The organism is Gardnerella sp. KA00718, from assembly GCF_049244285.1.
In the GTDB taxonomy this organism is placed as follows: Bacteria; Actinomycetota; Actinomycetes; order Actinomycetales; family Bifidobacteriaceae; genus Bifidobacterium; species Bifidobacterium vaginale.
This window is the reverse complement of the sequence record NZ_CP058370.1, coordinates 980,414-1,038,084: the sequence shown is the minus strand read 5'-3', so window position 1 is coordinate 1,038,084 and position 57,671 is coordinate 980,414. Positions and strand designations below refer to the sequence as shown.

Sequence of the window (57,671 nt, the reverse complement as noted above, 5' to 3'; positions counted from 1 at the left end):
GCTGGTCTTTCGGATGTTCAAATTGCGCATTTGCGTAATCTTGGCGACGAAGGCGAAAACATGGTTCGTGAGCTGCGTTGGGCGTATGGATTGCATCCTGTTTACAAAACGGTTGACACTTGCGCTGCCGAGTTCGACGCTGTAACACCTTACTACTATTCTTGCTACGCTGACGAAAGCGAGCTTAAGCCACGCGATCGTGACGCTGTAATCATTCTTGGCTCTGGTCCAAACAGAATAGGTCAGGGTATTGAGTTTGACTACACTTGCGTTCATGCTGTGCAAGAGCTGGGTAAGGATTACGACACAATCATGGTCAATTGCAATCCTGAAACAGTTTCTACAGACTACGATATGTCGGATCGCCTTTACTTTGAGCCGCTTACTTTTGAAGACGTGCTCGAAATTTACCAAGCAGAAAAGAAGCTTGGTCCAGTTAAAGGTGTTATTGTGCAACTTGGCGGCCAAACTCCACTTTCGCTTGCTGCACGTCTTAAAGCTGCAGGAGTTCCAATTTTGGGCACTACGCCTGAGGCTATTGATTTGGCGGAAAATCGTGAGCTTTTCGGTGAGGTTCTTCGTCAAGAAGGCATGAATGCTCCGCGCTACGGAACTGCATTAAGCCTTGAAGAGGCTAAGGATGCTGCTCACGCAATTGGTTACCCTGTTCTTGTGCGACCAAGTTATGTGCTTGGCGGTCGAGGAATGGAAATCGTGTACGATGATGCTCAGCTTGCAAAATATGTGGATCGTGCTTTACAGGAAGCTCAAGCAGACACTGTTGTTTCTGGTCGTTTGCCTTCGCCGCTTTTGATTGATAAATTCCTTCAGGACGCTATTGAGATTGATGTTGACGCACTTTACGACGGCAATGAGCTTTATATTGGCGGAATTATGGAGCATGTTGAGGAAGCTGGCGTACACTCTGGTGATGCTGCTTGTACTCTTCCTCCAAGCACGCTTTCCGACGATCAAATTCGTAGACTTCGCGAGGGCACGCTTTCGATTGCTCGCGGATGCTCAGTTCGTGGTCTTATTAATGTGCAATACGCTTTTATGGCAAACACTTTGTACGTAATTGAGGCAAATCCTCGAGCATCTCGTACTGTTCCGTTTGCGTCTAAAGCTACGGGAGTTGCTCTTGCTAAAGCTGCTGCTCGAATTATGGCTGGGGAAACAATCGCACAGCAGCGAAAGCGCGGTCTTCTTCTTCCTAAGGGAGATGGTGGAGATATTCACCCAGGCCAGCAAGTTGCTATTAAAGCTTCCGTCTTGCCTTTCAAACGTTTCCGCACGCCTGTTGGTCGCACAGTCGATATTTTGCTCGGACCAGAGATGCGCTCTACTGGAGAAGTTATGGGCTTTGACCGCGACTTCCCACATGCTTTTGCTAAGAGTCAGCTTGCAGCGTACAAGGGCGGTTTGCCTACAAGCGGCAACGTGTTTGTGTCTGTAAGTGATGCAGATAAAAGACAATTGCCGCTACTTGCAGTGCGCCTAGTAGAGCTTGGATTTACGATTTGGGCTACAGAAGGTACGGCATCTGTTCTTAGACGTTACGGCATTGATTCCGTTATTGTTGATAAGCTTTCTAGCCTTGGCGACACGGCGAAGGATGTGCGAAATGCTGAGCCTTCGCATGAAAGAATCGGCAAAAACGTGGTTGAGCTGATTGAGAATGGTAAGATTGATATGGTGTTGAACACGCCGAATTCAAGAGGGTCGCGTACAGATGGTTATGCTATTCGTGCAGCTGCTGTTGCAGCAGACCTTCCGCAATTCACTACAATTACGGAGTTTGCACCAGTTCTTATGGCTATAGAAGCTGTTAAGAACAACGATTACCAAGTGATGAGCATTCAGGAGCATGCAAAGCAACTGTTTGCAATCGAGAAGGCAGAAAACGAAGAAAGTCGGGCTTAATACATGACCGAAAGCATACGAGAGCAGGAATTGCAGGCGCAAAGATCCGATTTTGGATTGCGTCTAAAAAACGCTATGGCAAAATATGGGCCATTATGCGTTGGCATAGATCCGCACCGCAAGATGCTGCTTAATTGGGGATACAAGATGGATGCTCAAGGAGCAGAATTGTTCTCCATGCGTATGCTTCAGGCCATGAACGGCAGAGCTGCTGCCGTAAAATTCCAGTCGAGCATGTTCGAGCGTTACGGGTCTAAGGGGTTCGCGGCGCTCGAACGAGTGCTGTATGCTGCAAGACAAATGGATGTAATTACTATTGTTGATTGTGGTCATGGTGGTTTGTCTACAACAATCTCTGCGCTTGCCGACGCATACTTTAAGCCAGATGCGCCTCTTCTTACTGATGCTATTACACTTCTTCCGTATTACGGAGCTAGGTCAATGGGTGGGTTGATTAATGAGGCTCTTAATAATGGCAGGGGCGTGTTCATTGCTTCTCTAACGTCTAATCGCGAAGGCGCTAGCTTGCAAACTGCTATTCGTCAGACTGGTTCCTACCGCGGCACAACTGTTGCTCATGGTATTGCTCAAACTGCGCAAATTTTTAACAATAATACAAAGGGCATGGGTTCCGTTGGCTTAATTGTTGGAGCCACTATTGGAGATTGGATGAATGGCGGTGGAATCGATTTAACGAGTTTTACTGGTCCTATTCTTTCTCCAGGGTACGGTTGGCAGGGAGCGGAAGCTAACGATTTGAAAACGGTTTTTGCTGGTACGCATGGAAATGTTTTAGTAACAGTTTCTAGGTCTATTGCTTCTCATGGTCCAGATATTGGTGCATTATCTACTGCAACTGAACGAATAGCTTGGGATATTCGTCAAGCTTTAATGGATTCATGAAAATTATTTAAGAGAGTCAAATATGGTTAGTTTAAACGATACACAGAGTATGCCAGTCGCTACTAAAAGGCGTTTGATTGTTCTTACTGGTCCTACTGCAGCTGGTAAGGGCACTGTTGAGGGAGTATTGCGCGAAAAGCATCCTAATATTTGGCTTTCTGTTTCTGCGACTACCAGAAAACCTCGTTATGATGAGTTTAATGGAATTCATTATTGGTTCATTGATGAAGAAGAGTTTGAGCGCAGGAAGAGGAACGGAGAGTTTCTGGAGACTGCTCTTGTTCATGGAATGGCACATTATGGCACTTTAATTCAGCCTGTTTTAGATCATCTTGCTCAAAACGTTCCAACGCTTCTAGAGATTGATCTTCAGGGAGCTAGGAGAGTTAAGCAGGAAGCTTCTAGATTAGGTTTAGAAGTCGTATACGTATTTATTGCCCCTCCTAGCTTTGAGGAGCTTAAGCGTCGACTTATTGGTAGAGGCACTGAAACTCCTGAGCAGCAGGCTAAGCGTTTGCAAACCGCTAAAGTAGAAATGGCTGCGTCTAGCGAGTTTGATTTTGTGATTGTTAATGACGATGCTCAGCGCGCTGCAGATGAACTTTGGAAGATAATAGCTAAAGAATACGATTTAGATTAATTTAAATTAATTTAGATTAATCTAAATGAGTAATTCCTAAATATCCTTGCAATAGCTTACAATAGTCTACTTGGAAACTATTGTGGCACCATAGAATATGGAGAACATTATGGCATTGGGCACTAAGCCAACACCTACGGGACTTGCAAATCCGCCTATTGATGATTTGATGCAGCATGCGGATTCCAAGTATGCGCTTGCCTTGTTTGCCGCAAAACGAGCACGGCAGATTAATTCTTATTTCACTCAGCTTAACGAAGGATTGTTGCAGAACGTCGGTCCTCTTGTTGATTATAGAAACCAGGAGAAGCCTCTTTCTATAGCATTCCGAGAAATTAATAAAGGTTTGCTGGTGGAGAATCTTGGTGAAGATGATATGAATGAGGGAAATTAAGTTTTCTTTACATTTTTAATTGCAGCCGTATTATCCTATGCTTGTTGGTATTGGATATGCGGCTGTTATTGGTTTTAGCGCATAAGTTTTAATTTTTTAATTAAAGGGGAGTTATGTCGGAAGCTAAACTTATTTCTGCAGAATCTGTTACAGAAGGTCATCCTGATAAGCTTTGTGATCAGATTGCAGATGCGATTCTAGATGATATGCTTCGTCAAGATTCTCATGCGCATGTTGCTGTTGAAGTTTGTGCATGCGTAGGACAATTTGTAGTCTTCGGGGAAGTTAGGGGAGAAGTATACACCGACATACCAGGCATTGTTAGAAAAGTTGTACGCGAAGTAGGATACAACAGTTCAACTGTTGGATTGGATGCTGATTCATGTGGAGTAATGGTTTCGCTAACTGAGCAAAGCGCGGAGATAAATCAAGGTGTTTCTAGATTAGATTTAGAATCCGAAAGTATTGCGTCTAAAGAAGATCGTTATAAAAGCCAAGGCGCAGGCGATCAAGGCGTTATGTTTGGATATGCTAGCGATGAGACAGACGCTTATATGCCACTTCCAATATATCTAGCTCATCAGCTTGCCCAGCGCCTATCCTACGTGCGAAAATCTGGAATTGTATCTAAACTTAGACCAGACGGTAAAACACAGGTTACAATCGAATATGATGAATTTGGGAACCCTGTTCGTTTAGATACTGTTCTTATTTCAACACAGCATGACCCAGATGTGAGTCATGATTGGCTTAGAAATCAACTTGTCCAAAACGTTGTAGAGCCTGTTCTTAACAAAGTGTTAGGGAAAAACGTAAATCATAATGATTACAGAATGCTTGTAAATCCAACTGGATCTTTTGTTTTGGGTGGTCCTGCAGCAGATTCTGGTTTAACAGGCAGAAAAATTATTGTAGACACTTATGGAGGGGCTGCACATCATGGTGGTGGAGCTTTTTCTGGCAAAGACCCTAGTAAAGTGGATCGTTCTGCAGCCTATGCTGCGCGTTGGGTTGCTAAGAATCTTGTTGCCGCAGGTTTAGCCCATAAAATAGAGGTACAAGTTGCATATGCGATTGGAATTGCAGAGCCTGTTAGCGTGAATGTAGAAACTTTTGGCACCGAAGCTAATGGAATTACTCGTTCAGATATTTCTAAGATTGTTCGAAAAGTCTTTGATTTACGCCCAGCAGCAATTATCGACGAGCTTGATTTGCTTCGACCAATCTACTCGAAAACTTCTGCTTATGGACATTTTGGAAGAACAGATGTTGATTTTCCTTGGGAAAGACTTAATCGTGTTGATCAGATTAAGAATGAGGTAAAATCTTTAAAAAATTGATTTGAGGATTTAAAAGGATGTGCTAATGCTTGAGCAGCCTTCACTTGATGGTTTAGCGCGCAAACCACGTAGGCGTAAGAAGAGTGATTCAACCCAGAGTCAAGCTGATAATTGCCCTATTGCTCATATTGTGCTGGATGTTCAAGCATCTCATCTCGGTAAAACTTTTGATTACATTGTTAGCAAAGATCAGGATGATTACGCTAAGCCAGGGTGTATGGTCCGCGTAAAATTTGGTACTAGACGCGTAAATGGAATTATTTGGAGTAGGAGTGAATCAAGCACAACACCAATATCTTCATTAAAGTTTATTGAAAAAATTATTCCAATAGGGGAAGTAGTTTCTAAATCTTTTATGGAAGATATTTCTTCAATAGCTGATGCTTATGGTGGAACAAGAGCTAATATTATTAGACTTGCTTTACCTAGAAGAATTGCTGGTGTAGATAAAGAAAATTTGCTGGACGATATTCATTTATCTAAAAGAGTAAAATGGATTAATGAATTACAAAAAAATTTTAGGTCTAATGATACTTGCGCGATATCTCAATACGATGGAAGTGAGAATCTTAGAAAAACAACATATGCTCGTATGATTGCAACATACAATAATGCGAATCTTCTTAAACAATCCTTAGAAGATGTTCATAAACCGTATTATTTGCATCATGAAAATAGTTCGCTTTCGAATAATTATAAGAATAATTGCAAAGCTTTTCTTATAGATGCCTTACCAGGAGCAATGAGATGGGCTCAGGATTTAGCGTGGATTATTGTAACTGCAATAAGAGCTGGTCGTCAAGTTGCTGTTGTTCTTCCTACAATTCGCGAAGTAAACGATGTTATGCGTGCCCTTATGGTTTATGGTCTTAAACCTTATAAAAAATCGCAGAATCCAAGTGGAACTTTAAGTGGAGATGTTGCTCGTCTTTGCGCATATGATTCTCCAGCAGACAGGTATAGAGCGTGGAGAGCTATAGAAAAAGGAATTGTTCCATGTGTTTTAGGAACAAGATCTGCAATGTATGCACCAGTTGAGTCGCAAGCGCTTTTTGTGATTGTAGAAGATAGCGCATATCAGTACGCAGATGGTATGATGCCTTACGCTCAAGCTAGAGGAGTTATGCGATTGCGCACACAAAATCATAATGGCGTTTTCATAACAATGTCTTTTGCTAGAAGCGTAATAAGTCAAAACGAATTAAAAGGAAAAAATCTTGCTGCAAAAGTAAGTGGACCTTTAATTGAAATTAAACCATTTAATACTATTGTTAGTAATGCTTGCCCATGGGTTCGTCTACTTAATTTGGATAACCTTAATAAGATAAATGACCCGAGTGCAGGATCTAGAATACCGTATACTGCACTAGCGTCGATTAGACAAACTTTAGACGCAAATCTGCCTGTTTTACTTGTTACAGCACAAGACGATACTGTTCAGCGTGCTGCATGCAAAAAATGCCATAGTATGGCTCGTTGTAAACGCTGTACAGGTCCTCTTGACTTACCTATAGATGGTTCTGCTCCTAAATGCGCATGGTGTGGAAGTGCTGCGATTGGCTGGAAGTGCTCGAATTGTTCTAGTGGATCTAACTTTATCGAGGCTATTCGTGTTGGCGTCAATTTTACTGCCAAAGAAATATTTAAGATTTTCAATGATGTTCCAATTATTATATCTTCCGCGAAGCAGAAAAGTGGTGTTATAGAGTGGATTGACCAGAAGCCGATGATTGTCATTTGTACTTTAGGAGCAGAACCTCGAGTTTTAAGCTCATCTAAAAATTCTTGCGGAGAATATGGTCTTGTTGCGATTTTAGACGCGTGGACGAGTCTTTACAACACTGGTTTAGATTCTCGAATAGACACTTTGAATGCTTGGATGAAAGCAGCTTCAATGTGTGCGTCAAAAAACAGAGGTGGAAGCGTTCTTATTTTGGGTGAAACTTACGATATTCTCGCTAAATCTTTGGAAGAATGGGATTCATCAATTCTTTCTAAACAAGAGTTGCAAGAAAGAAGTGAAGCACTTCTTCCGCCAACTGTATGTGTCGCAAGAATATGGGGTTTTAGGCAGGCTGTAGTAGATACGCTTAATGCGATTGGCGCAATGAGTGTAGATGTAAGCGAAGATATTACAAAAGTTGTAAGCAAAAATGGTGATTTAGATAGTTCTAGTAATCTTCCAATGTTAAAAGTCGAAACTAAAGATAGTGAATCTGTGGTTTCAGGCGATTCGAGTGAATCCGAATATCTTCCACCTTTACTTGGAATTGTTCCAATGAAGCCTCCTTCAACATTGCACGAGCAAAATTCTCAACGCTTTGAAGAGTTAAACGACAGAGTTAAAGCAGTTGTAAGAGTGCCATTAGAGTATAGAGATGAATTAGTTAATCGTTTGAAAAAAGAATGTGCAAAGCATTTTGCAATGCGAAAAAATGGTGAATTAAAATTTAGTGTGGATCCTAAGGATTTGTAAAATCGCATAAACTTATTAATAAAGACTTATAAATAAAGAGGTTAAAATGGTTGAAAAATGCTACAATTGCGCGGTTTTGGGCAATCCTATATCGCACTCTCTATCTCCAGTTCTACACAATGCTGCATATAAGGCATTGGGCTTAAATAATTGGCATTATGGTAAAGAAAAAGTTAGCGAGGAAGACTTAAAAGATTTTATTGCAAATCTTGACGATTCTTGGAAAGGCTTAAGCCTTACAATGCCACTTAAAAAAACAATTATGAGCCTAGGTGTAGCTTGCGATTATTGGTCTAAAACGCTTGGTGTTGCAAATACTGCTGTGTTTAGTAAAAAGCCATGCTTAGAAAATCCTGAGACGATTGAGCTTTGTAACACAGATGTAAATGGTATTGTAATGGCGTTAATACACTCTTTAAAGTCTCAAATATTAAACGCTAAAAGTGCGGTTATTATTGGCAGCGGAAACACTGCGTCTTCTGCAATGGCAGCTTTAATAGAAATTGCTCAAGGTTCAAAATTGAGTAAAGTTAGTGTTGTTGCAAGATTGCAAAGCGATGGTAAAACTGTTAAAGGCGTTAGTAGATTTAACGATTTAGTAGATAAATATAAATTGGATTTTCCAAATAGCAGAAGAATAGAGCCGTCTAACTTGAATCTTAAAAACAAACGTGGCTACAAGCCTGTTTGCGGTATAGAATTCCCTACTATTGATCCTGAGTTTATAAAAATATCGCAAGATATAGAAAAATGTGATAAATCTCACATTCTAGAATCTATTTCTTCGTTGGATGCAATTGAAGCAATTGTAAACGCAGATATTGTTATAAGCACTGTTCCTGCTCATATAGCAGACGGATTAGCGCTCGCTTTGTGTGAATATTGCAAGGAAAAGTCAATAAAACATTTAGGAGCTTTGCTAGACGTTGTATATGATCCTCGACCAAGCCAGATGCTTAAAGTTTGGAGAAAATATGGCATGGGTATTGGTGGAGAAGAAATGCTTTTATATCAAGCACTAGATCAAGTAAAACTCATGACTTTTGATTATAGGCATTCAAGTGATGATTCGTGTGATGATTCTTGCATAATCAAACACCAATCTGACAAGGCTACAGATTACGATTACATAAGAAGTTGCATGGAAAAAGCATTGAAGGAGGCGTTATGATCACTGAAAATAGTGAATTCTCGCAGGTGGCAAGCGATTTTGAAGTAATGCTCATTACTGGCATGAGCGGCGCTGGCAGATCTCATGCAGCAAATGCTTTGGAAGACATGGGCTGGTATGTTATTGATAATCTTCCTCCAAAGTTACTCATCCCTCTTGTAGACATGATGACATCTTCTGGATCTAAAGTTCATAAGCTTGCAGCAGTTATTGACGTAAGATCACGCGGATATTTTGATGATTTATTTGTTGTTTTGGGTCATATAGATGATTTAGGCGTAAAAACTCGAATACTATTTTTAGATGCATCTGATTCTGTGCTCATTAAAAGATATGAGTCAGTGCGCAGACCACATCCTTTGCAGCGCGGAGGAAGACTTATAGATGGTATTTTGGAAGAGCGTGAGCTTTTAGGTCATCTTAAAGATTGCGCGGATATTATTATCGATACTTCAAATCTTAGTATTCATCAGCTTTCCACTAAACTTTATGAGGGGTTGCTTGGAAAAGGATCTTCTACTGTATCTGTTCACATTTTTAGTTTTGGGTTCAAGTACGGAATGCCTATGGACGCCGATTTTGTGGCAGATATGCGATTTTTGCCCAATCCATTTTGGATTCCAGAGCTTAGGGATTTAACTGGAAAAGATAAAGCAGTTAGCGATTATGTTCTTAAAAATCCAGCGGCAATAGAATTCTTAGACTCTTACGAAAAAGCTCTTCTTACGGCAATTGATGGTTTTGCAAAAGAAGATAAGCATTATGTAACAATTGCTGTTGGATGCACTGGGGGTCAGCATAGGTCTGTAGCTATTAGCATAGAGCTTGCAAGAAGACTAAAATTAAGAGGATTGCAGGTTACAGTATCTGCTAGAGAGATGAGATCTAGAACATGATTTAGTTTCTCCTATAGGATTATGTAATATAAAAAGTAGAACTATAAAAAGGTAAAATGTCCAAGTCATTGGGTATCACAGAAAGCCGAGCATGTAGGTGTTTTGCACATCGTGCAACGGCATCTTGTATGAATCCCAACGCATACTCTAAGAAGAACAAAATAGGAGGTTTCCCTTGGCTCTTCTTGACGACGTAAAGAACGAACTCGTCGCAAATAATAGTGAGCTACCAGCGGTTGTTATGGCTCAGGCAGCAGCAATGATGCGTTTTGGTGGCGGCTTAAGGCCGGTTAATAATCAGGCTGTGATTCGTGCACAGTTTGATTCTCTAAGCGCAGCGCAATGGCTTGTAGATACGCTTGTGACGTGTTTCCAAAGAGAAGCAACGATTTCTCAAACTACTCGTCAGACTCCTACAGGTGTTGTTACTCGTTACGATGTTCTTGTGGAGCGAGGTGCTGCAGCTTTGGCTCTACAATCAGGTTTGTTGGACCGTCGTATGCATATCGTTGCTGGTCTTGCCCCTGAAATTGTTGGTGGAAGTATTGCGCAGGTTAAAGCTGCGTGGAGAGGTGCTTTCTTAGCTCATGGGGCTATATCCGATCCTGGAAAGGCAAGCTATTTAGAGATTGTTTGCCCAACTCATGAGGCTGCTACAGCGTTGCAAGCAATGGCAGCACGACTCGGAGTTGGTGCAAAGGCGCGCAAAGTTAAAAGCTCTGAGCGTGTTACTTTGAGAGATTCTGACGCTATTGAGCGTATGCTGATTTTGATTGGAGCTCCTCGTTCTGCTCGAGAATGGACTGGTAAGCGTTCTGATGGTGAAGCAAGAGGCAAAGCTAATCGACTGGCAAACTTTGATGATGCTAATATGCGCAGAAGTGCTAAAGCTGCTGCAGAAGCTTGCGAAAAGGTTCGTCACGCTTTCGATGTTCTTGGGGACGATATTCCAGAAAATCTTTTGATGGCAGGAAAGTTGCGACTGCAGCATAGTGATGCAAGTCTAGAAGAACTTGGTCATTTAGCGGATCCTCCGATTACAAAGGATGCTGTTGCTGGTCGTATTCGTAGGCTTTTGCAGCTTTGCGCTAAGGTAGAAAAGTCGCGAATGTAATTGCTTTTTTGACTGAGTATTTATTCGTATTGGCCGCATACTTTGAGTATGCGGCATTTTTTGTAGTTTTTTATTATCTAATTTTGGGCGTGCTTGTTGCGCACATGCGATATAATTGCTCATGGAATTTATAGACGTTTTAGCTTTGCTTTCGTCTTTTTTCTTGTTAAATTCGCCATCATGATTGGTTGAATCATGTTTTGGAAAGGATACCAATGAAGACACTTAAAGATTTGGGAGATTTGAGCGGCAAGCGCGTACTTGTTCGTGCTGATTTTAATGTTCCTCTCAAGGGCACGACTATCACAGACGATGGTCGAATCAAGGCTGCTTTACCAACGATTAAAGCTTTGCGTGAGCAGGGTGCCAAGGTTATTTTAATGGCCCATCTTGGACGTCCAAAGGGTCAGGTTGTTCCAGAGCTCTCTTTGGCTCCAGTAGCGGCTCGCTTAGGTGAACTTCTTGGTGTTAATGTTGTTTTGGCTGCAGATACTTATGGTGAAGATGCTCAGGCTAAGGTAGCTGCCATGAATAATGGCGACGTTGTGTTGCTTGAAAACGTTCGTTTCAACGCTGAAGAAACCAGTAAGGATGCGTCCGAACGCGCTGAATACGCTAAGAAGATTGCTGCTCTTGGAGAAGTTTTTGTTTCCGACGGTTTCGGTGTTGTTCACCGCGCCCAGGGTTCAAATTACGATGTTGCTGCCGATCTTCCAGCTGCTGCTGGCTTGCTTGTTGAGAAGGAAGTTAAGGCACTTTCTCGCGCAACCGAAAATCCAGAGCGTCCTTTGACTGTTGTGCTTGGTGGATCTAAGGTTTCCGACAAGCTTGGCGTTATTGAAAACTTGCTTTCTAAGGCTGACCGTCTTGTTATTGGTGGCGGAATGGTGTTCACATTCCTTAAGGCTTTGGGTCATGAAGTTGGTACTTCTTTGCTTGAAGAGGATCAGCTAGAGAAAGTTAAGGGATATATCGAAACTGCTAAGAAGAATGGCGTTGAGGTTGTTCTTCCAACCGATATTGTTGTGAACGCTGGCTTCCCAGCAGGCGATACTCCTGTTGCTCCAGAAGTTGTTCCAGCGGATGCTATTCCAGCAGACAAGATGGGCTTGGATATTGGCCCTGATTCTCAAAAGCTTTTCCACGACAAGATTGTTGATTCCAAGACTGTTGTTTGGAATGGACCAATGGGCGTGTTCGAAGTTGCAGAGTTTGCTGCTGGTACTCGCGCTGTAGCTCAGGGTTTGGTTGATGCAACGAAGAACGGCACTTTCACTATTGTCGGTGGTGGAGATTCCGCTTCTGCAGTTCGTAATCTTGGATTCCCAGAAGATGGCTTCTCTCACATATCCACTGGTGGTGGCGCTTCACTCGAGTTCTTGGAAGGTAAGACGCTTCCAGGTTTGAGCGTGCTTGAGTAAGTGACTTTAAAATATTGTGCCGACTTCGATTTTATAAATTCTTTTTGTAGATCGGGGTCGGCATAATGTTAATTTTATCTTTATAACTAATTCTTAAGGGTGATTATGGTTGTCAATAGGAAACCGCTAGTTGCAGGCAATTGGAAGATGAATTTTAATCACCTCGAAGCCACTCATTTTATTCAAAAATTCTGGTGGCGTCTATGTGATTCTCGCTTCGATTGTAAAAAATGCGATATTGCTCTTATGCCATCGTTTACGTCCTTGAGAAGTGTGCAAGTATTAGTTGAGTCTGATAATCTTCCTATTCTTTATGGCGCGCAAGCAGTTTCCGTTACAGCTCAAGGCGCGTTTACTGGAGATGTTTCTGCAGATATGCTTGCAAGCTTGGGCTGCTCAATGGTGATTGTAGGTCATTCTGAGCGACGTAAGTATCATCCAGAAGATGATGCGAATATTGTTGACCAAGTGCGAGCTGTGCTTGCTGCTGGAATGCAACCTATTCTTTGCGTTGGTGAAAGTTTTGAAGAGCGCAAGCAGGGTATAGAGCTTGATTTTGCAGTTGGACAGGTTCATGACGTTACTCGCGATTTGGATTCTAAGCAGGCAGAGCGTTTGATTATTGCATACGAACCAGTTTGGGCTATTGGAACTGGAATGGTAGCTACAGCACAGTCTGCTCAAGATGCTGCTAAGGCTATTAGGGATGATCTGCAGGAAACTTTCGGGGATACTGTATCACAAAAAGTTAGAATACTTTATGGCGGCTCTGTAACGTCTTCTAATGCAGCAAGTCTTATTTGTGAGCCAGACGTTGATGGATTTCTTATTGGTGGAGCTTCTTTAGACGTTGAGGAATTAGCTACTATTGTTCAATTGTCGTCTTACAAAAATCGAATTTAATACATAGGTCAATGGCTTTTACTATGCTTTACAAAGTACTCTAAAACAGGAGGTTACTTGTGTCCGCTGTGAAAATTGTTTTGCAAGTGTTGCTTGTGCTGACCAGCATTTTGTTGACATTGTTGATTTTGATGCACAAGGGCAAGGGCGGCGGTCTTTCCGACATGTTCGGCGGCGGTTTAACGAAGAACGCTGGTAGCTCTGGTGTTGCAGAAAAGAACTTGAATCGTTGGACTGTTATTATAGCGTTGATTTGGGTGGCTGTTATTGTTGCCTTGAATCTTATGACTAAGTTCTCACTTATCTAAGTATTCTTTTAAGCGCGTAGTCGAAAGATTGCGCGCTTTTGTTTTATAAGCAGAGCAGGTGTACATTTTGCTATGCTTTTTAAGATGTTAGAAGATGTTAGACTAATTAAAATACATTAGGTTATTGTTATGCTTCATTTTTCTCCTTCTCTTGTGGTAGCAGATCTTGATGGCACTATGCTTCATGATGCTAATGCTTTTGAAAGCAGATATTTAAGCCAAGAAACTGTTAGCGCTTCTAAGCGTTTGAGTGAATGTGGAATTCCGCTTGCGATTATTACTGCTCGACCTGTTGGAAGTGCTTTTGATTTTATTCACGATTTGAATGCTCAAGTTTGCGCGTACCTTAATGGTGCTCTTATTGATTTTGACTGTGCTCACAGCACGATAGGTGAGCTTACTTCGCAAAGAAGCCTTGATACTCTTACGCGTTTTGGATTTGATTCTCAACATGCTTGTAGTGTGTGTTTGCGCTTGCTTAATGAGATTCCTACGCTTCGCATTGGCATTGTTATGAACGATGTTCGTTACACTAATTTTGATGTTCGTATGCTTTGGAACGAGCAGGATTTTGTTATTACCGATTTTTCTAATGTTCCAAGTGGCATTGCAGACAAGATTATTATTGTTCCTCGAGAGAGTGAGAAGGAAAAACTTCAGAGCATTCTTCCAACCGATTTTTCGCTACACATTAGCGAAGATGTTTTGTGGATGCTTACGAATCCTCTTGCAAACAAGGGGCATGCTTTGAACGTTATTTGCAATCGTTTGGGTGTGAAGCCGAGCCGCACAGTCGTTTTTGGAGACGATATTATAGATATAGACATGTTCCGCGCAGGGGGATACGGTGTAGCGGTATCGAATAGTAATCCTCGGTTGCTTGCGATTGCGGACGAGGTTTGTGATTCCAACAACAATAATGGCGTTGCTACCTGGCTTAATTCAAATCTTTTTACTAGATTGTGAATAACCCACCTTTCGTTACCGGCGAAGTTGTGTGACGAATTCTTTCGTAGAGAGTCAAACGGAAAGCTTGGTGACATTATCAGTGAAGAGAAGAAATCTACCATTAAAGTCGGAGCAGCTAAAGATCTCAATGGAGAATACCCATTTTTCATTAGTGGTGATGCTGTACTTTCTTGTGATAAACCACTAGTTAATAATCGACCCATTTATATTCCAAATGAGATTGAACTTAAGGTGTTTAATAGCATTGGATATGCCTGATTATACGACTATATCGTATAATCAACGCGAAAATAGAGCTTTGATAGCTCTCCGTGATTGGCTTTTACCTACTATGCTCATGAACGGGCAAGCGACAATCGAAGATTAGGCAGCTAAATTATCATTTCTCTATCCATTAATTTCTTCTCCTTAATCTACAAATTTCAATTAACAAAGCGACTGAACTTATATTTCAATCGCTAAAAGTCTTATATGTTAAATTGTTTTAAGTGGGGATTCTTATCCTTACCATTTTTACATCCTAATTTTGAGTATAAAAAAGACGATAGAGTTTTAACTGTCTATCGTCTAATACCTTTACTATGATATTTTTAAATCTTTTTTGACCAATATACTTTTAATAATTTAGAAAATATTATTTGCACAAATGCAACTATTATTAACGCTAAAAAGGCTTCATAACTTACATATGCTACAAATAAAGAAACAGTTACAATAGCCATTGAAAATATAGGTATTATATTTGATCCTGACTTCATCTTTATTAATATCATTCTTTCATCTGTTTCTTTAGTATGCATCTTCTCCAATATATCTCTATTTCTATATGCTCTACCAAGCATTGACATGTAGAATACAGATACAAGTTCAAGTCCAATAAAAAATACTGCTACATAATATGTCACATCTTCTTTTAATGGGAATTTATATTTTAAGTAAAAATTTCCAATAATAACTGCGAGTAAGGCAACCATACATAATAAGACTAAAATACTAATTCTAAAGGAGTGTTCAGTAAGGGATTAAAAGAAAACCAACTGAAAGCCTTTAAGCGGGAACATAAGAAATAAAACGACCATACAAGAGTAGAGATACTCTGTGTGGCCGTTTTCTTATACTCAGATACCGAAATAGTATTTGAGATTTTTAGAACAAACCTTGTATTTGAGCTTGTATTAACACTGCAGTAACGCTGGCACCTGTATTAATTAAAAAGTCTTTTAGTCCAACCAATGCTGATTTTAAAATATGCGGTTTCTTCTCTTCTTCAATTTTTAATTTGATGTCAGCTAATAATTCTGTTGCGGTTTCTATATCCTCTTTTGATAAATCAGATTCACTAATACTTTTTTCAACGGCATCAACTACATCCTTAACTTTATCATAGGAAAATGTAACTGTATTCTCACTTCCAGACACTATCTGTACATTATCGGATGGCGAATTGATCACACTTGTATTCCCGTAATAATTATTCACGGTTTGCGGCATGTTCACTGCGGATTCTTTTTCAGTCTCAGAGAAAACCATATTTTCCCCTACAATACCTTCCGATTCTAATTTCAATGTCCATTCTAAAATAGTATTTTTGACTTTTTCTTCAATGTCTTTAACTGCAGTTGTAGGTACATGTAATGCATAATCCATTGGAAGTAGCGAATCAGCCATTTTATCAAACAATGCAAGTTGTTCGCCTGAAAAATCTAAAGTTAATACATTTCCTGAGGACTGACATAAAGAAATGATTTCAGAAATTGAATTTACTAACTTTCTTTCACAAATCTTTTTTTCGTATTCATTATCCTGTATTGAGGTTGGAATCCAACCGCGATAAGGATTGAAAGTTTTTAAACTTCCACGAACCTTTCTATACTCAGGGCAAGATTCTGGGTCAGGATAACCATTTAATTCGTGTTGAATCCATTGATCAAAATCAGCAAGCTTTAATTTTGATGCAATCAAATGTGCTTTGCGTAATATATTAACAACATCGCAATTTGATGACACAATTTCATTCTGTAATTCTAAAACAATACTTCCCATGTTATTCACCATCCTTCTTTCTACCATATAGGGCACTATTCTCAGCAAACATCATAGTTCTTCACATAGAAGCAATAAGGAAAAGGAATAATCTAACTTTCTGAAGTTGTTTCAGAATGCTCCTCAAAATTTTCTACCTGCTCCATCACCTTTGTGAACACTTCAGGACTATACTGTGGCGGATAGCCGTTCTTAACCAAACAAATCTTTATCTTCAATTTTAACTGATTACGCACATTCTGATTGTTGAGCCAGTCCACAAATGAAGACTCGGTATCTATTATTTCCTTAACTTTTTTAGCAAGTGTCTTGCATTTATCGTTTATCACAACACCGTTAACTTCTTTGTCAATGCCATATTCAAACTTATACTGGTCACGAAGAGCAATCAAAATATCATAGAATGCCTTTTCTTCAAAGGTTAATCCTATTTTACGGAAACTCTCACGATTTTCGTTCATCTGACGAAGTATCACTAAAGCTTGTTCAGTTGCAGCCTTAATAATATCTTCTGAGGCAGCTTCCTGTGTTGCCCCGGCTTCTTCAGCAGTAAGGTGCTTACGTCTTTCATGGTACTCATCAATAGTCTTTTCAATCATTTCTTGGAAAGATTTCGCTGCTAATTGGTTAACCCTGCCATATTCCTTTATTTGCTTACGGAGCATTTTGATAAGTAATTCTAACTTTGTAGCAGGCATTTCTACATCTGATAATTTTTCAAAGTATTCAGGAGAGAAGATATCTTCTTCCTCGCCACTTTCAAGAACACTTTCTACCTTATTGTATTTTAATGCCTCTTCAACCATCTTTGATACCACAAGATTCATAGTTTCAGCATCAACATCGCTGGTTCCACTCATTTTACGAACGAAGCCTGCTATAGCCATAAAGCACTGTGCAAGCGCAGATTCTTCTTCGCCCAGATTTCCAGAAGGTTGGCAAATATCAAAAGCACTTCTCATTCTCTTAACAGACTTTAAGAAATATGTCTTAAATGAGACCTGATTAGTTTTTCCGTTTCCTTCTGTCTGCAAGACCTGTGCTGATGTAAAGACATACTCAGCCGCTTTGGAAAGTAATTTATATCTTTCAACAGGGTCACATTTCGTATTAAGGAATGGAGCTAAGTCATAATCTGTAAACAGTGCTTTAAGTATTTCAATCTCCTCCCTGAATGCAGAGGTAGCCTGCTCAACGTCATCCGATGTGGGAGCAACTGATGTATCACCACCGTAAACCTTCATGGCCTCACGCATATTATCGCGAATGCCAATATAGTCGATAACCATACCATATTCTTTGCCGGGATATTTTCTGTTTACACGACTGATAGTTTGAATCAGCAAGTGCTTCTTCAAAGGCTTATCGTTATATAAATATGTAAGTGACGGAACATCAAATCCCGTAATCCACATATCAACTACGATAACAATATGGAAATTAGACTTTTCCTGTTTAAAGGCTGCATCCAGTTCTTCGCAACGTTTATCATTTTTAACTCCACCAAGATAGTTATACATCTCAGCTTCATCATTACTTCCAACACTCGATACCATAGCCATAAATGGCATAGGCTTTAATTCTTTAAGTTCTTCATCTGTTGCAGTAACTCCGTCAGGAGTTTTCTTTTCTTCAAACCATTCCGGATATTTATCCTTGAATTTCAAAAGAAGTGAATATGCAATTTTTCTGCTAGAGCAGACAATCATTGCTTTCTGAATTCTATCTGGGTCACTATCACAAGATGAAATATAATGGTCATGAATATCTATAGCAAGCCTCTCCAAGCGAGAAGGCTCGCCAAGGATAACTTCCATAGAACTCATTGCACGTTTACTGGCTTCAATATCATCATACGTTGCACCATCATCGGCACACTTTTTATAGTAATTTTCAATTTCTTTAGCTTTGGTCTTATCAAGTAACACCTTGGCAATACGAGGATGATACTTAATAGAAACAGTTAGTCCATCTGCGACCGCCTGATCCATAGTGTATCTATCAATTTCCTGACCAAAGGTCTGATATGTTTCGGCAATAGGAGTTCCTGTGAAACCTACAAACGTAGCATGTTGAGGCGGTAAGTTTGCTAGTCAAGGAGTAAAACGACGAAGATTAGCATTTACTTCCGCCCATGCGATAGCTGTCCGTGATTGACAAGTGCTAGCACGCAGACAGAACGGAGATAGCGAACCGCTGAGTGTGTCGCTCTGCTCGTAAAAGCTTAGAAACCTTTGAACGAAAGGGATAATGAAAGCCTTGATTGCAAGGCTTTTTGCTTTATGGTGGGTAAGTATCAGAGTGAGAAAATTTTTGGAATGAGTAGAAGTGATAGCTAGAAATTATCAGTTTCTATTTCCATTTACCCTGTGGGTACGTGTTTGTTTCCATTGACAAGGAGTTTGTGGGAATAGAAATGTACCCACCTTGTTTGAATCAAGTGAAGTGTAGTTGAAGGAAATCTGTTGAAAGCAATACTTCATTTTACCGAATAAGTAATAATTTAGGCAACTTCAAATCGATTAAAAAAAAACTATTTTAAAGGTTAAGAGTAGACAAAAATTGTCCACTCTTTTTTGCAAACTCAATTTATCAATAAATGAAATGAGGGAATGTAAAATGAAATATTTTGAGGTTGAGTTAGAAAATCCTGATGAATTTTTAAAACTACAAACAGAAGATTTTGTGAAAGCTAATCGCTTGCTACTAAGGAAGATAATCCAGAGCGTTACAGTCTATGAAGAAAACTTCGTCATATCCTTTAAATCTGGCATCGAATTGGAAGTATGAGTCTCATTCCATAACTTTTATATTGAACATATCATCTTGTTGTGTTATACTATAAATTGATATAAACAAAGATGTAGGAGGAACCGAAACTATGACAGCCTCAATGCGTTTAAGATAAGCTGGCAATAAAAAAAGCAGAATCTATACCCGATGATAGGCTTTTTTGTTGTGCTTATTTATACGATATTGAGCATTCATTAGTTACGGTGAGGATATTGGTTATTTAACTATACCTTTATTTAACTATGTCTTTAATATGAATGTTTCCAAATTGTATGTATGCAGACCAAAAGCCACATTGTGGGGTTTGGCCTGCATTTTTTATTGCCTAGAATGCTATTCAAAATAGAAATTCAAGCAAAATAATATGCAGGAGATAATATAAATGGAAAAATACAACAATTGGAAACGAAAATTTTATGCAATATGGGCAGGGCAAGCAGTATCATTAATCACTAGTGCCATCCTGCAAATGGCGATTATTTTTTACCTTACAGAAAAAACAGGATCTGCGATGGTCTTGTCTATGGCTTCATTAGTAGGTTTTTTACCCTATGCGATTTTGGGACCTGCCATTGGTGTGCTAGTGGATCGTCATGATAGGAAGAAGATAATGATTGGTGCCGATTTAATTATCGCAGCAGCTGGTGCAGTGCTTCCTATTGTTGCATTCTGTATGGAGCTACCTGTCTGGATGATTATGATAGTATTGTTTATCCGTAGCATTGGAACAGCTTTTCATACCCCAGCACTCAATGCGGTTACACCACTTTTAGTACCAGAAGAACAGCTAACGAAATGCGCAGGCTATAGTCAGTCTTTGCAGTCTATAAGCTATATTGTTAGTCCGGCAGTTGCAGCACTCTTATACTCCGTTTGGGATTTAAATGCTATTATTGCCATCGACGTATTGGGTGCTGTGATTGCATCTATTACGGTAGCAATTGTACGTATACCTAAGCTGGGTAATCAAGTGCAAAGTTTAGAACCAAATTTCATAAGGGAGATGAAAGAAGGAGTTGTGGTTCTGAGACAAAACAAAGGATTGTTTGCCTTATTACTCTTAGGAACACTATATACTTTTGTTTATATGCCAATCAATGCACTATTTCCTTTAATAAGCATGGAACACTTTAATGGAACGCCTGTGCATATTTCTATTACGGAAATTTCCTTTGCATTTGGGATGCTAGCAGGAGGCTTATTATTAGGAAGATTAGGGGGCTTCGAAAAGCATGTATTACTAATAACAAGTTCATTTTTTATAATGGGGACCAGTTTAGCCGTTTCGGGAATACTTCCTCCAAATGGATTTGTAATATTCGTAGTTTGCTGTGCAATAATGGGGCTTTCGGTGCCATTTTATAGCGGTGTGCAAACAGCTCTTTTTCAGGAGAAAATTAAGCCTGAATATTTAGGACGTGTATTTTCTTTGATCGGAAGTATCATGTCACTTGCTATGCCAATTGGGTTAATTCTTTCTGGATTCTTTGCTGATAAAATCGGTGTAAATCATTGGTTTTTACTATCAGGTATTTTAATTATTGGCATTGCTATAGTTTGCCAAATGATAACTGAGGTTAGAAAATTAGATTTAAAATAAACAATATTGGAGGAATATTTATGTATCTTATTTTCATGTAACTCTTCCTGCTAAAATCGCAGGGTTTTCCCTGCATACAAGCAAATGAAAGCATGCGATTATAGACAGGAGGAAATGTTATGGAATTAATATTAAAAGCAAAAGACATTCGTGTGGAATTCAAAGGACGCGATGTTTTAGATATAAATGAATTAGAAGTATATGATTATGACCGTATTGGTTTAGTAGGAGCAAATGGTGCTGGAAAAAGCACTTTACTCAGGGTACTTTTAGGAGAATTAACTCCCCCAGGATGTAAAATGAATCGTCTGGGTGAACTTGCCTATATTCCCCAGTTGGACGAAGTAACTCTGCAGGAGGAAAAAGATTTTGCACTTGTAGGCAAGCTAGGTGTTGAGCAATTAAATATACAGACTATGAGCGGTGGTGAAGAAACAAGGCTTAAAATAGCACAGGCCTTATCGGCACAGGTTCATGGTATTTTAGCGGATGAACCTACGAGCCATTTAGACCGTGAAGGAATTGATTTTCTAATAGGACAGCTAAAATATTTTACAGGTGCACTGTTAGTTATTAGCCATGACCGCTATTTTCTTGATGAAATAGTAGATAAAATATGGGAACTGAAAGATGGCAAAATCACTGAGTATTGGGGAAACTATTCTGATTATCTTCGTCAGAAAGAGGAAGAACGTAAGAGCCAAGCTGCAGAATACGAACAATTTATTGCGGAACGTGCCCGATTGGAAAGGGCTGCGGAGGAAAAGCGAAAACAGGCTCGTAAAATAGAACAGAAGGCAAAAGGTTCTTCAAAGAAAAAAAGTACTGAAGACGGAGGGCGTTTAGCTCATCAAAAATCAATAGGAAGTAAGGAAAAAAAGATGTATAATGCTGCTAAAACCCTAGAGCACAGGATTGCGGCCTTAGGAAAAGTAGAAGCTCCGGAAGGCATTCGCAGAATTCGTTTCAGGCAAAGTAAAGCATTGGAGCTCCATAATCCATACCCTATAGTCGGTGCAGAAATTAATAAAGTATTTGGGGATAAGGCTCTGTTTGAAAATGCATCTTTTCAAATTCCGTTAGGAGCAAAAGTGGCGTTAACTGGTGGTAATGGAATCGGAAAAACAACTTTAATCCAAATGATCTTAAACCATGAAGAAGGAATTTCTATTTCGCCTAAGGCAAAAATAGGTTACTTTGCACAGAATGGTTACAAGTACAACAGTAATCAGAATGTTATGGAGTTTATGCAGAAGGATTGTGACTACAATATATCAGAAATTCGTTCAGTGCTAGCATCTATGGGGTTCAAACAGAACGATATTGGAAAAAGTTTATCTGTTTTAAGCGGTGGAGAAATTATAAAATTGTTGCTTGCTAAAATGCTCATGGGTAGATATAACATCCTAATAATGGATGAACCCAGTAACTTCCTTGACATACCAAGTTTAGAGGCTTTGGAAATACTAATGAAGGAGTACACCGGAACTATCGTGTTTATCACCCACGATAAACGATTACTCGAAAATGTAGCAGATGTAGTTTATGAAATTAGAGATAAGAAAATAAATCTGAAACATTAAATTTAAGGTAGTCGCTGGTCAGTATAGTCTGTTCTGGTTGGCGACTCCATTGTTAAAGAGTATAAAGACTTTAGATTTTATGAATATTAAAAATAGGAACAGTCAATTGAACTGCTCCTATTTTTCTGCTAAATATATTGTAGTTTTCTTATATGTATAATGATAGATTAGCGGATTCTCATCTACGGTACTTACTTCAAATATGAAGAAGTGATCGCGGTTACCTGCATATTTGTTTTCTAACGCTTTTAGTGCGAGTAGGTTATCTCCATGTATGAGCATGTTTTCTGTATTAGGATCATTTTTGCAGTTTGATTTTTCTTTATCCTCAACTAGAATCCTAGGCTCTATTTTGATTTCTTTATCCTTACCAAGCCACGTAAGTTCCAGTTTTTGATTATTAGCCATTACTTTTCATCCTCCGCTATAAATTCCAAAATATCGTTGGGCGTGCAGTGTAAAGCTGTGCAGATACCTTCCACTTTTTCCAGTGATATATATTGCCCAGTGCGTAGTTTCGTAATAATGTTGGCGGAAATATTGCTCATTCTCATTAAGTCCTGATTGGAAATATCTTCTTCAATCATGCGATGTAATAGTTTTTTATAACTAACAGCCATAATTCCCTCCTTATTTTAATAGTTAAATATTATCACGATTCTGTGAGTATATCAACGATATAAAGAGCTAGCCACTCCGGAATATAGCAGATTAAAAAAGTCTCCTTTGCTATTCATTCAAGGCAAATGCCTAATGAATGCTTAGGAGATTTTTATTGTCAAAAATTTTTTCTAAAACCGTCAGATTACACCCTCTTTCATGGCTACCAAGTAGAAGACCAAAAAAACTTTTTAAGACAGGTTAAAAAGTCGGCTTTTTCTTTTGCCTGTGATGTAGAAGGGATAAGCCTTCTAGAAAAGGAGGATCAAATATGGATCTAGAGAAACTGCCAAAAGCACTAAAGAACAAGAATATCTTTTGTTCATGGAAGTACGAGCAGCAAGAAAACGGTAGGCTCACTAAGCCGCCTTATAACCCCATAACGGGAAAGAAAGCAGCTACAGACAACTTAAGCGATTTCACCTCGCTTGATGATGCCATGAAAGTAAAAGACCAATACGACGGAATTGGTATAAAGCTTGTTGATAACCTCTTAGGCATCGATTTAGACCACTGCATCGATAATGGCATCATTAAAGACTGGGCAAAAGAGATTATTGCCCATTTCAAGCACGCTTATATCGAATACAGCCCAAGTAAGCATGGCTTTCATATCTTGCTTCTGTTTAACGGCGCATACGATAAAAAGTCTTATTACATCAAGCATGGGGATATTGAGGTTTACAGCGCTCTAGCTACGAATCGCTATCTAACAGTTACGGGCGACGTGTATCAGGAAGGCGAGCTTTTAGAAGACGATGAAGCCATCATGTGGCTTTTAGACACGTACATGAAGCGAAACATAAACACTCATGAAAAAGAAAATAACGCGTGTACAAGGTCATATTTAAGCGATACATCTGTTATTGAAAAAGCTGGCAACGCCATAAATGGAGCTAAATTTACAGCACTTTGGCATGGTGACATTTCGGCTTACCCTTCTCATAGCGAAGCAGATGCCGCGCTTGTGTCTATTCTTGCCTTTTACTGTGGCGGTAACAAGGAGCAAATAGACCGACTTTTTCGTAAGTCTGCTTTATTCCGTCCTAAGTGGGATGAACACCGTGGCGCGGATACTTATGGCAACACAACCATTCAGAAAGCTGTTTCTAAATGTCATACCTTCTATGAGCCTTTCCATAATGCAAGTGCTGAGGAAGACTTTGATGATCTCTTATCTAAATTACAGGAACTAAAGCCTGATGAAAATATACGATATCGCAACGGTGATTTAGGTAATGGCAGATTGTTTGCTGATATTTTCCAAAACATTCTGCACTATGTACCGGAGCGCAAAATGTGGTTCATCTTCGATGGTGTACGTTGGACTTGCGATATTGGAACGCTTAAAACGATGGAACTATGCAAGGATTTAGCTCTTTCTCTTATACGTTATGCTGGTGTCATTAAAGACGAGAGAACCCGTTCCATGCTTGTTGAGTATTGGAACAAATGGAGCAGCCGTCGTAACCGTGAGATTTATATCAAGGAAGCTCAAAGCGTTTACCCCATTTCGATGGAAGCGTTCGATAAGAACATTTATCTATTTAACTGCCAAAACGGAACTTTAGACCTTCAGCACGGTGTATTTCGCAAGCACTTAGCAACAGATCTTATTACCAAAGTATCACCTGTGTTTTATGACCCGAAGGCAAGAAGTGAACGTTTTCGCCAGTTTGTCGATGAAATTATGAGCGGAGATTGTGAGAAAGCCTTGTATCTTCAAAAGTCATTAGGCTATGCGTTAAGCGGTGATACACGCTATGAGTGCATGTTCTTTCTTTTTGGAGAAAGCACAAGAAACGGTAAAGGCACACTCATGGAAAGCGTTCTGTCTGTGATGGGCGATTACGGAAAAGCGGTACGCGCGGAAACCATTGCTCTAAAGAAGAACCCTAATAGCTCACAGCCGACCGAGGATGTAGCACGCCTTGCCGGTGTTCGCTTTGCCAATATATCTGAGCCGAGCCGAGGACTATTCCTTAATTCAGCCCAAGTTAAATACATGACGGGAAGTGATACCTTAAACGCTCGATTCCTGCATGAGAACAGTTTTGACTTTAAACCACAGTTCAAACTGTACGTGAACACCAATTATCTGCCCGTCATCAGCGATATGACAGTGTTTAGTAGCGACCGCATGCAGATTATTCCCTTTAACAGGCATTTTGAAGCGTGGGAACAGGATAAAACCTTAAAGGCGGAGTTTTCTAAAAAAGAGGTGCAAAGTGCCATTTTAAACTGGCTTCTTGAAGGCTTTACCCACCTCCGAGATGAAGGCTTTAAGCCGCCTAATAGCGTTCTTGATGCCATTTTTAGTTATGCCCACGACAGTGACAAGATGGCACAGTTTGCTGAAGATGTACTCGTTAAAGACCAGAGCTCTGAGATTCGAACGGCAGTTGTATACGACCACTACAAGAAGTGGTGCATTGATAACGGCTGTTTTTCTGAGAACAGCAGAAACTTCAATCAGGAATTAAGAAAATTTGCCGAGGTTGTAAGAAAGCGTCCCAAGACAGGCGGAGAAAAAACCACGCTTCTTAAAGGCTACAGGCTTAAAAGTGAGTTTAGCGATTTTTTAAGTGGCAACTAGTGGCAGTTAATAACCTATATCCCCATATAACCCTATAAGGCAATAACGAAATTTAACTGCCACATCATGCCACGTTTAAGGAGGTGGTGCCTATGATTGCGTAATTCGTATCGCAAACCTGTGTTGAACATGAAGAAGAAATACTATCATGCACAAATCAAAATACTGAAATGATTTCAGCTTTTTGACAACATTGAAGAAAGAAAACCTGCCTAGGTACTGTGCTGTTAGAAATTTATTCGCATACTACTTTCTGAACCTAACCCCCTAGGGGGGGTCAAATCTCTAAAGAGTACCCCTTCGGGAACGGGCGCAGGGTCTTGCGTGCAAAAACAGCGAATTCAAAAGGGTAAATGGGCAAAATCAAGCAAATTACTGCAGTAATTGCAGAAAACAGTAATGAAAGGAACTAACAATTATGATTAACAGAGATATTGAAAAAGAAATGAAACTAGCAAGTCAGGACTACCACAACACGTTTTGGAACGTACTGCGCGACGCAAATGGTAATGCGAACAATATTGCAGGAAAACTGCGCCACATTCATACAGGTGCCTATGATTTGCCGACTTCTTCTCTAGCAAAACTCGAAGCAAAACTTGCAAACAAAAGTAATCTTAGAAAACTGTGTACAGTGGTAAAAGCACACTCGCAATCAAGCAAATTGTTCATCTATGAAGGTACACCGTTCACTAAATGGATGAAAGATTATGATGCGAATATCATTACGCATATGCCTATTAAAGATGGCTTTAAGCGTATTGATGTAACGGATTATACCCTAGTTAACCTTATTCGTTTGGGTACGGATTTTACAGCTGATCTTGACTTTGATATCGAAGAGTTCATCACAAGCGAACTGACAAAGCAATTTACATTGAGTGAGTCGGAAGCTTTTATAAATGGCGATGGGATAACTAAGCCGACAGGAATTTTATCAGATACATCAGGTGCTGAGGTTGCTGTGCAAGCAAAAGAGATTTCCGCAGATACCATCAAACATTTATTCTTCTCGCTAGATAGTAAGTATCGAGAAAATGCCACGTGGCTTATGAATGATGAAACTGCTCTTTATCTTCAAACCTTAAAGGACACTACCGGAGCATACATCCTACCTGATTTTGATGGCAACTTAATGGGCAGACCTGTGGTCATTGACAATGCCATGCCTTCTTCGCAAAAGGGAGCAAAAGTTATCGCCTTTGGTGATTTTTCCAACTATTGGATTATCGAACGCCATAACCCAACCATCAAGGTTCTAAACGAAATATTTTCTCTTATAGACCAGATAGGTTACCTCTCTTTTGAGTATTTGGATGGGAAACTGGTACATCCTGAAGCAATTAAAGTATTGCAACTTTCTTAAACAAGGAGGTCAAAATGCATGGATGAACAAATTAAGGATACACCGGTAAAAACCGAAGTGTTAAGAATCGGAAATACTGAATTTACGGTTAACTCTCTTGAAAGCAAGAGTGCTCAGAAAGGTGTCAAAGACCTAATCAAACACCTTATTTTAAGCAATTTAAACCATGTAATAGAAGCTAAATAACTTGATAAATTCTGAGTTATACGGGAATATATACTGACCGCTTGAAGGCTGTCGGAAAGGAGGAAAAACAGATGAATAAACTAAATAGACAGCCTTCTTATACTCTAGATAATGTAGGCAAGATAACGGCACTTTACTGCCGTTTATCCAAAGACGATGAATTACAAGGTGACAGCAATTCCATTATCAATCAAAAGAGCATGCTGAAAAAGTATGCCGAGGATAATCATTTCAACAATCTTATGTTCTTTGTAGACGATGGCTACTCGGGTACTAATTTCCAGCGACCTGATTGGCTTAAATTAACTGCTCTCATTGACGAAGGAAAGATTGGAACCATTATCGTCAAGGACATGTCACGCTTGGGTAGAGATTATCTGCAAGTTGGTATGTATACAGAGATGGTATTCCCTAACGCTGATATTCGCTTTATTGCAATAAATAACGGCGTAGATAGCAATAATCAGTCAGACAACGACATGACACCTTTCATCAACATCTTCAATGAGTTTTATGCTAAAGACACAAGCAGAAAAATAAAAGCTGTGTTTAAAGCAAAAGGACAAAGTGGGAAGCCGCTCTGCATCAATCCTCCTTACGGATATCTTAAGGATCCTGAAGATAAAAATCATTGGATTGTAGATGAAGAAGCTGCCAGTGTAGTGCGTGAAATCTTTAGACTCTGCGTTAATGGGTATGGGCCTAGCCAGATTGCCAATGAGCTAATCAAAAGGAATATTCCAACACCTTCTGAGCATTTTTTCTCTCTTGGTATTAAAATTCCTTCCGCGAAATCGGAGATTAAGGGAGTCTGGAATCAAAAAACTATCTCTAATATGCTTGAAAAGCAAGAATATCTTGGGCATACGGTCAATTTCAAAACAAGAAAGAAATCGTACAAGTGCAAGAAAACATTATTGAATCCCAAAGAAGACTGGCTAATTTTCAAAAACACACACGAAGCAATTATTGACCAGGAAACTTTTGATATTGTTCAACGTATAAGAGATGGTAGACGAGTGCGTACCAATCTTGGAGAGATGCCGGTGTTATCGGGAATGCTATTTTGTGCGGATTGTGGTAACAAGCTTTATCAGGTTCGAGGAAAAGGTTGGAGCCATGATAAAGAATACTTTGTCTGTGCTACATATCGTAAGCAAAAAGGCAAATGCTCATCACATCAAATTAGAAATATTCAGATCGAAGCAATACTGCTTCACGAGCTACGAATGATTACTTCATTTGCCAAACAGCACGAAGAAGAGTTCGTGGGACTTGTGATGAAGAAAAGCGAGAAAGAACTAACCCAAAAGTTAAAGTCCTCTAATAGGGAACTCGAGCAAGCAAAAGCAAGAATTAGCAAACTTGACACAATTGTTCAGCATCTCTATGAAGACAACTTAGACGGTAAAATTTCTGATGAACGATTTAAGAGCATGTCTGAGTCCTACGACAAGGAACAAGCTGAACTGAAAAGCAAGATTGAATCCCTTGAAGCCTTTATTTCTAAAGCGCAAGAGGAATGTCTCAACGTGGATTCTTTCTTGAAATTAGTACGACAATACACAGATATACAAGAACTTAATGCAGAGATCATTCGAACCTTTGTAGATAAGATTTATGTTGAAAAATCTGAAAAGGTAGCAGGTACAAGAACCAAGAAACAAACCATATGGATACAGTGGAATTACATAGGTGCAGTTGATATTCCACTCCATAAGTAAAATCGGCGTAGCCGGTAGTAATACCGATTACGCCGATAATTTTTTAGGAATTAAATCCCTAAGTGAATGCCCCTAAATCCTATTTCTTTTTTATATTTTTCTAATTTGTTCATATTAATCATCCTCTTCTATACTAAATATTTCTTCAATACTCATATCAAAAAACTTAGCAATTTTAAAAGCCAAAGGCAGTGACGCTATATACTTCCCAGTTTCAATGGAAGTTATGGTCTGCCTTGTAACTCCAACTTCATTTGCCAATTCTTCTTGAGTTATTTTATGCTGTTTTCTTAATCGAAAAATTGTATTTTTCATTTTCCTCCTTCAACAGCAAGTTAACTTTACATATAATGTATAGCTCGCTTTGCTTTTTTTGTCAAGCGTACTTTGCTTTTTTATAATTTCTTAAACTAAAAAGACGATAGATTTTATTAACCATGTTCGTATAAAAAATGATGGAACAGAACCACAGTATTATGTAAAAGATAGCCACGCTTCGATTATTCCAAGAGATATTTTCTTTAAAGTTCAAGAAGAAATGGTAAGACGAGCCAACATGTTTAGTGGTGAGGAGAATAAAAAAAGAAGAGTTTATTCCAGTAAGTACGCTTTATCCAGCTTATGTGTTTGTTCTAAATGCGGGGATGTTTACAGAAGAATTGCTTGGAACAATCGAGGAGTGCGTTCTGTTGTTTGGCGTTGTTGTACCAGATGGGAAAATGGTCCTAGTGCTTGTGATGCTCCGACAGTACAAGAGAACGAACTGCAGTCTGCTACAGTGAAAGCCATAAACAAGGTGTTTAGTATACCGGATGAAGTATTGGATACGTTGAAGAATAATATTAGAGAAATTATTGCGGGCAACAACTTAAGTGAGATTGAGACGGTTGATAAAAAAATCGCAGACAAACAAGCGATACTACTAACCTTGCTTAAAGCTAAAAAAGACTACACGAAAATAGCTGATGAGATTGATGAGCTTAAAGTTAAGAAACAGCAGCTTCTTATAGAAAAAGCAGGTCAAGAAGATGCTAAAAGACGAATCAGAGAAATGGAAGATTTTCTGAAAAGTGAGCGTCACGAGCTTAGTGAGTATGATGAGAAGCTGGTAAGAAAGTACATCAAGAAAATAAAAGTTTACGAGGACAAGTTCAGCGTAACTTTTAAATCAGAGATTAGTGTGGATATTGAAAGGGCATCGTAAAAGCCAAAAGAATGTGAGCATTTGAAATGTTACAAAACTCAGCCTAGGGGAATCATCTCTAGGCTGTTTTTATGCTCAAAAACCAAGTTATCAAGCCAATCTTAAACCTTTTAACGATAGCTTTTCCTATCGTTAAAAAGTGCACCCAGTATACATAGTGTGCACTCAAAAAAGTGTAGCTATACTAGGAGTTCTCTCAATCCACGTCGAGACTGTCGTATTGATGTCAAAGGCTGATTAGGTGGGTGCAAATTTGCCTTTGTGTAGCAAGGCTTAGCGAGGTCTATCGTTAAAAGGTTTAATGCGTGGCGGCTTTAAGCTGGGTTCTTGTGGTTTTTGAGTGTGATTTTGCTGTTTGAGGGAAGATATCGACGCTATGGGGTCGAGTGCACAGGATGTTAACGTTAAAAAGTGCACACACTTTGCACCCACCCTGTGAAGTGGGGAATGTCAATCAACGTTGAAACTCTAACCCTGCTATCGCGCGATTAGCAAAGCTAATCGATGCGAAGCAGAGGTAGGTCTCATGTCAAGAATCTCCAAGAGAAGCGACCGAATAGGAAGCTTCGATTGGAAAGATTCGACGGCGGAGGCTCTAGTATTGATGACAAGAATAAATTAGAGTTTGTGGAGGACTGGATTGAATATAAAAGTAAAAGAAATTGAGAATAAACTAGAAAAGGAATCTGTATCTAGAGAAGTATTGTATGATCTTCAAGAATGGTTTGGAATGCCAGAAAGTACAGAAGAATATATTCAAGATTCACAGGAAAAGCCTTTTCTTGCTTGTTATATTAATGATAAACTTGTTGGGTTTATTGTGTTAAACGCAACCAGCAAGGATTGTGCAGAGATTTTTGTGATGGGTATAAAAAAGAAATTCCATAGAATGGGAGTTGGCTCGGTACTTAACAAAGCATACGAAGCTATGGCAAGGAAGATGGGTTACACATACTCACAGGTAAAAACTGTTCAGATGGGACACTACAAAGAATATGATATTACAAATCATTTTTATATCGCGATGGGATATAAAGAATTGGAATGTTTTCCAACTTTATGGGATGAGTGGAATCCGTGTCAAATATATATTAAATATCTAGGAGTGTGAGAACTCTAAGTTTATTTGCTTGAGACCTTTTAACGATAGGCAGAGATAATTGTTAAAAGGTTCATGGATATGTTTCTGCATACGAACATGTCGATAAGACATACCTAGTGTTTACTCGTTTAATCTTGTAATTACAGTATTTCTATTAAGCTTAACTTTGCCTTTTCTCTTTATATATTCTTCAATATCAAACACATTCTTCTTGTCATAATCTTCTAAGAGCGCAGTTTGGCTGTATGAGGGAAGATGTCAACGCTCTAGGGTCGGGTGCACAGGATGTTAACGTTAAAAAGTGCACCCACTTTGTACCCCCCTGTCTAAAAAATTTAACATTTTGAAAGGAGAAATAATGGAAACAATAGTATCCGCTTTATTAGTTTTTGTTTCTACATCCATTGACTACTTAGTTGTTTTGACTATTTTATTCGCTAGTCAAGGAAAGAAAGGTTTGAAATCAATTTATGTAGGGCAGTATTTAGGTACAGGACTGCTTGTACTGGCTAGTCTTATTGCCGCTTACTTTTTAAATTTTATTCCACAAGATTGGATTATCGGACTCCTTGGTCTAATTCCGCTAGGTCTTGGTATAAGAGCAATTTTTGTGGATGAAGATATTGATGAAGAAGATATCGAGGGGAAAATTACCGGAGATGGATCAAAAATCTTAGCATTTACAAGTTTAACAGTGGCAATGGGTGGAGATAATTTAGGAATTTATATCCCCTATTTTACAGGAAAGAGTTTGATTGAGATTAGTATAAGTTTAGTAATATTTGCCTTAGGGATTTTGATTCTATGCAAATTATCTCAAAATCTCGCCTCAATTTCTGCTATCGGAGAGACTGTGGAAAAGTACGAAAAAGTAATTGTACCTGTCGTGTTTATTGGACTCGGTCTTTATATATTGATTGAAAATGGAACTATTAATTATTTCATAGGTCAAGTCCTAAAAGTGGTGTAAATTCATTTCCTTCCCTTTATCTGCTATTTTTATGTTCAAACTCAAACGAGAAAAATAAGTGGTGCTTCCCACCGTCACGGCGCTTGATTGTGCTATCAGATGCAGGAGGCTGATTAGGTGGGTGCAAATTTGCCCTTGTGTAGCAGGGGTTTGCGAGGGCTATCGTTAAAAGGTTTAATGCGAAGCGGCTTTAAGCTTACTTCTCGCGGTTTTTGAGCGCAGTTTGGCTGTTTGAGGGAAGATATCAACGCTATAGGGTCGAGTGCACAGGATGTTAACGTACTTCGCGTGCGTTGAAAGCACACTGTGCTTTCAACTTTGAGCAAGCTCAGCGAATCGAAGTGCATTCGCGAATTATGTTTTAATCGATCATGCAAGTCGATTCGCCACTTTGCACCCACCCTGTGAAGTGAGGATATACAGTATAGTTTGCATAATTATTTATCACGCAAAAAACATGATAATAAAATTTATACAAGCAAAAAGAGATGTTACTCAAATGGCATAATTGTAAAAAGTCACTTTATAACGTTCTCCTATATCGTGGGGCTTAAATCTAAGCCCCACTTTTTATATTCAAAACTATTTTTTTAAATAAATAAAAGTCAAAGACTTTACATATTTAACGCTTATTCTTAGCTAAAATACCTGTTTTTAATATCATTCGTAAGCATGCACTGAACAAAAAAATACAAAACAATATATTGCATATAAAAGGTGAAATACTGCGCGCAGTTATTGCGCCTAAGTTTACAGTAAATGTCGCAAAAATACCGATAATAATTCCTTCAGTAAAATGAGTATAATGGTAACGAGCATTAGCAATACTACCACTTATAGCTGTAGGAAGCGTGACAAGCAAAGCAGTTCCTCTTGCCATAAGGTCTCCCATGCCGAGCAAAAGTTGCACGCATGGCACTATAATTCCTCCGCCACCAACGCCTAAAATACCTGAAAAAATACCAGAAAAAACGCCTATAAATATAAGACATATAGCTTTTAAAAAACTAACATTAAAATCTACATTTCTTAACGGAATCCAAACTTGACTAGAACATATAACTAGTAATACAAAAAGTGTAAAACACCAAGGAAATATTTTTTTAGGCAAAATATGTGAAAAATATACCCCAATTTGTGATCCGAAAACTGAACCTATTATTAGAAAAAATGCTGATAAAAATGACACTTTGCCGTTTAAACCGTAAACAATGCTTCCACAAAGCGACGTTATAATTATGGCAACAAGAGAAGTAGCAGTAGCATGACGCTGATCAAATTTCATAAAAACAGTTAATGCAGGAACTATCACCATTCCTCCACCTACACCGAACAATCCTGATAAGAAACCTGCTAATAGTCCAATGAAAACGATTAAAACAATATTATGGAAATTATATTTGGTTTTAAAAATATTTCTCAACATATATCTTTTCTTCACAAAATACCTCCTCGTACTTTATTCACTACTTTTACTATGTTATATGAAAAATAGAATGTTTCTATACTAGTTCAATTGTAATTTATGTATTTATTTATCTAATTAACGTAAGTAATGGATAATAAGAAGTTTATCGCAGAGACGAAAGATGTTCGTTTAACGGTGAAACGTGCTGATACCTTTGGTGTGAGCTTTGTTAACTGTGAACAAGATATATTGAGGGTTGAGGAAGCGCAAAATGTTATAAGGCTTATTCAAACTAAAAAAGTTTCAGCTTCGAATTGGCTGAGGTGGTTTACTCAGGGTATGCCTGAAATTGTTGTGAGTTTGCCACATGATGTGGAAGTTTGTGAGGTTGAATCTGATTCTAATCAAGTGCTCATCACGGATATTGAGATTGGTAAGCTTTATGTAGAAGTGAACAATGGCTTTGTATCCACTGGAGAAAGATAAAATTCATATTTAATGAAATTGACAATCAGGCCTTATGGAGGGTTTTATGGCTGAGATTTGGGATGCGTATGATAAAGAATTTAATAAATTAAAGAATATTACATTAGTGAGAGGAGAACCAATTCCTGACGGCATGTATCATTTGGTGGGCGAAGTAATTGTTAAACATATAGATGGGACTTACCTTATTATGCAAAGAGATTTTGAAAAGAAATTCGGTGGAATGTGGGAGTTGACAGCAGGTGGTTCTGCATTGCAATATGAAACACCATTAGAATGTGCAGTAAGAGAATTAAAAGAAGAAACAGGTATTGAAGCTTCAAAAATTATGGAGATCGGAAGATTTGTGCAGGATGTTTACCACTCTCTTTATGTTGAATATCTATGCGTAACCGATTGTAAGAAAAATGCAATTGCTCTTCAAAAAGGAGAAACGGTTAATTATAAGTGGGTAGATGAAAAGAGCCTTTTGGAAATGAGCCAAGACGAGTTAGTATCATCAAGGGCAATCAAACTTATTAAAACAGTAGATATATAAATTCAAGTTTGGCTGTTTGAGGGAAGATATCAACGCTCTGGGGTTGAGTGCACATGATGTTAACGTGCTTCGCTTGTGTTGAAAGCACAGTGTGCTTTCAACTTTGAGCAAGCTCAGCGAATCGAAGTGCATTCGCGAATTATGTTTTAATCGCTCATGCAAGTCGATTCGCCACTTTGCACCCAGGCTGTGAAGTCGGAAATGTTAATTAAGCACGATTCATGCACAGTATGATGAAATAATAGTTGAATCGTATGTGTCAACAAGGCGCGCAACTTTAGAACAATTTTGATTTGCTTCGGAAAAGAAACGAGTTCATTTGCGTTTATATTTATTCATACTCCCTTTTGGGGAGGTCATAGTATGTGGTTCAAGATAAATAAATTCTATGCATTTCGAGAGCTAACTTTACATATGAATCAATCTTGTGCAACATGCATGTATGAGTTCACTATCGTGAGTTACTACAACAATTGTTGTATTCATTGACTTAAGTTTTGATAGTAGCTGTGCTAGTTCTTGCATATGCGCATAGTCTAATCCGCTCGTCGGCTCGTCTAACGCTAGAATTTCTCTACCTGTTGCCAGCGCGCATGCAATTGCTAATCGCTGTTTTTGCCCACCCGATAGACTCTGCGGATGACGGTGTGCCAAAAAGTCCAAATCAAATTGTCGTAATATATTCATCGCAACATCGTTCTTATTTTTGCTGCGCTTAGGCAAACTAATTAAAACTTCATCTAAAACGCTTTCTGTAAACAGCTGGTTGCCTGTATTTTGCATCACCATAAAACATAATTTTTTACGTGCTCGATTACTTAAAACGCGATCCTCGTATTTAAAAATACCTTTGCAGTTTTTTTCTAAACCGCAAAAACAATTGAGAAAACTGGTTTTGCCAGCTCCATTTTTTCCTACAATTGCTGTAATTTGATTACGCGCAATAGCAAGCGATTTAATATTGACTATTTTCTTCTTTACGCCATGATACGCAAAGTTGAAATTTTTTAATGCGATTATCTGATCGTCTTGTGTGACAGATGGCATTTTATTAATTTGTATGGGTGATACCATAAGTCGTGTTCTCAGTCCCATTTTTTGCGCATCTATGTCGTTAAGAGCATCTTTTTGTTCGGATTTAATATCTTTAACGATCTCACCTTGTTGCATAACCACTAGGCGATCCATAATATCCCAAAGATAAGCTATTCGATGCTCAGCTACAACAATTGTTCTTCCTTGTTTTTTCCAATGCAAAATCAACTTTTTAAGCATCAACGTTGAGTCGTAATCTAAATTTGCTGAAGGTTCATCTAACAAAATTATGTTTAATCCTGCTACTTCAATTGACGCACAAGCTATTTTTTGCTTTTCGCCATCAGATAGATGAAAAATATTGCGATCCATCAAATTTTCCATGTGCAAATCAGCAACTGTTGTATCAATACGCTGATAAATATCAGATTTTGGTAGTCCTTGATTTTCACACGCAAACGCTAGTTCACTCGTTGTATCAACATTATAAAATTGTGACTTAGGATTTTGAAAAACCGTGCCTACAACATGTGCTAAATCATATAATTCATTATTTTTAAAAGATCGACCGTTTAATAGTATATCGCCTTTTACATTTCCTTGATAGAAGCGTGGAATTAAACCATTTATAAGACGTAACAGCGTTGTTTTGCCACAACCCGAAGGTCCGGTTATCAAAATTAATTCGCCATCTTCTATGCGCAAGTTAATATCATTTAATTCACTTGTATGATGGTCATCTTCAGTTCCATAATGGAAATAAACATGCCTAAATTCGATCATACGCTTACTCCTAAGCTACACAACAACCAAAAACATATGACCGACAAAGAAATGAGTAATAAAAACCAATCTTGTATTCGAAAACCAATTTGGCAAATATTAGTTCGCTTGATAGGGTAGCCTAATCCTCGAATTAACGCTGCTGCCGATAGTTCTTCGCCAATACGTACACCCGAACTAATCATAGGAATTAATTGGTACTCTAATATTTTTCCAATACCAACTGCTCCTATATGAATTTCACGCATATTCATAGCGCGACAAATTGATTTCCATTCTGTTGCAATCGTTGGAAACATTCTAAACATAACTGACATTGGCACAATAATGGCTCGTGGCATATGTATTTTTTCCATTGCTGCAATAAATTCACTCACCGAAGTTGTAGCTATAACATAATTGCCCATTGCAACTGTTGCTACAAAGCGCGTAAGAATATATCCGCACATTAAAGCGATAGGTTTTATCATACTAGGCAAATATGGTATCACCAAAAGACAGCCATAACCTATTATGAGCATGATACTTGCATGCCAAAATTTTTTCCATTGTTGTTCTATCAAAAGCAGCACAAAAGGAATGATAGATAATACAAAACTTATATCTTTCATGCGTGCGCCACACACGCCGCCCATTACGAATATTGCTAATAGCAAAACAAGGACGATTTTTACGCGTGGATCTAGAAAACTGCGTTTGTTCTTTTGCGCTGCTAGAGATGAATATGCCATTAAACAAGACCAGCTTTTTCAAAATGTTTTTTCAAAACTTTTTGACCAAACAGTCCGCCTAAAATACCGCAGATAAAGCATACAATTAGCAGAACGAACGCCATCCAATTTGGTAGGAGCTGAGCAACAGCCTCGGCATAAGCTTTACCAAAGCTTGCACGTTGTGCAAAATATTGTTCGCGATCAAGAAACAGTGACATATAGTTGCCATACATCCACAGGCTAAAAAATCCATATGTCAAAACAGCTTTTTTAGCACTGGCATAGTTGCCACTTTTGAACACAATTTCTGCAATCAAACCAGCAATCGCACTTGTTAACAACGACCACATTCCCATGCCTGTGAGCACCATCAATAGACCCATCATGATTGCCATGATAAAAATCATTCCTGGCTTTTTAACTTTGGTCAAAAAGAGCATAAAAGGAATACCGCCTATAATTGGCATTAATACCGCAAGGAGCGGCAAAAAGACGGGTACTATCCCAAGCATTGATATTACACATACAATAACAAAATAAATGGCTCCAAATATACCAATGTTTATCAGGTCATGACCACTTAATTTAGTTGCGCGTTCCATAACAAATTCCTCCTTTTTCTATCATGCGCGTTCTACACGCGCTCAAACTAATACGAAAACTCCTCTGCTGCACACGTTTTATCAATAAGATTTTGATAAGTAGGGCTTATCTGGATAAGCTCGGCATGTGTACCGCATGCTTCAACGTGACCATCTTTTAACACAACTATTCGATCAACATTTTCAATTGACTTCATGCGGTGAGAAATAATAATCACAGTCTTATTTTTTACCAATTCGGTAAGTGACTGTTGAATTTTAATCTCGTTGTCAACGTCTAAACTTGAAGCAATTTCATCAAGAATAAGAATTGGTGAGTTTTTCAAAAATGCGCGCGCTATTGATATACGCTGACGCTCGCCTCCAGAAAGCTGCTGACCGTTTTCGCCGATAATGGTGTTGATCCCATCTGGGAGTGCGTCAATAAAGTCGCAATGCGCAAGCTGAGCTGCATGTTTCACTTCTTCGTCTGTAGCATCTTCTCGACCTATACGAATATTTTCCAAAATGCTTGTGTTGAAGAGAGTAACATCTTGAAAAACGATAGATATATTTCGGTACAGGTTTTCAGTAGAAACTTTCCGTATATCTACGCCGTCAATACGAATGCTACCAGAATTAAAATCGTACAGACGCGCTATAAGTCGAAGCAGAGTTGTTTTTCCGCAGCCTGACTGCCCAACAAGTGCGCAAACTGTTCCATGCGGCACAGTAAAACTTACGTCGTTTAGCACAGGAGTAGCGTCATCGTAAGAAAAGCTGAGCTTGTTTATCTCTATATCAAAATTAGCAAATTGAGTAGCGCGTTTATCTGTAGTGTGTACGTCTGTAGCAGCTTCCGGCTGCACATCTAATACCTTTGCGTCGCGAATTTCACGAATACGCTTCACAGCCGAATTGATATAGAAAACTTCCATAAGGAATTCCATATTCGAGTCCACAAATTCTTTGAGCTTCATGGCAGCAAGAACGTAGCCTAGCAGATATAGCACAGAAATTTCGCCAGTTTGCATAAGAAAAATGCCACCGATAATCGTGAATGCCAACGAAAAATGCGAGAAAATATCGGCAAATATCAGCAAGAACCCAGCGTTGCGTTCGCTTTCCCACTGGACGCGGAGCGTGTCATCAAGCTTGGCATAAAGCTTTGTTTTTATACGTTCTGCAAGATTAAACGCCGCAATTTCCTTGGACAGCTCAATACGATCTTGAAACGCTTGAGAATTTTCGCGTAATCGCAGGTAATGTTTGTTGTGCTGCGCACGTACATAGCGCTTTGATACTACAATCAGCAAAAACGAAAGAAGCGTAGGGCCAACGGCACAAATCGCCATTTTCCAGTTCCCTATGAACATTAATACAGAAAGAAATGGTAAGAATAAACAAAACGCGAGCAGTTTCGGAACTGCGTGACTTTCTGCATGCTCAAGTGACGCTACGTCTGCCATAATACTTTGAGAGAGATCGGTAAGATCGTGTTTTGCGAAGTAAGACATTTCTAGTCGCGAAAGTTTCTCTGCAATATTAAGACGCAAATGAGCTGCTTCTTTATATGTTTCGTTATATTGTGCTTCGTATTCAAAACTCAATAGCACTGCCATTACCACCAAGGTCACAATAGAACACACAAGATAGATGGCTGTACTATGTACATGGCGTAGTAACAGATGATCTACCAACAATAGCAGCAGCATTGAAGGAACCATATTGATAACAAATACCAAAAAACTAAGTACACCCGATTTAAAAGCGCCTCGTACACCTTGATCGGTAAGAGCAAACGTATTTTTTAAAAACTTAATCATTAACAACCCTCCACTCATTAGCTTGGGTGTAAATTGTGTACAAATGTGTATATTGGCCATTTTGCGCCATAAGCTGAGCATGTGAACCGCGCTCAACAATGTGTCCGTGGTCAACAAGCAAAATCTCATCCACACCCGTAATGGACGTCAGACGATGTGCAATCATAATGACCGTTTTACCACGCATTAAACGTTTAAATGCTTTTTGTAACTCATGCTCGTTGTCTGCGTCAATAGAAGCAGACGCTTCGTCCATAATTACGATGGGAGAATTTTTTAAAATGGCACGAGCAATCGCAACGCGTTGAGTTTCTCCACCTGAAAGATACACGCCTTTTGTTCCAATTATGGTATTTTCTCGCTTATCTAATTTATCTAATACCGAATCAAGTCCTGCTGCAGAAATCGCAGACATTACTTCCTCGTGGCTTGCGTCATGTTTTACGCAGCTAACATTGTTATATAGTGTGTCACTAAACAACTTAGAATCTTGAAAAACAAAGGAAATTTCTTGCATGAGCGCTTCTTGAGAATATGTGTTAAGAGGTTTATTGCCAATTAAAATTTCTCCAGAACTTATGTTGTAATATGCGCACATCAGTTTAGCAATTGTAGATTTACCTGATCCAGATTTTCCTACTAGAGCATATATCTTATTTTCTGCTAAATTGAAGGACAGATTTTTCAAAACTTCTTTTTTGTCATACGAGAACGAAACGTTACGAAACTCAATGTTGTGATTTGCAAAATGATCTTCATTGCCAAAATGTATTTCTTCTTTCGACATTTGCGCATAAAGCTTCTCAAGCGAATCAACCGCATGATTACCCTGGAACGAGTACATGCCAATGTACATAACGCGCATAAATGCTGCAAACATTAATCCCGATACGAAAAACGTCATAATTAAATCGAGAGCCAAACGTTTGGGACTGCCCAAATCGTCAATAAAAAATACCAGCGGCAGTGTAAGTATTGCAATAATACCAAAGAAAAGGCATTCATACACAACGTATCCTGCTTTGCAATGCTTTGAATATTGGTAAGCATATGTTGAATAATTGTGAATAAGTTTGGATAGCTTTTTCATGGAACTTACTGAAACGCCAAAGATTTTGATAACAGAAATGCCACGAATATATTCGACTGTTTCGGCAGATAGATTATCGAGTGCGTCTTGGTACATTTTCATGAATTGCTTGCCGCCCATCATGCTAGCCATAATAGCGCTACCGACAATAGTAAGTATTAGAATGCATAAACCTACGCGCCAGCTTATGCAAAAGCTGAATGCAATTATGAAAAATGGCATAAGGATTGCGCGCGTAGCGTCAGGAATCATGTGTGCGACAATCGTGTGAGTGAGCGCTGCATTGTCGTCAATAGTTTTGCGAATAGTTCCAGATGAATGTGTGTCAAAGAATGTAAAACTTGCACGATTTAAGCCTTCAACACCGCGTTTGCGCAAAACATTTTCTAAATTGAATCCCACGTAATGAGCCATAAGACCCGACGCGCCAAGACATAAACTGCCGGTAAGTAAAAGCAGTGCAATGACGAATGCAAAATTTTGAGCGACAGGCAAGTTTTCGTCAATAATAAGCGCATGCAAAAAACAATGTATCGCATAATATCCGCAAGTAGTTAGTAGAGCTGACAAAGCTGAAACGAGTACTGCTCCAATAGCTAAACCCTTAAACTGTGGAATATAGGCAAACAGTTTGCGGTATGTGTTCATGAGAGCTCCTTTGCTGGTAAAGAAGTTGAAGATGCTTGAACAGACTCTTGTATGCTGCCTAACTGATTGTTTCCCTCGTCGCTGGAGCGAGTAGCGCCGCGGCTGTTGCCCTCGTGACTGGATTGAGCGGTGTCCTGTTTCAAAATATTCAAGAGCAGCTGCTTAATAAGCGCCTGATTATCTTGTACAAGTTTGTGTTCGTTGAGCACATGCGCAGAAAGAATGATCGCGTTTACAAAAAACGCCATAAGTTCAAAATTCGAAGGCTTAACAGAAAGCGTTTCTGCATCGATGTTATGTGCCCTAAACGTATCAAAAGCAGTGTGTTCAAGCTGTCTATATACCTGTTCAAGCTGGGGGTTTCTCTTCTTAGCCAACAAAAGTTCCACGTAGACGGGCATAAGCGCATTGCTATCAACTGCTTTTCTGGCCATTTCATCAGCAAGAAGATCAATGCTCCATTGCTTGCCATCCTCTATAGATTTCATCATGATGGTGTTGCGGTATGCGATGCCGTCGAGCATGATGTCGTGGAGTATGTCGGTTGTATTCTTGTAGTAGTGATAAAACCCACCCTTTGATAAGCCTGTTTCTTTTACCAGGTCTTCCATGGTTGTGTTCTCAAAGCCTTGTTTGACAAAAATACGTATAGCAGCATGCTTTATTGCTTGCTTGCGTTCATTAAAACTAAGCCGCTTATTACGAGCCATGCAATTCACCTCACACCACAAGCTGGTAAAGGGTTAACGCGCCAAATAGTTGTCATGAGTCAACGCGTAAAAAGTCTTCGCGCCTTGGCTACATCTAAGGGGTCGTCATCCTATCGACGGATGCGTCGATACATACAGTATAAGTTAGATAGTGTTTACTGTCAAGCTCTTGCTTGAAAGTAAACACTATTTGTCGATGCTGGTTAGAAGAGTGCCTGCTTGTGCTAATAAAATTCATAAGAAACTAGGCGATAGTTCAGCAAATCCATAAACGCATACCGTATTTATAGTTTGCATATATGTACCACAGTACAAAAAAGTTCAATCGTTCGTGTATTTTTGGGCTACATGGGGAGTGTCGTATTGATGTCAAGGGCTGATTAGGTGGGTGCATTTTTGCCCTTGTGTAGCAGGGGTTTGCGGGGTCTATCGTTAAAAGGTTTAATGCGAAGCGGCTTTAAGCTGGGTTCTCGCGGTTTTTGAGCGCAGTTTGGCTGTTTGAGGAAACATATCGACGGTGTAGGGTCGAGTGCACAGGATGTTAACGTACTTCGCTTGCGTTGAAAGCACACTGTGCTTTCAACTTTGAGCAAGCTCAGCGAATCGAAGTGCATTCGCGAATTATATTTAATCGCTCATGCAAGTCGATTCGCCACTTTGCACCCAGCTTTGTGAAATAAGTAAGACGATAGTTAAGTTGCTTGAAGTACTAAGTTATATATGAGTACATGGTATAATAGTGGCAATTATTTTCGGAGGTATCAAAAGATGGTAATTAATAAATCCTGTTCTAACTAATGTAGAGAGGTTAAATCCTCTCGGTATTTTCAAGGAGGATTTATGATACGTATTGATAATTTAACAAAAGTTATAGGTGCAAGAACTTTATTTGCGATTGATCATCTATCTATTGGTGCTTGTGACAAGGTTGGTTTAATTGGTGATAACGGCACAGGCAAAACCACCTTTTTACGCATACTTTCAAGTCTTGATACTGACTATGCGGGGCGAGTTCAAATGGACGACGAGATTAGTTATTTGCTCAACAATTTAGAAGATGAACTCGGTTTTATGTATCAGCGTCGTTTTCAGCAGAATTGTAGTAGTAGTCCAGGCGAGCAGCAAAGATTGAAACTGGAGCACCTTTTAGTTGATAATAAAGCATTTTTGCTTATTGACGAGCCTACATCACATTTAGACATTAAGCAAAGAAAGCTATTAGCTAAACGGCTCTATTCTCGCAATAAGGGTTTTATTCTTGTCTCCCATGATCGAGATTTTATTAATCAAACCTGTACGAAAATTTTCGAATTGGTCAATGGGAAAATTGAGGTTTATAGCGGTGATTATTCGTTTTACCTATGCGAAAGAGAAAAGAGGTATAAGTGTGCTGAGAGGGAATATGAGAGTTATGTAAAAGAAAAGAAGCGTCTTTTACAGGTTGCAAATGCAATAAAACAGCAGTCAGCAAAAGTAAAAACCACACCCAAAAGGATGGGTAACTCAGAAGCTAGGCTGCATAAAATGGGTGGGCAACAAAATAAGAAGAAGCTCGACAAACAGGTAAAAGCCACTTTAGAAAGAGTAAATCAACTAGAGGTGAAGAGTAAGCCATATCAAAATGCAGCCATCAAGCTCAATATGGACGAGCGAGAAAAAATTCATTCCAAGGTACTCATCAGGGCAGAAAATCTCAATAAGAGCTTTGATAGCAAGGTGATTTTTAAGAATGTCAATTTTGCGATAGACAATACAAATAAAGTTGCCTTATTAGGTGACAACGGTTCAGGGAAAACCACTTTGCTCAACATGATTCTTAACGGTGAAACGTGGACACATCCGAATTTACGAATTGGTTACTATAGTCAGCTAGGAGAAACACTCGACTATACAAAAACGATTCTAGGCAACGTATTACCTTATTCAATCTATGACCAGTCAATGACGAGAATCATCTTGGCTCGTCTAGGTTTCAAAACAAATGATGTGTTCAAGCAAGTGAATGTGCTTAGTGATAGTGAAAAAGCCAAGGTGAAATTGGCGAAGCTTCTAACAGGTAACTTTAATTATTTGCTGATGGATGAGCCAACTAACTTTTTAGATATTCGTGCCATAGAAGCCTTAGAAGAGCTGCTTCAAGGCTACGACAGACCCTTGCTTTTCGTGACGCATGATGTGTCCTTTATCAATAATGTAGCGGATTCTTTGTTACTTATCGAGAATGAAAAGATTACTGGTTTTGAAGGTAATTTGCAGCAATATAATGAGGAAAATGAGGTTTAAACTAATTATCATAATGAGAATATTTGCTGTTATTCGCTGGCATTGAACAAATGAGAAGTTTAGTGCCCAGAAATACATAGATGTCAATTGCAATTATCCTGGTGATTGGGATGGTGTAATAGAACGCATTGAAGAAATATAGCTCAAAAGGTAAAATGAAACCTGAATATTAGTATGTGTACGAGGAGGTGTTTAAGGATAATGGATAAGCTCGTTCGTTTTTGCCGTGAAGTAGCGACATTCGGCTTGACGGTTGCCTTAATCGCGATGCTGCTTGCCTTAATATGGGGTGGCACACTTGCTATTAGAGTTGGTTTTACCTCTTTTGCTATTGGTGTCACAGTGATCTCGCTTAAGACTGTCCTTCGAAAGACTGATTGAATTTTGTGAGGTTGAATCTGATTCTAATCAAGTGCTCATCACAGATATTGAGATTGGTAAGCTTTATGTAGAAGTGAACAATGGCAAGGTAGAAGTTGTTAATTTGAAAGCGGATGATGTCTTTCTTAAATGTTGTAATGGGTCGGCTTCAGCAACAAACGTAGAAGTAACTCATGTTTGTACACTTGATACGTTAAATGGCATGAGTATTTTAGAAGGAACAATCACCAAGGATGCAAGCCTTGAAGTAGATTGTGAGAATGGTATTAGCGAGGTTTCTGATAAGAAGAAGGTAAATTGTAAAAACGATGGGTTTGCGCATTACATGGTGCACTGCCTTAATGGAAAAGCTGTAGTTAAGTAATACTGTTGTGGTGTTTTATGTCCGCTACTTTGATCAATCGCACGAAATAGTGTTTGGCATATTCTAAAAAATGCTTTTAAATGTTGGAGTATTAGGCTTGGTGGTTTTTAATCCAGGTGTAAAGGTCATTTTCATTTGCTTTGCCTGATGCAACTTTGAGAATAATATCGATCAGTTCTTCATCTTTATAAGACAACATAATGTTGTTGAGTGCTAGAAAGATTAGCATTACATGTGTGCCGATACGCTTGTTTCCGTCTATAAAAGGGTGGTTTTTTATAAGACCAAAAGCTAGACGTGCTGCCTTATCTAAGACAGATGGGAAAAGTTCATTCTCGTCAAATGTTTGCAGTGGGGTCTTTAATGCAGAATCAAGCATTCCTTCATCTCGTATACCTGAAGAACCACCGCTTGTTTCAATCAGAGCTTGGTGAAGTTTAATAACTTGTTCTCGTGTTAAATACTTCATTTGGCAAGTTCCTCATAGACTTTTTTGTTCTTTTTTATGAACATGTTGGATAAAGCCATAACTTCATCGTTTGTTGGAACAGTAACTTTTTCAGTTTTGGCTTTTGGGAATTCTAAAATTACGTAGCGAGGAGCGTTGTTTTTCAAAATAACAGCTGATCCGTATGTGTCAACAAGTCGCGCAACTTTGGAAAAGTTTTGATTTGCTTCAGAAATAGAAACAAGCGTGTCTGTATTTACATTCATATCAAGAACCTCCATTTTTAGGAGAATTATAGCATATATTTTAGGATAAATAAATCCTAAGTATTTTGAGAGTTATTTTATAAATGACATATAGTCTATATGTGATTTAGTTGTTTATGTTTTGGGGAACAAATCGGTGTAATAATTGTAAAAAAGTTCCCTACATTATTTGATTTCTCACGGTAAAGGCTTGTTGGTTATTCCAGAAAATAAAGTTCCTGAGTTTAAGAAGTTGCTTGTTGAATATTATGAGGGTGAAGATTTGCAGGTGATTGCTTCGTTTATGATGGATATTGTTGGAAGCATTAAACGAGCACTGATTGGCTATTTTGTTTGCTGCGTGCATTTTCTGCATAAGACGATAAGTTAACCAATTTGAGCGTAATTTTAAAGTTGAACTTGAAATTTACGCCCATTATTAGAACACTGCGGCTTCAATCTCAAAGGTGAATTTTTAATTTGTTTCGTTTATAATAGAAACAACTATAAAAAACAATAAATTTATCGACTATAATCGAAATTGTAAGCAAAGCTGTAATCGAAAGGTGTGAGGATATGTCATATATATTACGTAAAAAATATCTTAATAAGATCAAACCTTTTATTGACAAGCCTATTATGAAGGTGATTACAGGTATGAGACGAGTGGGAAAGTCCACTTTGTTAAAAATGATTCAATCTGAATTGCTTGTAGACGTTCCTCAAAGTCGTATTATTTATATCAATTTAGAATCAGCTCAATACTTATCTGTGAAAAATGATTTTGATCTGCAGAAATTAATTACAGAACGTAGTCAACAAATAGAAGGTAAAATATATTTTTTCTTTGATGAAATTCAATTAGTTTCTCACTGGGAACGTGTTATAAATGCGCTTAGAGTTGATTATGATTGCGATATTTATTTGACTGGTTCTAACTCAAAATTATTGTCCGGAGAGCTTGCCACCTTGCTTGCGGGGCGTTACGTAAGTTTTGAGGTGCTTCCTTTTACTTTTAGTGAATTCGTGAATTTGTATCAAAGTTTGAATTTAAGCATACAGGAATTATTTCAGCTATATATCAAAATTGGTGGTATGCCTCCTCTTCATTATTTTAATGGGGAAGAGGAGCCGAGTTTTAGATATTTAAACGACATTTATAATACCGTTGTTGTTAAGGATATACTTGAATACAATTCGATCCGAGATGTTGACGTATTTAATCGCATTTTACTTTTTTGTTTAGATAATATTGGACAAAGTTTTTCGGCTAATAGTTTACGTAAATATTTTGTTAGCGAAAATCGTAAAGTTTCAGTTGATACCATTTTGAATTACTTGAATTTTTTCCAAGCGGCGTATCTTCTGAAAAAAGTTCCACGCTATGACAGTGTTGGAAAAAAGTTATTGACGGTTGAGGAAAAATACTATATAACAGATCATGGTTTTAGACAAGCAGTAGGCTTCTCAAACGTTGCGTCAATTGAACGTATTCTAGAAAATATTGTCTATATTGAGCTTTTGTCTCGTGGTTTTCAGGTTCAAGTTGGTCGTATTAATAATCAAGAAATCGATTTCATTGCTACTAGACAAGGTGAAACTGAGTATTATCAAGTCTCTTATTTGATGGCTAGCGAAGAGACTCGTAGCCGGGAATTTGGTGTTTATCGATTGGTTAAGGATAATTATCCTAAATATGTTTTGTCGATGGATACAATGAATTTTTCGCAAGAAGGGATTATACACAAATATTTACCAGATTTTCTACTGGAAGAGAATGCGTAATCTGCTTGATTTTGCTCTCATGTAGATTATGTTTCGCGATGGCTATTATTAAAAGGTTTAATTTGAAAGCGTAAGTGCGATGTTTCATAGTTTTCCTTGCGAATTGGCGGGATATTAGTACTACGATTGGCGAGTTTTCATTCCGACGATTGGCGAAATTCTGTTCCGATGTTTGGCGGCATCAGTGAAGATGATTGGAAAGCGCGGTGTGAAAATGAAAGAAAACGAATTGGCGGTCGGTTGCGCTCATTTGTCGGCAGAAATTGCGCTTTCAACGGCAATTGCCAACCGCACTTGCTACTACGCAACTGCTGTTTCAGCTATAATTTCACCATGATCATGATGAATTCTAGTTTGAAATGGAGATGTTTTTATGATTTTAGCAGATAAAATATTGGAACTGCGTAAACAAAACGGTTGGTCGCAGGAAGAATTGGCGGACAAATTGGGCGTCAGTCGCCAAGCTGTTTCCAAATGGGAAGGCGCACAAAGTATCCCGGATATGGAACGGATAATTGCATTGAGCCGTTTGTTTGGTGTTAGTACAGATCTTCTGGTAAAAGATGAAATTGATGTTATGGGGAAGAACGTCAACGCAGATGAAAATGCCTGCCAGGAAGAAGCCGGCGTTCGCATGCGGGTAATTGAGCTGGAAGAAGCCTCCGCTTATATTGCTCACAGAATATCATTTGCCGCCTATGTTGCTCTAGGCGTTCTTCTTTGTATTCTGGCGGCAATCCCGTTGGTCGGCAGTGATCTTTTGCTTTCTCACACAGTAAATGCGCAAGTCGGTAAAACTTTGGGCTTAGCATTTAGTGTTGCGATTATTACTGTAGCTGTAGCTATTTTTATTATTCAGAGTTTCCACGGAAAGCGTTATCAATATTTGGAAAAAGAGGACTTTGAAACGGCTTACGGAGTTGACAGTGTGCTCAAAGAACGCTTGGAACGGTTCATGCCGTCGTATGTGCTGCGGACGGTCAGCGGTGTCGTTTTATGTATGGTTGCCTTTATTTTTCTTATAATTTCGGATATAGCGCCGAAATTTTATCAACTTTCATCCGGCTTTTTTGTAGTTATCGCTATTGCCCTGGTGGCAGCAGCCGTTTATTTATTCGTACAGGCGAATATTGTCCGCTCGTCCTATTACCGTTTGCTGCAACCGAAGAAAAAGATTGTCTATCCTGCAAAGATTAGGTTATTCCTCCAAGCTTACTGGCTTATAATTGTCTGCATTTATTTAGTCTACAGTTTCATCACGTCCGATTGGGGAAGAAGTTGGATTGTTTGGCCGTTGGCCGCATTGACTTACGGAGTAATAGAAGTAGTGCTCAAAGCGTGGATGCTCGGAAAGAAATAAGTGACTTTCAGCGTCGATTTTGTGGCGAATAATGTTAAGGTTGTTGCTTCTTGCATGGTGGATACGTTAAATGGTACGAGTGTTTTAGAAGGAGAAATACCTAAGGATGCATGTCTTGAAGTAGTTTGTGAGAATGGTATTAGCGAGGTTTCTGATAAGAATAAGGTCAATCTTAGTTGTAATAATCTTGGGCGCAAAACAGACGGATGTGCTCACTACGTTGTGCATTGCTTAAATGGGAAAGCTATTGCGAAGTAGCAGACATATAGATCAAAAAAGAAGCAATAAAACTTGATATAAGTTGGAATTAGAGCGTATATAGACATACCAATAAAGGAGGAAGCCGTATATGCTCTATGTAAAATTTGATGATTTCGAAGATGTTAGTGTCATGGGAAATGAGAAAGACCGTGGCATGTTTATTCCAATTAAGGATGGAAATGTGTATGCTGAGTGCGAACGGTGCGGTGTAGTTGAAAGGATCACCTCACCATGCGAATTCATTGCTAGCACATTTAAGTCAAGAGTGAACTTTAATGAAGGTTATGAATTTTGCGAGAAGTGCTTGCAAGAGGTTGAGTTTGTTACTGTCGCTTTGAGAACTGGAAAATTGCCTAATCGAGAATTGAAATAACTGAAAAAGCAAAGCAGTGATAACCGTAGTAATACAGGAAAAACTAAAGGGTTAGACCAATTTCTGAAAATAGCCTAACAATCTCACGTTGAAGCTATAGCGTTGATACAAAAGATGTAAATTTAGAAATCCTGCATTTTAAGCAGTTTTATAAGCATTTTGTATTTGAAAAAGATGAAGAAGGATACGTCAAAACAGGCCGGCAATTCTATTGCGGTGGATGTTTTAATGTAGATTAGTGTAATGAATACTCTAAAGATTATATAATAACAACAAACAGATTTTTTTATATAGTATTAGACTCTGTATACTATTTTAAAGGAAACTAATAAAATGAAGAAAATGAAGAAAATATTTTTTGGAATCTTTTCAGTTATTATTATTTTAGTAGTTTTAGTTTTTAGTCTTAGGATATATAACGACCATAAGTATAAAGATATCAATGCTTTAAATTTTCCTGAATATTATAAGGATGTTACTAATATAAGTCTATACCCTACAGATATTAATGGAGTTGATGTAACTTATGTAGATGAGGGTAGAATGCAAGGATTTAGATTTGTACCTAAAGAAAAATCACATAAGGGTCTTGTAATTTGTTTTGGAGGTTCTGAAGGAAGTCCAAATTTTGAAAATGCTAAGATATTAGCAAAAGAAGGCTATGAAACCTTTGCTCTATTTATGTTTGGTATGAAAAATCAAGAATCGACTTTGACAAAAATTCCCTTAGAACAATTTGATGATGTTATCAATTATATAAATAAAAATATAAAAGACAATAAACCGATAAGTGTTTTGGGAGCGTCAAAAGGGGCAGAATATGCACTTAATTTGGCTTGCAAATATCCTGAAATAGATAATCTGATTTTAATATCGCCTTCGTCTTATAATTTTGCTGGTCTAGATTTTAAAGATTATGGTTCATCATGGACATATAAAGGAAAGCAACTTCCATATATAGATATAAAAAAATCATCATTTAACTCATTTCTAAAAAATATTATTGTTCCAACTATAATTAAAAGTCCTATTAGTTATAAAGAATCTTATAAAAGCGCAATAGAACAAGACTCCTCAAGCCAAGAAAAACTAATACCAGTCAAAAATGTTAAGGCAAATATATTAATGATGGCTGGCGAAGATGATTTGATGTGGGATAGCTTTGCCATGGCAAAAAAAATAAAAGAGCAAAACCCTAATGCAAAGATTTATTCTTATAAAGGAGCAGGACATATATTTGCAGGCAATGGTGTTTTAAATCTAGGAAGAATTAGAATTGCAACAGGTGGAACAATTGAAAGCAATGATAAAGCAAGAAGTGAATCAAGAAAAACTATTGATGCTTTCTTAAAAGAAAATCATAAATAGATAATTACTTGTGTGTTCAAAGTAAAGGTCAAGAGCTCTTATGGCAAGGATATTATAAACAAGGTCGGCAGGCAGGATTTAAGGACATGCAAACGAGTTAATTCTTTTTGAGACATAGATAATCTTTCCATCCTTGTATTTTAATCTAACTAACTAATTTGTTTCTAATCCTTCCCGGCAATTGTTTGTTACACGGGTGGGTGAAATTTTAATTGGTTAGTTACAGGGGTGAAATTATCATAGATTAATAGCATTACGGGCTGATTAGGTGGGTGCAAATTTGCCCTTGTGTAGCAGGGCTTAGCGAGGGATATCGTTAAAAGGTTTAATGTGTGGCGGATTTAAGCTGGGTTTTCGCGGTCTTTGAGAGTGATTTTGCTGTATAGGGGAAGATATCGACGCTCTGGGGTTGAGTGCACAGTATGTTAACGTACTTCGCTTGCGTTGAAAGCACGCTGTGCTTTCAACTTTGAGCAAGCTCAGCGAATCGAAGTGCATTCGCGAATTATATTTAATCGCTCATGCAAGTCGATTCGCCACTTTGCACCAAGGCTGTGAAGTGGGAAAATAAGGTTTAGGCTAATTATCGAAGTGGTTCAATTACGATAATTATGCAAAACTATATAGATCTGTTCTATCAGTCCACAGCTCACACTGAGTCATTACTGTTTGAACAGCATCTTCCATACCTTCAGGAGGATAGTGGTGCTCCTTAAGAAACATAAATACCCGCCGGAGGGCATGGATGACGCTGTTGCTACTGTAATGCTTCAGTGTGACCTCTGGGCGGACAACAATGATATGGAGCATCGGGTAGTTAACTATAGTGAGGTACTGAAAGAGAGTAATAATCAGGAATTGATTATGGTTGCCGAAGACAGAGGAGTTTATGATAATAATGAGTGCTGGTACAGCTGATATAACGAAAAGAAGATGTTGTGGTTTCTTGGCGGCTTTCGAATAGAGTTTCCTGATAATCAAAAGGCAAAAATGAAATGGAGAAATAATTATGAGTTCAAACGTAATAAGACATGATAACATTATCCCTTTAGTAACGCGTCAAAGCATAGCAAGCAGATATCATACGGTTACGAAAGCTATAAATCAAGAGTTTTGGAATTCAACGAGTGAAACTACACATAGTCTCTATGTTGGTTCTTATGGAAGAAACACAGCAATAAATACAAGCGACATAGATATACTTGTTGAAATTCCAGAAGATGAATATAATCGGTACTCATATTCTAAATGGAATGGGCAATCTAGACTTTTACAGGCTGTGAAGAATGCGATTGAAACTCACTATTCAAGAAGCGATATTAGGGCAGATGGTCAGGTTGTTAAAATTGCCTTTTCTGATGGGATGAAATTTGAAGTGTTACCAGCGTTTCCGCAGACAAGTTTGGGTGGTAGTGTTTCATACAAATATCCAGATACGAATATGGGAGGAAACTGGAGAACAACAGATCCTAAGTCTGAGCAAAAAGCAATGAAGGAAAAGAACAGCTCATCTAATGGGTTATTGTGTGCTACTTGTAAGCACATAAGAACGATCAGAGATGATTCTTATTCGAGCTATCATCTGTCAGGAATTTTAATTGATTCCTTTGTATATGTTGCGATGGAAGGATGGCATTTTACGGATGGAGATAGCAATTCCTCAAGCCAACCAAGATCGTATGAACAGGCATTACTTGATTATTATAATCATATTCCATGCAACGAAATACTTGCGCCAAGTCTATCTGCTCCCGGAAGTGGAATGTCGATTGATACTACAAAAGGATGGGATGTCCTCGGCAAGATCCTAAATAAAATGGTATCGGAGTAAAATGGAAAGTGATAAAAGCTATAGGGCACGATTAAAAAATCAAATAAAGGATGCTTGTGGAAAAGTTATATACACATATACTGCGCATCACAAATTAGCTGATCGACTTGAGAAAGAAAATAAGTATGTGAAGAATGCACAGATTATATTGACCGCACTTTCTTCTTGCGGATTTTTTTACAGCATTATAACAAACAAGGTCATATCGACATGGGTAGGTGGAATTGCTGCTGTATTGTCTTTGTGCCTAAATCTATATGCCAAGGAATATAAGATTCAAAATGAAGTAAGCCAGCATCGAAATGCAGCAAATGTGTTGTGGGGTATTCGAGAAGAGTATGTTTCCTTATTAGTTGATTTTGAAGTGCTTGACGATAGTGAGATACAAAAAAAGAGAGATGTTCTTTGTAATAAAGTTTCAGAAGTCAATAATAATTATCCTGCAACTGATGAGAGAAGCTACAGGGCTGCGCAGAAGGCTTTGCAAAAGGAAGAAGAACAGACTTTTAAGGAGAACGAGGTTGATTCCATTTTGCCTAATGGAATTGATAAGTGAATAATCGAAAGGGGTGAGTTATATGATACTCCCTGAAAATTTGATGAACTTGATTCATCAGGGCGAGGGGCTGACGGTCGAATTCAAAAAATCAACAACAGATATTACGAAGGATGTCTACGATACTGTTTGTTCTTTTTCTAATCGGGATGGCGGTCATATTTTCTTTGGTGTGAAGGATAACGGGACGATTCTCGGTGTTGATAAAGACTGCGTTGAGCAGATGAAGAAAAATTTTGTTACTACGATTAACAATGAGAGAAAAATGTATCCGCCACTCTATTTGACTACAGAGGAATATGAGATCGATGGGCGTATTGTTCTTTATGTCTATGTCCCGGTTGGAAAAACCGTTTACCGCAATGCGGGCAGAATATTTGATCGCAATAATGAGTCGGACATCGATATTACAGATAATGCGGACATGGTTTTCAACCTTTATGCCCGTAAGCAAAGCACCTATTTTGTGAATAAGGTCTACCCTGCCATCCCGGTTTCAAGCCTTCGTCATGATCTTATGGATCGAGCAAGGAGAATGACGAGAGTGAATACTGAGCACCATCCGTGGATTGACATGACGGATGAGGAGATGCTCAGAAGCTGCGGGCTTATACTTGAGGATCCGGAAACGAACAAAGAAGGTATAACACTTGCGGCAATCTTGCTCTTTGGTACGGATAACCGTATCATATCCGTGTTACCTCAGCATAAGACAGACGCTATTTTCAGAGTGTTCAATGTTGATCGTTATGATGACAGGGATGTGGTGATTACAAACCTGATTGAAAGTTATGATCGTCTGATGGAATTTGGAAAGAAGCATCTGAATGATGTTTTTACATTGGATGGTGTCCAGCGGATAAGCGCCAGAGATAAAATCCTGCGTGAGATTATTTCCAACCTGCTCATGCACCGTGATTTTTCCAGTGGATATGTACCGAAGCTTGTCATTGAACGGGATAAGATTACAACAGAGAATGCGAACCTTGCGCATGGGCACGGCAACCTGAATCTGAAAACATTCAAGCCATTTGCAAAGAATCCGCCGATAGCAAAAGTGTTCCGTGAGATCGGACTTGCTGATGAGCTTGGAAGCGGTATGCGCAACAGCTATAAATACACGAAGATGTATTCTGGTGGAGAGCCTGTCTTTACAGAGGCAGATGTTTTTACGACAGTGATTCCTCTTTCTGAGGCGGCAACTGCCACGGTCGGGCCGACCGAAGAACTTGATCCAAGGGAGCAAGTTAGGGAGCAAGTTAGGGAGCAAGTTACGATACAAGCTCTCCTTCAATTTTGTATCGTTCCTCGTAGTCGGAAAGAAATGCAAGAATTTATGGGTCTGACCGGTAGAAGAAACTTTTCTGAAAAATATATCAAGCCTTTGCTTAGTGCAGGAAAAATAGAAATGACGATACCAGATAAGCCAAACAGCAGGAACCAGAAATATAAAAAAGTGAACATTGAAGATTAAAAAGCGACCATTGGAGACAGAAACCATATATCGAATAGAGGAAAACGGACATTCAATGTATAGTTTTGGTTTCACAAATAGGTATGTCGAGACGATGGGATTTCGGACTTATTTCCTCAGAGCGAAGTCTTGAAACGAACGTCAAATCTACGGATTTGCATATCATAGGTAGTAACATGGTCCTTTGAACTTTTCCGAGAACGTATAAGGGCAAAAATCGGTGTATTTCCGAGCAAAAACATGCTTTGACCAATTCCAGCGAACGAGCACGAATCTGGCTACACACTCGACATTAAGATGAAGCAGTCGAGCCATACAGAAAATCAGTGGCGCTCCTTTACAAATCGCGCTGAATTGGAATAGCGTTTTTTCTGATACCTACTATGCGTGCATTCTAGTTGTTGCGTTTTCGTTCTGACATTTGTTTGTGTTCATAAAGGTGAGTGTAAGACTAAATAATCTTGTTAGAAAGAAAAAATTTGTGCTAGTTTGAAAGATTTAATAAAATACTCTCATTGGTGTAGCATGACAGGTGACAGTACCCGACGCGCCTCTTAACAATTCGGACCAAGTCGGGTCTTTTGATTTTTGGTCTATAACCCGATATTTAACAAGGGAGTTGTTCAAGTGGCGAATAGTAGGAAGTTTGTAGCAAAAACGAAAGATGTTAGCTTAACGGTTAGAAGGGCTGATTCTTTTAGTATTAGTTATGTTAATTGTGAAAAAGATATATTTCATATTGAAGAAAATCAAGACGGTATAAAACTTGTTCAAACAGAGAAAGTGTCGGCTTTTTACTGGTTGCGTTGTCTTGCTAAAGGCAGTCCTGAGGTCATTGTTTCATTGCCGGAGAGTGTTGATTTTTGTGAGATTGAAGCTGAGTCGAATCAAGTATTAGTAGCAGATATTAAAGCTGACAAGATTTATGCGGAAGTTCATAATGGCAGGGTGGAAGCAAGGAATGTTCAGGCGAATGATGTTTTTCTAAAGTGTCTTAATGGTTCTGCTGTGGCGAATAATGTTAAGGTTGTTGCTTCTTGCATGGTGGATACGTTAAATGGTACGAGTGTTTTAGAAGGAGAAATTACCAAGGGTGCATGTCTTGAAGTAGTTTGTGAGAATGGTATTAGCGAGGTTTCTGATAAGAATAAGGTCAATCTTAGTTGTAATAATCTTGGGCGCAAAACAGATGGATGTGCTCACTACGTTGTGCATTGCTTGAATGGGAAAGCTGTAGTGAAGTAATACTGTTGTGGTGTTTTATGTCCGCTACTTTGACTAGTCGCACGAAATAGAGTTTGTCATATTCTAAAAATGCTTCGGAATGTTGGAGTATTAGGCTTGGTGGTTTTTAATCCAAGTGTAAAGGTCATTTTCATTTGCCTTGCCTGATGCAACTTTGAGAATAAAAAAGTTCCGTATTGGAGATAAAGAATTTATGAAAGTTGGTAAGCTTCGTAATAATTAGTAAATGAGCTGGTCAGGTCTGATTTTAATATTTTTTCTCATAATATTTGTTGATAAAAAACATGATTAATGGAGAAAAGGCAATCGAAATAGCTAAAAGAGCAGCTGGCAAATATGCTTTTGTGATAAATGCAATTATGGCAATTATTCCCATTAGGTGCATTAGTATGAATGCTATTGTTGCATTTACTTTATCTTTGATTTTCTCGTTTCTTTCATCGTTCACGTTTATTTTGTAGTTGTGGTCTTTTTTCATCATCTTATAGTGCATGATTTTTACGTGTGAAAGTGAGATAGTTGCAACAAAAACAACTGACAGTGCAATTTCTACGGATTCGTTCAGTTTAAGAGTCAGTGCAAGAATTAGTCCGCAAACTCCTATTACATATCCTATGTACCAAAAATTCTGTGTTTTTTGTTTTTTCATTTTTTATCTTCCTCGTAGATAAATATTTCTTCGATTGTTAAATCAAAGTACTTGGCAATTTTGTATGCCAATATGATTGACGGGTTGTATCTTCCATTTTCCAAAGAACCGATTGTCTGTCTTGATACTTCAAGTGCGTCTGCAAGTTCTTCTTGTGTTATGCCTTTTTCTTTTCTAATTTGTTCAAGTCTATTTTTCACATTACATTCTCCTTCCTAATGGAAAGCTAGCTTTACATATAAGATAATTGTTTCGAGAGTAAATGTCAAGTTTGCTTTCCGTTGGATTTAATATTGTATTTAATAAAGATGTGGCGAATTATGAGCCGTTTTGCAGAGATATTTATTCCAGGTTCTCAGATTAACACCAGTGGAGATCTTTTAGATTGTGCTTTCTAAAATAAGATCATAGATGAACAATTGAATCAATTTTTTTTTTAGATACAAGTATATCCAAGATATACATACTCCTAATGCAGCAAATGCACATGGTAATATTTCTTTATGTAAACAAAAACCGCACATGTGTGAATTAATCCACGAACATGTGCGGTCTCTGTTATTTATTACTGATTAATCAAATCAGGCGTTTACGCGATCGATACCAGACTGTACGTCAGCAATCACGGAATCCCAAGACTTGATGAAGGCGGCAACACCGTCGGCCTCAAGCTTGTCGGTAACATCCTTGATGTTGATGCCAAGCTCAGCAAGCTTGTTCATAACAGCGTGGCTCTCTTCGTAAGTACCCTTAACGGAAGGAGCACCGTTGCCGTGATCAGCAAGAGCGTTCAAAGTCTTCTCTGGCATGGTGTTAACAACATGCTCAGCAACCAACTCGTCAACGTACTTGCAATCAGAGTAAGCTGCGTTCTTTGTACCAGTAGAAGCCCAAAGTGGACGCTGCTTCTTAGCGCCCTTGGCTTCAAGTTCAGCCCAACGTGGA

55 protein-coding genes and 5 pseudogenes (2 of these 60 running past the window's edge) are annotated in these 57,671 nt (G+C 38.6%); 40 read left to right on the top strand and 20 right to left on the bottom strand.

Translation table 11 applies throughout. The features are described from left to right. The 13 genes from carB to HXT55_RS04145 all read left to right on the top strand — a co-directional run. Nucleotides 1-1,923, top strand: the 3' portion of a protein-coding gene (carB, locus tag HXT55_RS04205; RefSeq protein ID WP_004111766.1) for a carbamoyl-phosphate synthase large subunit. 1,473 nt of this gene lie to the left of the window's left edge; the window shows 1,923 of its 3,396 coding nt (coding positions 1,474-3,396); its start codon lies off the left edge, out of view; the stop codon is at nucleotides 1,921-1,923. A 3-nt stretch (nucleotides 1,924-1,926) separates the two neighbouring features. Continuing rightward, nucleotides 1,927-2,826 (top strand): orotidine-5'-phosphate decarboxylase, encoded by a 900-nt coding sequence (gene pyrF, locus HXT55_RS04200; RefSeq protein WP_004111765.1) that lies wholly within the window; start codon nucleotides 1,927-1,929, stop codon nucleotides 2,824-2,826. Nucleotides 2,827-2,848: 22 nt separating this feature from the next. Continuing rightward, a complete protein-coding gene (gene gmk, locus HXT55_RS04195) occupies nucleotides 2,849-3,466 on the top strand; it encodes a guanylate kinase (RefSeq protein WP_004111764.1) in 618 nt (205 codons plus the stop codon). A 109-nt stretch (nucleotides 3,467-3,575) separates the two neighbouring features. Next, nucleotides 3,576-3,860: a DNA-directed RNA polymerase subunit omega gene (gene rpoZ / locus HXT55_RS04190; RefSeq protein ID WP_004111763.1), complete on the top strand. Its 285-nt coding sequence runs from the start codon at nucleotides 3,576-3,578 to the stop codon at nucleotides 3,858-3,860. A 113-nt stretch (nucleotides 3,861-3,973) separates the two neighbouring features. Next, nucleotides 3,974-5,200 carry a methionine adenosyltransferase gene (gene metK, locus HXT55_RS04185; protein WP_004138151.1) on the top strand — a complete coding sequence of 409 codons (1,227 nt, stop codon included), beginning with the start codon at nucleotides 3,974-3,976 and terminating at the stop codon, nucleotides 5,198-5,200. A gap of 25 nt (nucleotides 5,201-5,225) precedes the next feature. After that, nucleotides 5,226-7,676 (top strand): primosome assembly protein PriA, encoded by a 2,451-nt coding sequence (locus HXT55_RS04180; protein ID WP_103013154.1) that lies wholly within the window; start codon nucleotides 5,226-5,228, stop codon nucleotides 7,674-7,676. A 46-nt stretch (nucleotides 7,677-7,722) separates the two neighbouring features. Beyond that, on the top strand, nucleotides 7,723-8,847 hold the full coding sequence (locus HXT55_RS04175; RefSeq protein ID WP_004117195.1) for a shikimate dehydrogenase: 1,125 nt from the start codon (nucleotides 7,723-7,725) through the stop codon (nucleotides 8,845-8,847). Then, a complete protein-coding gene (rapZ, locus tag HXT55_RS04170; RefSeq protein WP_014554604.1) occupies nucleotides 8,844-9,743 on the top strand; it encodes an RNase adapter RapZ in 900 nt (299 codons plus the stop codon). Before HXT55_RS04175 ends, rapZ begins: the two co-directional genes overlap by 4 nt. 175 nt (nucleotides 9,744-9,918) lie before the next feature. Further along, entirely contained in the window at nucleotides 9,919-10,857 is a 939-nt protein-coding gene (gene whiA, locus HXT55_RS04165) for a DNA-binding protein WhiA (protein WP_004111755.1), read from the top strand. Nucleotides 10,858-11,072: 215 nt separating this feature from the next. Continuing rightward, nucleotides 11,073-12,278, top strand: coding sequence for a phosphoglycerate kinase (locus tag HXT55_RS04160; RefSeq protein WP_014554603.1), 1,206 nt, complete (start codon nucleotides 11,073-11,075; stop codon nucleotides 12,276-12,278). A gap of 105 nt (nucleotides 12,279-12,383) precedes the next feature. Continuing rightward, on the top strand, nucleotides 12,384-13,181 hold the full coding sequence (gene tpiA, locus HXT55_RS04155) for a triose-phosphate isomerase (protein WP_421792539.1): 798 nt from the start codon (nucleotides 12,384-12,386) through the stop codon (nucleotides 13,179-13,181). A 59-nt stretch (nucleotides 13,182-13,240) separates the two neighbouring features. Beyond that, nucleotides 13,241-13,489: a preprotein translocase subunit SecG gene (secG, locus tag HXT55_RS04150; protein ID WP_004115170.1), complete on the top strand. Its 249-nt coding sequence runs from the start codon at nucleotides 13,241-13,243 to the stop codon at nucleotides 13,487-13,489. Nucleotides 13,490-13,618: 129 nt separating this feature from the next. After that, nucleotides 13,619-14,455, top strand: a complete 837-nt coding sequence (locus tag HXT55_RS04145; RefSeq protein WP_101886451.1) for an HAD hydrolase family protein — start codon at nucleotides 13,619-13,621, stop codon at nucleotides 14,453-14,455. 593 nt (nucleotides 14,456-15,048) lie between these two features. Here HXT55_RS04145 and HXT55_RS04140 read toward each other — a convergent pair. From HXT55_RS04140 to HXT55_RS04125, 4 genes and pseudogenes are all read right to left on the bottom strand, one after another. Next, a complete protein-coding gene (locus HXT55_RS04140; protein ID WP_421792799.1) occupies nucleotides 15,049-15,456 on the bottom strand; it encodes a hypothetical protein in 408 nt (135 codons plus the stop codon). Between the two features lie 148 nt (nucleotides 15,457-15,604). Beyond that, on the bottom strand, nucleotides 15,605-16,501 hold the full coding sequence (locus tag HXT55_RS04135; protein WP_004122116.1) for a hypothetical protein: 897 nt from the start codon (nucleotides 16,499-16,501) through the stop codon (nucleotides 15,605-15,607). A 92-nt stretch (nucleotides 16,502-16,593) separates the two neighbouring features. Then, nucleotides 16,594-18,021, bottom strand: a complete 1,428-nt coding sequence (locus HXT55_RS04130) for a type I restriction enzyme endonuclease domain-containing protein (protein ID WP_338030053.1) — start codon at nucleotides 18,019-18,021, stop codon at nucleotides 16,594-16,596. A 372-nt stretch (nucleotides 18,022-18,393) separates the two neighbouring features. Further along, nucleotides 18,394-18,564, bottom strand: a pseudogene (locus HXT55_RS04125) (hypothetical protein); the annotation flags it as partial. 556 nt (nucleotides 18,565-19,120) lie between these two features. Between HXT55_RS04125 and HXT55_RS04120 the strand changes: the two are divergent. The 3 genes from HXT55_RS04120 to msr(D) all read left to right on the top strand — a co-directional run bounded on the left by HXT55_RS04120 (nucleotide 19,121) and on the right by msr(D) (nucleotide 22,477). Next, entirely contained in the window at nucleotides 19,121-19,291 is a 171-nt protein-coding gene (locus HXT55_RS04120; protein WP_000873143.1) for a hypothetical protein, read from the top strand. 385 nt (nucleotides 19,292-19,676) lie between these two features. Further along, on the top strand, nucleotides 19,677-20,894 hold the full coding sequence (gene mef(A), locus HXT55_RS04115) for a macrolide efflux MFS transporter Mef(A) (protein ID WP_421792537.1): 1,218 nt from the start codon (nucleotides 19,677-19,679) through the stop codon (nucleotides 20,892-20,894). A gap of 119 nt (nucleotides 20,895-21,013) precedes the next feature. After that, complete coding sequence (gene msr(D) / locus HXT55_RS04110; RefSeq protein ID WP_000420313.1) at nucleotides 21,014-22,477, top strand: ABC-F type ribosomal protection protein Msr(D); 1,464 nt, start codon at nucleotides 21,014-21,016, stop codon at nucleotides 22,475-22,477. A gap of 117 nt (nucleotides 22,478-22,594) precedes the next feature. On the opposite strand, the gene HXT55_RS04105 is transcribed toward msr(D), so the two are convergent. Both HXT55_RS04105 and HXT55_RS04100 read right to left on the bottom strand, forming a co-directional pair. Beyond that, the gene (locus tag HXT55_RS04105) at nucleotides 22,595-22,885 is read right to left on the bottom strand and encodes a DUF5960 family protein (protein WP_004121959.1); all 291 of its coding nucleotides are present in this window, start codon (nucleotides 22,883-22,885) and stop codon (nucleotides 22,595-22,597) included. Beyond that, on the bottom strand, nucleotides 22,885-23,097 hold the full coding sequence (locus HXT55_RS04100; protein WP_004121956.1) for a helix-turn-helix domain-containing protein: 213 nt from the start codon (nucleotides 23,095-23,097) through the stop codon (nucleotides 22,885-22,887). The genes HXT55_RS04105 and HXT55_RS04100 overlap by 1 nt, the downstream gene beginning before the upstream one ends. Before the next feature lie 311 nt (nucleotides 23,098-23,408). Here HXT55_RS04100 and HXT55_RS04095 point away from each other — a divergent pair, with 311 nt between their 5' ends. The 4 genes from HXT55_RS04095 to HXT55_RS04080 all read left to right on the top strand — a co-directional run bounded on the left by HXT55_RS04095 (nucleotide 23,409) and on the right by HXT55_RS04080 (nucleotide 29,009). After that, the gene (locus HXT55_RS04095; protein ID WP_004121944.1) at nucleotides 23,409-25,733 is read left to right on the top strand and encodes a phage/plasmid primase, P4 family; all 2,325 of its coding nucleotides are present in this window, start codon (nucleotides 23,409-23,411) and stop codon (nucleotides 25,731-25,733) included. Nucleotides 25,734-26,151: 418 nt separating this feature from the next. Continuing rightward, the gene (locus tag HXT55_RS04090) at nucleotides 26,152-27,099 is read left to right on the top strand and encodes a phage major capsid protein (RefSeq protein WP_004121942.1); all 948 of its coding nucleotides are present in this window, start codon (nucleotides 26,152-26,154) and stop codon (nucleotides 27,097-27,099) included. A gap of 18 nt (nucleotides 27,100-27,117) precedes the next feature. Beyond that, nucleotides 27,118-27,285 (top strand): hypothetical protein, encoded by a 168-nt coding sequence (locus HXT55_RS04085; protein ID WP_004121940.1) that lies wholly within the window; start codon nucleotides 27,118-27,120, stop codon nucleotides 27,283-27,285. A gap of 71 nt (nucleotides 27,286-27,356) precedes the next feature. Continuing rightward, nucleotides 27,357-29,009, top strand: coding sequence for a recombinase family protein (locus HXT55_RS04080; RefSeq protein WP_050567752.1), 1,653 nt, complete (start codon nucleotides 27,357-27,359; stop codon nucleotides 29,007-29,009). Nucleotides 29,010-29,123: 114 nt separating this feature from the next. Here the strand turns inward: HXT55_RS04080 and HXT55_RS04075 are convergent, their stop codons facing one another. After that, the gene (locus HXT55_RS04075) at nucleotides 29,124-29,324 is read right to left on the bottom strand and encodes a helix-turn-helix transcriptional regulator (RefSeq protein WP_004111744.1); all 201 of its coding nucleotides are present in this window, start codon (nucleotides 29,322-29,324) and stop codon (nucleotides 29,124-29,126) included. A gap of 241 nt (nucleotides 29,325-29,565) precedes the next feature. Here HXT55_RS04075 and HXT55_RS04070 point away from each other — a divergent pair, with 241 nt between their 5' ends. Together HXT55_RS04070 and HXT55_RS04065 are read left to right on the top strand one after the other, a co-directional pair. Then, complete coding sequence (locus HXT55_RS04070) at nucleotides 29,566-30,213, top strand: zinc ribbon domain-containing protein (RefSeq protein WP_004111742.1); 648 nt, start codon at nucleotides 29,566-29,568, stop codon at nucleotides 30,211-30,213. A 640-nt stretch (nucleotides 30,214-30,853) separates the two neighbouring features. Further along, nucleotides 30,854-31,324, top strand: coding sequence for a GNAT family N-acetyltransferase (locus tag HXT55_RS04065; RefSeq protein WP_004111719.1), 471 nt, complete (start codon nucleotides 30,854-30,856; stop codon nucleotides 31,322-31,324). A gap of 111 nt (nucleotides 31,325-31,435) precedes the next feature. On the opposite strand, the pseudogene HXT55_RS04060 reads toward HXT55_RS04065, so the two are convergent. Next, nucleotides 31,436-31,546 (bottom strand): annotated as a pseudogene (locus HXT55_RS04060) (conjugal transfer protein TraG); the annotation flags it as partial. 127 nt (nucleotides 31,547-31,673) lie between these two features. Between HXT55_RS04060 and HXT55_RS04055 the strand changes: the two are divergent. After that, nucleotides 31,674-32,285, top strand: coding sequence for a CadD family cadmium resistance transporter (locus tag HXT55_RS04055; RefSeq protein ID WP_004120505.1), 612 nt, complete (start codon nucleotides 31,674-31,676; stop codon nucleotides 32,283-32,285). A gap of 622 nt (nucleotides 32,286-32,907) precedes the next feature. On the opposite strand, the gene HXT55_RS04050 is transcribed toward HXT55_RS04055, so the two are convergent. Next, nucleotides 32,908-33,711 (bottom strand): sulfite exporter TauE/SafE family protein, encoded by an 804-nt coding sequence (locus tag HXT55_RS04050; RefSeq protein WP_421792796.1) that lies wholly within the window; start codon nucleotides 33,709-33,711, stop codon nucleotides 32,908-32,910. Between the two features lie 129 nt (nucleotides 33,712-33,840). Here HXT55_RS04050 and HXT55_RS04045 point away from each other — a divergent pair, with 129 nt between their 5' ends. Together HXT55_RS04045 and HXT55_RS04040 are read left to right on the top strand one after the other, a co-directional pair. Then, nucleotides 33,841-34,179 carry a hypothetical protein gene (locus HXT55_RS04045; RefSeq protein WP_004573940.1) on the top strand — a complete coding sequence of 113 codons (339 nt, stop codon included), beginning with the start codon at nucleotides 33,841-33,843 and terminating at the stop codon, nucleotides 34,177-34,179. A 46-nt stretch (nucleotides 34,180-34,225) separates the two neighbouring features. Beyond that, a complete protein-coding gene (locus HXT55_RS04040; RefSeq protein ID WP_004120512.1) occupies nucleotides 34,226-34,717 on the top strand; it encodes an NUDIX hydrolase in 492 nt (163 codons plus the stop codon). Between the two features lie 408 nt (nucleotides 34,718-35,125). Here the strand turns inward: HXT55_RS04040 and HXT55_RS04035 are convergent, their stop codons facing one another. From HXT55_RS04035 to HXT55_RS04010, 6 genes are read right to left on the bottom strand one after another with little or no spacing between them, the layout of a single operon-like run. Beyond that, nucleotides 35,126-36,535, bottom strand: a complete 1,410-nt coding sequence (locus HXT55_RS04035; protein ID WP_101887808.1) for an ABC transporter ATP-binding protein — start codon at nucleotides 36,533-36,535, stop codon at nucleotides 35,126-35,128. Beyond that, nucleotides 36,532-37,266, bottom strand: a complete 735-nt coding sequence (locus tag HXT55_RS04030; RefSeq protein ID WP_101887807.1) for an energy-coupling factor transporter transmembrane component T — start codon at nucleotides 37,264-37,266, stop codon at nucleotides 36,532-36,534. The genes HXT55_RS04035 and HXT55_RS04030 overlap by 4 nt, the downstream gene beginning before the upstream one ends. Then, complete coding sequence (locus HXT55_RS04025; protein WP_004120520.1) at nucleotides 37,266-37,850, bottom strand: MptD family putative ECF transporter S component; 585 nt, start codon at nucleotides 37,848-37,850, stop codon at nucleotides 37,266-37,268. The genes HXT55_RS04030 and HXT55_RS04025 overlap by 1 nt, the downstream gene beginning before the upstream one ends. A 47-nt stretch (nucleotides 37,851-37,897) precedes the next feature. Then, nucleotides 37,898-39,655 carry an ABC transporter ATP-binding protein gene (locus HXT55_RS04020; RefSeq protein ID WP_101887806.1) on the bottom strand — a complete coding sequence of 586 codons (1,758 nt, stop codon included), beginning with the start codon at nucleotides 39,653-39,655 and terminating at the stop codon, nucleotides 37,898-37,900. After that, nucleotides 39,648-41,393 (bottom strand): ABC transporter ATP-binding protein, encoded by a 1,746-nt coding sequence (locus HXT55_RS04015; protein WP_101887805.1) that lies wholly within the window; start codon nucleotides 41,391-41,393, stop codon nucleotides 39,648-39,650. The genes HXT55_RS04020 and HXT55_RS04015 overlap by 8 nt, the downstream gene beginning before the upstream one ends. Continuing rightward, on the bottom strand, nucleotides 41,390-42,103 hold the full coding sequence (locus HXT55_RS04010) for a TetR/AcrR family transcriptional regulator (RefSeq protein ID WP_016827934.1): 714 nt from the start codon (nucleotides 42,101-42,103) through the stop codon (nucleotides 41,390-41,392). The genes HXT55_RS04015 and HXT55_RS04010 overlap by 4 nt, the downstream gene beginning before the upstream one ends. Nucleotides 42,104-42,943: 840 nt before the next feature. Here HXT55_RS04010 and abc-f point away from each other — a divergent pair. From abc-f to HXT55_RS03995, 3 genes and pseudogenes are all read left to right on the top strand, one after another. Beyond that, nucleotides 42,944-44,386, top strand: a complete 1,443-nt coding sequence (gene abc-f / locus HXT55_RS04005; RefSeq protein WP_421792534.1) for a ribosomal protection-like ABC-F family protein — start codon at nucleotides 42,944-42,946, stop codon at nucleotides 44,384-44,386. 201 nt (nucleotides 44,387-44,587) lie between these two features. Further along, entirely contained in the window at nucleotides 44,588-44,767 is a 180-nt protein-coding gene (locus HXT55_RS04000; RefSeq protein ID WP_064623140.1) for a hypothetical protein, read from the top strand. After that, nucleotides 44,763-45,131, top strand: a pseudogene (locus tag HXT55_RS03995) (hypothetical protein); the annotation flags it as partial. The gene HXT55_RS04000 and the pseudogene HXT55_RS03995, both read left to right, overlap by 5 nt. Before the next feature lie 91 nt (nucleotides 45,132-45,222). Here HXT55_RS03995 and HXT55_RS03990 read toward each other — a convergent pair. Both HXT55_RS03990 and HXT55_RS03985 read right to left on the bottom strand, forming a co-directional pair. Then, on the bottom strand, nucleotides 45,223-45,600 hold the full coding sequence (locus tag HXT55_RS03990; RefSeq protein WP_004123519.1) for a type II toxin-antitoxin system death-on-curing family toxin: 378 nt from the start codon (nucleotides 45,598-45,600) through the stop codon (nucleotides 45,223-45,225). Further along, a complete protein-coding gene (locus tag HXT55_RS03985; protein WP_004120533.1) occupies nucleotides 45,597-45,845 on the bottom strand; it encodes a prevent-host-death protein in 249 nt (82 codons plus the stop codon). The genes HXT55_RS03990 and HXT55_RS03985 overlap by 4 nt, the downstream gene beginning before the upstream one ends. A 169-nt stretch (nucleotides 45,846-46,014) precedes the next feature. Between HXT55_RS03985 and HXT55_RS03980 the strand changes: the two genes are divergently transcribed. The 12 genes and pseudogenes from HXT55_RS03980 (at nucleotide 46,015) to HXT55_RS03925 (ending at nucleotide 56,077) form a co-directional block, all read left to right on the top strand. Continuing rightward, entirely contained in the window at nucleotides 46,015-46,215 is a 201-nt protein-coding gene (locus tag HXT55_RS03980) for a hypothetical protein (protein WP_064623667.1), read from the top strand. 185 nt (nucleotides 46,216-46,400) lie between these two features. Next, nucleotides 46,401-47,609 (top strand): ATP-binding protein, encoded by a 1,209-nt coding sequence (locus tag HXT55_RS03975; RefSeq protein WP_421792531.1) that lies wholly within the window; start codon nucleotides 46,401-46,403, stop codon nucleotides 47,607-47,609. A gap of 184 nt (nucleotides 47,610-47,793) precedes the next feature. Then, on the top strand, nucleotides 47,794-47,946 hold the full coding sequence (locus tag HXT55_RS03970) for a hypothetical protein (protein ID WP_174143060.1): 153 nt from the start codon (nucleotides 47,794-47,796) through the stop codon (nucleotides 47,944-47,946). Nucleotides 47,947-47,982: 36 nt separating this feature from the next. After that, nucleotides 47,983-48,969, top strand: a complete 987-nt coding sequence (locus HXT55_RS03965) for a helix-turn-helix domain-containing protein (protein WP_421792529.1) — start codon at nucleotides 47,983-47,985, stop codon at nucleotides 48,967-48,969. A gap of 24 nt (nucleotides 48,970-48,993) precedes the next feature. Further along, a pseudogene (locus HXT55_RS03960) lies at nucleotides 48,994-49,227 on the top strand (hypothetical protein); the annotation flags it as partial. A gap of 91 nt (nucleotides 49,228-49,318) precedes the next feature. Then, nucleotides 49,319-49,603 carry a hypothetical protein gene (locus HXT55_RS03955; RefSeq protein ID WP_004123534.1) on the top strand — a complete coding sequence of 95 codons (285 nt, stop codon included), beginning with the start codon at nucleotides 49,319-49,321 and terminating at the stop codon, nucleotides 49,601-49,603. A gap of 333 nt (nucleotides 49,604-49,936) precedes the next feature. Next, nucleotides 49,937-50,971, top strand: coding sequence for an alpha/beta fold hydrolase (locus HXT55_RS03950; protein ID WP_004117905.1), 1,035 nt, complete (start codon nucleotides 49,937-49,939; stop codon nucleotides 50,969-50,971). 708 nt (nucleotides 50,972-51,679) lie between these two features. After that, nucleotides 51,680-51,889 (top strand): annotated as a pseudogene (locus HXT55_RS03945) (type I restriction endonuclease subunit R); the annotation flags it as partial. Nucleotides 51,890-51,980: 91 nt separating this feature from the next. Further along, entirely contained in the window at nucleotides 51,981-52,802 is an 822-nt protein-coding gene (locus HXT55_RS03940; protein ID WP_004125829.1) for an SMODS domain-containing nucleotidyltransferase, read from the top strand. A gap of 1 nt (nucleotide 52,803) precedes the next feature. Beyond that, nucleotides 52,804-53,358 carry an SLATT domain-containing protein gene (locus HXT55_RS03935; RefSeq protein ID WP_004125833.1) on the top strand — a complete coding sequence of 185 codons (555 nt, stop codon included), beginning with the start codon at nucleotides 52,804-52,806 and terminating at the stop codon, nucleotides 53,356-53,358. 22 nt (nucleotides 53,359-53,380) lie between these two features. Next, on the top strand, nucleotides 53,381-54,832 hold the full coding sequence (locus HXT55_RS03930) for an RNA-binding domain-containing protein (RefSeq protein WP_064623384.1): 1,452 nt from the start codon (nucleotides 53,381-53,383) through the stop codon (nucleotides 54,830-54,832). Between the two features lie 627 nt (nucleotides 54,833-55,459). After that, nucleotides 55,460-56,077 (top strand): DUF4097 family beta strand repeat-containing protein, encoded by a 618-nt coding sequence (locus HXT55_RS03925; protein WP_421792526.1) that lies wholly within the window; start codon nucleotides 55,460-55,462, stop codon nucleotides 56,075-56,077. 247 nt (nucleotides 56,078-56,324) lie between these two features. On the opposite strand, the gene HXT55_RS03920 is transcribed toward HXT55_RS03925, so the two are convergent. From HXT55_RS03920 to tal, 3 genes are all read right to left on the bottom strand, one after another. Then, the gene (locus HXT55_RS03920) at nucleotides 56,325-56,726 is read right to left on the bottom strand and encodes a DUF2178 domain-containing protein (RefSeq protein ID WP_421792423.1); all 402 of its coding nucleotides are present in this window, start codon (nucleotides 56,724-56,726) and stop codon (nucleotides 56,325-56,327) included. Further along, nucleotides 56,723-56,926, bottom strand: coding sequence for a helix-turn-helix transcriptional regulator (locus HXT55_RS03915; RefSeq protein WP_019261341.1), 204 nt, complete (start codon nucleotides 56,924-56,926; stop codon nucleotides 56,723-56,725). Before HXT55_RS03915 ends, HXT55_RS03920 begins: the two co-directional genes overlap by 4 nt. A 381-nt stretch (nucleotides 56,927-57,307) precedes the next feature. After that, nucleotides 57,308-57,671, bottom strand: partial view of a transaldolase gene (tal, locus tag HXT55_RS03910; RefSeq protein ID WP_016828836.1) — the 3' portion only. It continues 740 nt past the right edge of the window; only the last 364 of its 1,104 coding nucleotides appear in the window; its start codon lies beyond the right edge, outside the window; its stop codon occupies nucleotides 57,308-57,310.

Bases quoted from the DNA above. Each gene is read 5' to 3' on its own strand.
- pyrF (WP_004111765.1), top strand. From the start codon at position 1,927: ATGACCGAAAGCATACGAGAGCAGGAATTGCAGGCGCAAAGATCCGAT.
- gmk (WP_004111764.1), top strand. From the start codon at position 2,849: ATGGTTAGTTTAAACGATACACAGAGTATGCCAGTCGCTACTAAAAGG.
- rpoZ (WP_004111763.1), top strand. From the start codon at position 3,576: ATGGCATTGGGCACTAAGCCAACACCTACGGGACTTGCAAATCCGCCT.
- metK (WP_004138151.1), top strand. From the start codon at position 3,974: ATGTCGGAAGCTAAACTTATTTCTGCAGAATCTGTTACAGAAGGTCAT.
- HXT55_RS04180 (WP_103013154.1), top strand. From the start codon at position 5,226: ATGCTTGAGCAGCCTTCACTTGATGGTTTAGCGCGCAAACCACGTAGG.
- HXT55_RS04175 (WP_004117195.1), top strand. From the start codon at position 7,723: ATGGTTGAAAAATGCTACAATTGCGCGGTTTTGGGCAATCCTATATCG.
- rapZ (WP_014554604.1), top strand. From the start codon at position 8,844: ATGATCACTGAAAATAGTGAATTCTCGCAGGTGGCAAGCGATTTTGAA.
- HXT55_RS04160 (WP_014554603.1), top strand. From the start codon at position 11,073: ATGAAGACACTTAAAGATTTGGGAGATTTGAGCGGCAAGCGCGTACTT.
- tpiA (WP_421792539.1), top strand. From the start codon at position 12,384: ATGGTTGTCAATAGGAAACCGCTAGTTGCAGGCAATTGGAAGATGAAT.
- HXT55_RS04145 (WP_101886451.1), top strand. From the start codon at position 13,619: ATGCTTCATTTTTCTCCTTCTCTTGTGGTAGCAGATCTTGATGGCACT.
- HXT55_RS04135 (WP_004122116.1), bottom strand. From the start codon at position 16,501: ATGGGAAGTATTGTTTTAGAATTACAGAATGAAATTGTGTCATCAAAT.
- HXT55_RS04130 (WP_338030053.1), bottom strand. From the start codon at position 18,021: ATGTATAACTATCTTGGTGGAGTTAAAAATGATAAACGTTGCGAAGAA.
- HXT55_RS04120 (WP_000873143.1), top strand. From the start codon at position 19,121: ATGAAATATTTTGAGGTTGAGTTAGAAAATCCTGATGAATTTTTAAAA.
- HXT55_RS04105 (WP_004121959.1), bottom strand. From the start codon at position 22,885: ATGGCTAATAATCAAAAACTGGAACTTACGTGGCTTGGTAAGGATAAA.
- HXT55_RS04100 (WP_004121956.1), bottom strand. From the start codon at position 23,097: ATGGCTGTTAGTTATAAAAAACTATTACATCGCATGATTGAAGAAGAT.
- HXT55_RS04095 (WP_004121944.1), top strand. From the start codon at position 23,409: ATGGATCTAGAGAAACTGCCAAAAGCACTAAAGAACAAGAATATCTTT.
- HXT55_RS04090 (WP_004121942.1), top strand. From the start codon at position 26,152: ATGATTAACAGAGATATTGAAAAAGAAATGAAACTAGCAAGTCAGGAC.
- HXT55_RS04085 (WP_004121940.1), top strand. From the start codon at position 27,118: ATGGATGAACAAATTAAGGATACACCGGTAAAAACCGAAGTGTTAAGA.
- HXT55_RS04080 (WP_050567752.1), top strand. From the start codon at position 27,357: ATGAATAAACTAAATAGACAGCCTTCTTATACTCTAGATAATGTAGGC.
- HXT55_RS04075 (WP_004111744.1), bottom strand. From the start codon at position 29,324: ATGAAAAATACAATTTTTCGATTAAGAAAACAGCATAAAATAACTCAA.
- HXT55_RS04070 (WP_004111742.1), top strand. From the start codon at position 29,566: ATGTTTAGTGGTGAGGAGAATAAAAAAAGAAGAGTTTATTCCAGTAAG.
- HXT55_RS04055 (WP_004120505.1), top strand. From the start codon at position 31,674: ATGGAAACAATAGTATCCGCTTTATTAGTTTTTGTTTCTACATCCATT.
- HXT55_RS04050 (WP_421792796.1), bottom strand. From the start codon at position 33,711: ATGTTGAGAAATATTTTTAAAACCAAATATAATTTCCATAATATTGTT.
- HXT55_RS04045 (WP_004573940.1), top strand. From the start codon at position 33,841: ATGGATAATAAGAAGTTTATCGCAGAGACGAAAGATGTTCGTTTAACG.
- HXT55_RS04040 (WP_004120512.1), top strand. From the start codon at position 34,226: ATGGCTGAGATTTGGGATGCGTATGATAAAGAATTTAATAAATTAAAG.
- HXT55_RS04035 (WP_101887808.1), bottom strand. From the start codon at position 36,535: ATGATCGAATTTAGGCATGTTTATTTCCATTATGGAACTGAAGATGAC.
- HXT55_RS04030 (WP_101887807.1), bottom strand. From the start codon at position 37,266: ATGGCATATTCATCTCTAGCAGCGCAAAAGAACAAACGCAGTTTTCTA.
- HXT55_RS04025 (WP_004120520.1), bottom strand. From the start codon at position 37,850: ATGGAACGCGCAACTAAATTAAGTGGTCATGACCTGATAAACATTGGT.
- HXT55_RS04020 (WP_101887806.1), bottom strand. From the start codon at position 39,655: ATGATTAAGTTTTTAAAAAATACGTTTGCTCTTACCGATCAAGGTGTA.
- HXT55_RS04015 (WP_101887805.1), bottom strand. From the start codon at position 41,393: ATGAACACATACCGCAAACTGTTTGCCTATATTCCACAGTTTAAGGGT.
- HXT55_RS04010 (WP_016827934.1), bottom strand. From the start codon at position 42,103: ATGGCTCGTAATAAGCGGCTTAGTTTTAATGAACGCAAGCAAGCAATA.
- abc-f (WP_421792534.1), top strand. From the start codon at position 42,944: ATGATACGTATTGATAATTTAACAAAAGTTATAGGTGCAAGAACTTTA.
- HXT55_RS04000 (WP_064623140.1), top strand. From the start codon at position 44,588: ATGGATAAGCTCGTTCGTTTTTGCCGTGAAGTAGCGACATTCGGCTTG.
- HXT55_RS03990 (WP_004123519.1), bottom strand. From the start codon at position 45,600: ATGAAGTATTTAACACGAGAACAAGTTATTAAACTTCACCAAGCTCTG.
- HXT55_RS03985 (WP_004120533.1), bottom strand. From the start codon at position 45,845: ATGAATGTAAATACAGACACGCTTGTTTCTATTTCTGAAGCAAATCAA.
- HXT55_RS03975 (WP_421792531.1), top strand. From the start codon at position 46,401: ATGTCATATATATTACGTAAAAAATATCTTAATAAGATCAAACCTTTT.
- HXT55_RS03965 (WP_421792529.1), top strand. From the start codon at position 47,983: ATGATTTTAGCAGATAAAATATTGGAACTGCGTAAACAAAACGGTTGG.
- HXT55_RS03955 (WP_004123534.1), top strand. From the start codon at position 49,319: ATGCTCTATGTAAAATTTGATGATTTCGAAGATGTTAGTGTCATGGGA.
- HXT55_RS03950 (WP_004117905.1), top strand. From the start codon at position 49,937: ATGAAGAAAATGAAGAAAATATTTTTTGGAATCTTTTCAGTTATTATT.
- HXT55_RS03940 (WP_004125829.1), top strand. From the start codon at position 51,981: ATGAGTTCAAACGTAATAAGACATGATAACATTATCCCTTTAGTAACG.
- HXT55_RS03935 (WP_004125833.1), top strand. From the start codon at position 52,804: ATGGAAAGTGATAAAAGCTATAGGGCACGATTAAAAAATCAAATAAAG.
- HXT55_RS03930 (WP_064623384.1), top strand. From the start codon at position 53,381: ATGATACTCCCTGAAAATTTGATGAACTTGATTCATCAGGGCGAGGGG.
- HXT55_RS03920 (WP_421792423.1), bottom strand. From the start codon at position 56,726: ATGAAAAAACAAAAAACACAGAATTTTTGGTACATAGGATATGTAATA.